This is a genomic window from Salmonella sp. 32010601201800023SM (genome assembly GCF_017572235.1).
Taxonomy (GTDB): Bacteria; Pseudomonadota; Gammaproteobacteria; order Enterobacterales; family Enterobacteriaceae; genus Salmonella; species Salmonella enterica.
Window position 1 is genome coordinate 173,015 of the sequence record NZ_JAGEQS010000007.1, and the last position, 57,671, is coordinate 230,685.

Below are 57,671 nucleotides of genomic sequence, written 5' to 3' on the forward strand. Positions count from 1 at the left end.
CGTAATGATATTAACGCGACGTTTGGTAGCGCGCCGTCAATCGATCTCTATAACAATTACCATCCTGAATACTTTGCTTTCGGCGGCGCTGAGCCGTACCAGATGAACGAAAGTAAACAAACAGGCCTCTATGTTCAGGATCAGGCGGAATGGAATAAGTGGGTATTTACTCTCGGCGGCCGCTATGACTGGTCTAAACAAGCGACAACGGTGCGTCAGAATTCCACTACGCCGACAGAAGGATATATTGAACGTAATGACCACCAGTTCACCTGGCGCGGTGGCGTAAACTACGTATTCGATAATGGAATTTCACCTTACTTCAGCTATAGCCAATCTTTCGAGCCAAGCGCCTTCGATTTGTGGAGCACCCCACGCGTTTCTTACAAGCCGTCAAAAGGCGAGCAATATGAAGCAGGGGTGAAATATGTACCGAAAGACATGCCGGTTGTTGTTACGGGTGCCGTTTATCAGCTGACCAAAACCAATAACCTGACCGCCGATCCAACCAACCCATTAGCGCAGGTGCCGGCAGGCGAAATTCGTGCGCGAGGTGTAGAGCTGGAAGCCAAAGCAGCATTGACGGCTAACATCAATATGACGGCGTCTTACACTTATACTGATGCTGAATACACGAAAGACACTAATCTGAAAGGGAATACGCCAGAGCAGGTGCCTGAACACATGGCGTCGTTGTGGGGCGATTACACCTTCAACGACGGTCCGTTGTCAGGTTTAACGCTGGGAACAGGCGGTCGTTTTATTGGTTCCAGTTACGGCGATCCGGCTAATAGCTTCAAGGTAGGCAGCGCAGCGGTGATGGATGCGGTCGTCAAGTACGATCTGGCGCGTTTTGGTATGGCGGGCTCCAGCATTGCGGTTAACGTTAATAATCTGCTCGACCGCGAATACGTCGCCAGCTGCTTCCAGACCTACGGCTGTTTCTGGGGCGCAGAACGTCAGGTCGTTGCAACGGCAACCTTCCGTTTCTAATTTCTTTTTGGGCACGGCTTGCCGTGCCCGTTTTACAAGTTGGCTGCGATGCAGGAAAACCACATTCATTCCGATACCACCTTTGCGCTGCGAAGCGTCGCCTTTCGTGTGCCGGGCCGCACGCTTTTACACCCCCTCTCGTTAACGTTTCCCGCAGGTCGAGTCACCGGACTTATTGGCCATAATGGTTCCGGTAAATCCACGCTGTTAAAAATGCTGGGCCGCCATCAGCCGCCTTCCGAAGGGGATATTCTGCTCGACAATCAGCCGCTGGCGAGCTGGAGCAGCAAGGCGTTTGCCCGCAAAGTTGCCTATCTGCCTCAACAATTGCCGCAGGCGGAAGGAATGACGGTGCGCGAACTGGTAGCGATTGGCCGCTATCCGTGGCACGGCGCGTTGGGACGCTTTGGCGTCGCGGACCGGGAAAAAGTAGACGAGGCGATTACGCTGGTCGGCTTAAAACCGCTGGCGCATCGTCTGGTAGACAGTCTTTCCGGCGGCGAGCGCCAGCGCGCGTGGATTGCCATGCTGGTCGCGCAGGACAGCCGTTGTCTGCTGCTGGATGAGCCGACGTCAGCGCTGGATATCGCCCATCAGGTTGACGTGCTGGCGCTGGTGCATCGTTTAAGCCAACAGCGCGGGCTGACGGTGGTAGCGGTGCTGCACGATATCAACATGGCGGCCCGCTACTGTGATTATTTAGTCGCGCTACGCGGCGGTGAAATGATTGCGCAAGGAACGCCTGCGGAACTGATGCGCAGTGACACGCTGGAACAGATTTACGGTATCCCGATGGGTATCCTTCCGCATCCGGCGGGCGCGGCACCTGTGAGTTTTGTGTATTAATGCGTGATTTATATCCTCTTACTCGCCGCCGTTTATTAACGGCGATGGCGCTCTCGCCGCTGCTGTGGCAAATGAATACGGCGCAGGCTGCCGCTATCGATCCCCGCCGGATTGTGGCGCTGGAGTGGCTGCCGGTTGAGCTGCTGCTGGCGCTCGGTATTACGCCGTATGGCGTGGCGGACGTGCCAAATTATAAGCTGTGGGTTAGCGAACCGCCGTTGCCGGATTCGGTGATTGATGTGGGTCTTCGCACTGAACCCAATCTCGAACTGCTGACGGAGATGAAGCCGTCGTTTATGGTCTGGTCGGCAGGCTACGGACCCTCGCCGGAGAAACTGGCGCGGATCGCGCCGGGGCGCGGGTTCGATTTTAGCGACGGCAAAAAGCCGCTGGCGGTGGCCCGACGCTCGCTGGTTGAACTGGCGCAGACGCTGAATCTGGAAGCTGCGGCAGAAAAACATCTGGCGCAATACGATCGCTTCATCGCCAGCCAGAAGCCGCATTTTATCCGCCGCGGGGGGCGTCCGTTACTGATGACGACGCTTATCGATCCGCGGCATATGCTGGTGCTCGGCCCGAATTGCCTGTTCCAGGAGGTGCTGGACGAGTATGGCATCGTCAATGCCTGGCAGGGTGAAACCAACTTTTGGGGCAGTACGGCGGTTAGCATCGATCGGCTGGCGATGTATAAAGAAGCGGATGTGATCTGCTTCGATCACGGGAATAACACCGATATGAACGCGCTGATGGCAACGCCGCTGTGGCAGGCCATGCCGTTTGTCCGCGCCGGGCGCTTTCACCGGGTGCCCGCCGTTTGGTTCTATGGCGCGACCCTCTCCACGATGCACTTTGTCCGCATCCTGAATAACGTGTTGGGAGGCAAAGCGTGAGCAGAAAACGTGAAATGCCGGATGGCGGCGCGAAAAGCGTCTTATCCGACCTACGGTTCGGGCGCTTTGTAGGCCGGATAAGGCGAAGCCGCCATCCGGCGTTGCTGTTATTGGCGCTGTTTGTTGCCGCCTGCTGGCTGACATGGGTTAACTTCTCCGTTGCGCTACCGCGCAGCCAGTGGCAACAGGCTATCTGGTCACCGGATATCGACATCATTGAGCAGATGATTTTTCATTACAGCCTGCTGCCAAGACTGGCGATTTCGCTACTGGTGGGCGCGGGACTTGGGCTGGTAGGCGTCCTGTTCCAGCAAGTATTACGTAACCCGCTGGCGGAACCGACCACGCTGGGTGTGGCGACCGGCGCGCAATTGGGGATCACGGTGACTACGCTTTGGGCGATTCCCGGCGCGCTGACCACGCAGTTTGCCGCCCTGGCGGGAGCCTGTATCGTCGGCGCGCTGGTGTTCGGCGTGGCGTGGGGCAAACGTCTGTCGCCAGTGACCCTGATCCTCGCCGGGCTGGTGGTCAGCCTTTACTGTGGCGCAATCAACCAGTTACTGGTGATTTTCCACCACGATCAGTTGCAAAGCATGTTTTTATGGAGCACAGGAACGCTAACGCAAACCGACTGGAGCGGCGTGCAGCGTCTGTGGCCGCAGTTGCTGGGCGGCGTGATGCTCACGTTATTGTTGTTACGTCCGATGACGCTGATGGGGCTGGATGACGGCGTTGCGCGTAATCTGGGTCTGGCGCTGTCGTTAGCGCGTCTGGCGGCGCTGTCGCTGGCGATTGTGTTGAGCGCTCTGCTGGTCAACGCGGTGGGCATTATCGGTTTTATCGGCCTGTTTGCGCCGCTGCTGGCGAAAATGCTTGGCGCAAGACGTCTGCTGGCGCGCCTGATGCTGGCGCCGCTCATTGGGGCGCTTATTTTGTGGCTATCCGATCAGATTATCCTTTGGCTAACCCGCGTATGGATGGAGGTTTCCACCGGGTCAGTGACGGCGTTAATCGGCGCGCCGCTGCTCCTGTGGCTGCTGCCGCGGCTTAAAAGCATGAGCGCGCCGGATATGAACGCCAGCGATCGTGTGGCAGCGGAACGTCGGCACGTTCTTGCTTTTGCCGTTGCCGGTGGCGCGCTCCTGCTGCTGGCAACATGGGTCGCCCTCTCTTTTGGTCGCGACGCGCACGGCTGGACGTGGGCGAGCGGAACGCTGCTTGAAGAACTGATGCCGTGGCGCTGGCCGCGGATACTGGCGGCGTTAATGGCGGGCGTCATGCTGGCGGTGGCGGGCTGCATTATTCAGCGTCTGACCGGTAATCCAATGGCCAGCCCGGAAGTGCTGGGGATCAGTTCCGGAGCCGCGTTTGGCGTGGTGTTGATGCTGTTTTTGGTGCCGGGGAATGCCTTCGGTTGGCTACTGCCTGCCGGAAGCCTGGGCGCGGCGGCGACACTGCTGATTATTATGATAGCCGCCGGGCGCGGCGGTTTCTCGCCGCAACGGATGTTGCTGGCGGGGATGGCGCTCAGCACCGCGTTTACCATGCTGCTAATGATGCTCCAGGCGAGCGGCGACCCGCGGATGGCGGAAGTATTGACCTGGCTCTCAGGATCTACCTATAACGCCACTGGCGGGCAGGTTACGCGAACCGCGATCGTGATGGTGATTTTGCTGGCCATTGTGCCGTTGTGTCGCCGCTGGTTAACGATTTTGCCCCTGGGCGGCGATGCCGCGCGTGCGGTGGGCATGGCGCTTACGCCGTCGCGTATCGCGCTGCTGGCGCTGGCGGCGTGTTTGACGGCAACCGCGACGATGACCATTGGGCCGCTGAGTTTCGTTGGACTGATGGCGCCGCATATTGCGCGGATGCTCGGTTTTCGCCGGACGATGCCGCATATGGTCATCTCGGCGCTGGCAGGGGGCGTTTTACTGGTCTTTGCCGACTGGTGCGGCAGGATGGCGCTATTTCCGTATCAGATCCCGGCGGGACTGCTTTCAAGCTTTATTGGCGCGCCGTATTTTATCTATTTGCTACGTAAACAGAGTCGGTAAAAAAAGGCTGTGCCACATTTATGTCGGGTGGCAGCCATGCTCAACCCGACCTACAAATTACACAATATCAATATGTTGTGATAATATTTTGTAGGCCTAAAAATAGCTGAACGCTATCAGGTGCGAGAGCTGTCCTGTCACGTTTTATCGAGGGAACTCTGCTTTTATTTTCAGCAAGAAGCAGGTGTTATTTTTGTATCGATAAGTCATGAGCTATTTCAGTGGCGCGCCGCTGTCTCGTGAACAGGGTGACTAATTTCAACATATCCAGGCCCGAAACGTTGATGATAAATTGCGGCATGATCTATCCAATAATAAGAATTACCGGTTTCGGTATTAAGCCTTTTTAAATATTAAGATGCGGATGCCGCATCTTTAATGCATCTCGTAAATCAATTTTAATTTAATAATAAATTTTCATTATAAAACTTCGATAATAAAATATTATTTTTTTATCGAAGTAATAAAAAACAACTCTATTAAAATAAATTAATTGCCACGAGTAAACAAAAAAAATGTAATTTAGCATTTTTTGTTTTTTTTAATGAAATTTATACCAAAAATAAATGTTACGCGTCATTGCTATATATTCAGTACTGTAATTCTGATCTTTTTTTATTCATTTTGACATGTTTATTGCTTTTTTGGCTCTCCCGTCTTGCTTGCTTTGTTTGTTTTTTGAACGGTAAAAATATTTATTATTTAATTCTGATAATCCTTTAAATAAAAAACACTTGTCTTTGGGTTTTTAATGGAAAATACTTCACCGCGCCTAAGGGATGTTATTTATTAACGTGTTGTTTGCTTCTTTTGAATGTTGCATCGGCAATTTCATAACTCGTCATATAATATATATCTACTAATATAAACATGGGGTATTGAGTATAACTCCGTGTGAATAGCGTAAAAATACTCACCAACTTTTAATAAGGATGAAAAATGAATACAGCAGTAAAAGCTGCGGTTGCTGCCGCACTGGTTATGGGTGTTTCCAGCTTTGCCAATGCTGCGGGCAGTAATACTGGTACGGTTACTTTTACCGGTACTATTGAAGATTCACCGTGTTCAATCGTGGTTGGCGACGAACACCAGACCGTTAACCTGGGCCATATCGGTACCGGTTCTCTGATGGGCGGTAAAGAATCTTCAAAAGTCGATTTCCATATCGGTCTGGAAAACTGCGCATTCACCACTGAGAAAGAAGCGTCTACCGTTTTCTCTGCCATCGGTAACGAATCCAGCGCTAATCCGGGCAGCGTTGCGCTGATGCGTATCGGCGGCGGCGAAATGGCGGGTTCCAGCATTGTCATCGGCAACCACCTGGGTTCCGCGATCAAATTGGGCGACGCTTACAGCGAAAATCTGACGATGAACGGCAGCGTTGCGGCGGCGAAACAGACTCTTAACTTCAAAGCCTGGGTGAAAGGCGATTCCGCTGCCAGCACTATCGATACCGGCGAATTCAGCAGCACCGTAAACTTCACGATCAGCTATCTGTAAGTGAAATATCATCCTGCGGCAGTCTGCCGCAGGATAATGCTTAAAGTAAAAAAATAGATTATATATTTCAGGGATAGATTGTCTGATGGCTCACTATAAAAAATTTCGTCTGAGCACGCTTGCGGCCGTGGTGGGTATTGTTCTGGCTGTCGGTCCGGAAAATAGCTATGCGGAAGCGCCCATTCAATTTAATACCCGATTTCTTGATGTTAAAGATGATGCCAGCCTGGATCTCTCCCGTTTTTCCCGTAAAGGCTACATTATGCCGGGGAGCTATCATCTCCAGGTGCTGGTCAATCAGAGTCAAATTGCCCAGGATAATGTTATTACGTATTCCGTTGATAATAACGATCCTGATAACACCTATCCCTGTTTATCGCCTGAACTGGTATCGCTGCTGGGGTTAAAACCTGAAATAGCAGATAAAATGATCTGGATAAATGCCGGTCAGTGTCTGCAACCAGATCAACTGGAAGGGATGGAAACCCAAACGGATTTAAGCCAGTCAACGCTGACGGTGATTATTCCGCAGGCCTATCTGGAATACAGCGATGAAGAGTGGGATCCACCTTCCCGCTGGGATGAAGGGATTCCCGGCGTATTATTTGACTACAACGTTAACAGCCAGTGGCGGCATGCTGAACATGATGACGGCGATGAATATGACATCAGCGGCAACGGCACGGTGGGTGCCAACCTCGGCGCGTGGCGTTTGCGCGCGGACTGGCAGGCTAACTATCGTCACGAAAATGACAGCGAAGATAAAGACAACTTTGGCTCCAGTTCCGAACAGAACTGGGACTGGAACCGCTATTACGCCTGGCGGGCGATCCCGCAGCTCCGGGCGCAGCTAACGCTGGGCGAAGGATCGCTGGAATCCGATATTTTCGATGGCTTTAACTATGTTGGCGGCAGCCTTATCACCGACGATCAGATGTTACCGCCTAATCTGCGCGGCTACGCCCCGGATATATCAGGCGTGGCGCGCACCAACGCCAAAGTCACCGTGACCCAGCGCGGGCGGGTGATTTATGAGTCGCAAGTCCCGGCTGGGCCGTTTCGCATTCAGGATATTAATGAAACGGTATCCGGCGATCTACACGTCAAAATTGAAGAACAAAGCGGTCAGGTGCAGGAATATGACGTCAGCACCGCCTCCATTCCGTTTCTGACCCGTCCCGGCCAGGTGCGCTACAAGTTGGCAGCCGGGCGACCGCAGGACTGGGATCACAATATGGAAGGCGGCTTTTTCACCTCAGCCGAAGCCTCCTGGGGGATCGCTAACGGCTGGTCGCTGTACGGCGGTGCCATCGGTGAGCAGGATTATCAGGCGCTGGCGTTAGGACTGGGGCGCGATCTGGCGCTGCTGGGCGCGTTTTCCGTCGATGTCACCCATTCCCGTGCGACGCTGCCAGAGGGTAGCGCCTACGGCGACGGCACCATTCAGGGTAACTCGTTCCGTGCCAGCTACGCTAAAGATTTTGATGATATAGACAGCCGTCTGACGTTTGCTGGTTATCGCTTTTCCGAAGAAAACTACATGACGATGGACGAGTTTATCGATACGCATAATGACGATAACGATCGTCAGCGTACCGGCCACGATAAAGAGATGTATACCCTGACGTACAGCCAGAACTTTTCGGCAATAAACGTCAACGCCTATATCAACTACACCCATCGCACCTACTGGAATCAACCTAACCAGGACAGCTATAACCTGACGCTGTCGCACTATTTCGATGTCGGTGAGGTGCGCGGGATCAGTCTGTCGGTGAACGGTTTTCGCAACGAATATGACAATGAGCGTGATGACGGCGTGTACGTCTCGCTCAGTATTCCGTGGGGCAACAACCGCACGCTGAGCTACAACGGCTCCTTTAGCGATGACAACAACAGCAATCAGGTCGGCTATTACGAGCGCATTGACGATCGCAATAACTACCAGATCAACGCTGGTCGCGCGGATAACGGTGCGACTCTCGACGGCTACTACCGTCATCAAGCGAGCTATGCCGACATTGACGTCAGTGCGAACTATCAGGAAGGCGACTATACCTCCGGCGGGCTGAACATCCAGGGCGGCGCGACGCTGACTGCTAAAGGCGGGGCGCTGCACCGCACCAGCGTCAACGGCGGCTCGCGGCTGCTGGTGGATGTCGGCGATGAAGCGAACGTACCCATCTCCGGCTACAGCACGCCGGTATATACCAACGCGTTTGGTAAAGCCGTCATTGTCGACGTCAACGACTACTACCGCAACCTGGTGAAAATCGACATTACCCAGTTGCCGGAAGACGCGGAAGCAACTCTCTCCATCGCTCAGGCGACCCTGACGGAAGGGGCGATCGGTTATCGCCGCATGGAGGTGCTCAGCGGTAAAAAAGCCATGGCCAGTATCCGCCTGCGCGATGGCGGCACGCCGCCCTTCGGCGCAGAGGTTTACAACAGCCGCCAGCAACAGTTAGGGATCGTAGGTGAAGACGGCAGCGTTTATCTGATCGGCATTAACCCCGGCGAGCGGTTGCAGGTGACATGGGAAGGTAAAACGCAGTGTGAAGCGGCGTTGCCCGATCCGCTGCCGGGCGATCTGTTTAGCGGCCTGTTGCTGCCGTGCATCGGCGATGCTTCATCACCTGAGGCAACGCAGCCCGAAGAGAAACCATTACTCCAGCTTCATACGCAGCGGCGGACGTCTTCGACGCAACCCGAAGCGCTCTCTTCTCGTTATCCAACACATTGATTCAGGAAACCGCATTCATGATGCCATTAAAACGTTATAACCTGGCCGCTGTTTTGCTGCTTTTGCTGGGCGGCTACGGTAGCGCCCAGGCCGCCATCGCGCCCGATCGCACCCGCCTGGTGTTTCGCGGCGAAGATAAATCGATAAGCGTCGATCTGAAAAACGCCAACAGCAAACTGCCCTATCTGGCGCAGTCCTGGGTGGAGGATGAGAAGGGCGTCAAAATCACCTCGCCTTTAATCGTCGTCCCACCGGTCCAGCGCATTGAGCCGTCGGCAATCGGACAGGTCAAAATTCAGGGGATGCCGGCGCTGGCGTCGCTCCCCAAGGATCGGGAAACCCTTTTTTATTACAACGTGCGCGAAATTCCGCCGCAAAGCGACAAGCCCAATACGCTGCAAATCGCCCTGCAAACGCGCATCAAAGTTTTTTACCGCCCGCAGGCGCTATCGAAAATCGATATGCAGCATCCCTGGCAATACAAGATCACCCTTCAGCGTCAGGGCAATGGATATCAGGTGAGCAATCCGACCGGTTACTACGTGGTGTTAAGCAACGCCAGCAACCGCATGGACGGCACACCAGCCAGAGGCTTTAGCCCTTTAGTGATTGCACCAAAAAGCAACGTGACGCTGGGAGGGGACGCCAGTGAATTAGGTCACTCGCCTGTGCTGACTTACGTCAACGATTATGGCGCGCGGTTACCGCTGATTTTTAACTGTACTGACAACAGTTGTGCGGTAGATGAAGCAAAAAGCAGAAAGTCGTAACCGACAAGGAGACGCAAGATGAGGCAATGGCGGTTACGGCTGGGCACGGTAACGTGTGCGGCCATGCTGAGTGCGGTCAGTATGCCGCTGGCAGCGGGAAGTAAGACGGTCAACATGACGCTGACGATAGTCGTTAATGCCGCGCCGCCCTGTACTGTGACCGGCGGTGAGGTGGAATTTGGCAATGTGTTGACGACGAAAGTGGATGGGGTGAATTACCGGCAGGCGGTGGGCTATCGCCTGAGCTGTAACGGCAGAGTGAGCGATTACCTGAAGTTACAGATTCAGGGGAATGCGGTGACTATCAATGGCGAGTCGGTATTGCAAACCGATGTCGATGGATTGGGGATCCGTCTGCAAACCGCCACGGATGGCGCGCTGATTTCACCCGGCAATACGCAATGGTTGTCATTTCAATACAGCGGTGGCAGCGGTCCGGCCATCGAGGCGATTCCCGTCAAAAATAATGGCGTAACGTTAACAGGTGGCGCGTTTAACGCAGGCGCCACGTTGGTGGTGGATTACCAATGAAAAAAATAGTTTTGACGATGTTAATGGGGGGCAGCCTTGCCGCACAGGCAGCCGATAATCTTAAGTTTCACGGCACATTAATTTCACCGCCGAATTGTACGATTAACAATGATCAGACGATCGACGTTAAGTTCGGTAACCTGCTGATTAATAAAATAGATGGTACGCGTTATGCGCAGAATGTTCCGTATGAGATCACCTGTGATTCAACGGTGCGCGATGAGACGATGGCGATGACCCTGACGCTAAGCGGTTCCGTGAGTGATTTTAATCCGGCGGCGGTAAACACCAGCGTGGCGGGGCTGGGGATTGAACTCAGGCAGAACGACCAACCCTTTACGTTGGGGTCCACCATTACGGTGAATGAACAATCGATACCTGTTCTGAAAGCCATACCGGTTAAAAAGAGCGGTGCTTCGCTGAAAGAAGGCGGCTTCGATGCGACGGCAACATTACAGGTGGATTATCAGTAATGGCTAAAAGACAGGCGTTATTACACGGCGCGGCCTGCATCCTCTGTGGGGCGCTGATATTGCCGGTCTCAGCGGCAGATAACCTGCATTTTTCCGGTAGCCTGGTGGCCAGTCCTTGCACGCTCACGATGCAGGGGACGGGGATTGCCGAAGTCGATTTTTCGTCGCTTGACAGTTCTGATTTCACTCCCGACGGCCAGTCTGCTCGTAAGCTTTTGGTGTTTGAACTCACGGATTGCGATTCGGCGCTGAGTAACGGGGTGCAGGTGACTTTCACTGGAACCGAAGCGACCGGAATGCGCGGTATCCTGGCCATCGATAGCCATTCAGGTGCTTTTGGGATCGGGATTGGTATTGAAACGCTATCCGGCGTTCCCGTGGGCATGAACGATAAAGAGGGTGCGATATTCACGCTGGTGACGGGGAATAACGCGCTAAACCTGAATGCCTGGGTACAACGCCTTCCTGGCGAGGACCTGGTTCCGGGAACGTTCTTCGCAAGCGCACTAGTTACCTTTGAGTATTTATGATGAGAAGCATACAGATTTTATTTTTACTGTTGGCGGTCGTTTGTTGCCGTTCAATAGCGGCGGGACCCATGCTGAAAGCGACGTTTTCAAGCACCACGATGTATTATGGTATTGGCCCTAATAGCGACAAATCTATTGTGGCGGAGGTGACGATAGCGACTCCGGAGGGAGTGTACTATGGCTCCTGGAACCTTTCGGGACATCGTAAAGGAGAAACGCTAACCGCAGACTCCTGGTCTGGGCCAGAACCTGCGCCGAAGGTTGTATTGAAGGATTTTGATAACACTGTTTCGCGATCTGCGTGCAAGAATCTTCCCTCGAACTGGAGGGGGTGTGGTTCTTTTACCCTGGAGATTACGGTACAAAGCGATGATTATGGTTGCCCCTGGCTGGCGTCGAGCCATATCGTTGCTACCACTTTTATCACTAACGAAACGTATTCCCCGCCGGATACGCGCAGCTCAGTTTGCCCGAAAGTTCCCGTTGATACTTTTGATATCTCCTGGGATGCGAACGTTTCGAAACAGAAAACAACCCTCATGCTTGATGCCACCGGTGGCACGGTGAATCGCACGTTACATACCTATTTGATGGAGGGGGGGAAACTGTGCGATGGCAGCAAATTTGACAACCGTGGCGCTTATTGCCGTTTTGTCTCATCGGGTATTACGCTCAATGTGCTGGGCTGCGACCAGTCGAGCGTCACGACCAGCGCCGTTGATCATCCGATAACCGATGTTGAGCTTCATGACATTAATGTAGCGGTGAACACCCGCAACATTGGCTCCGGGCAGTTCACGTCGACCTGTAGCTTCCAGTATATTATTGATGAGCTTTAGGGGGGCTGGGTGTTTGGCGAAGATTCACGCTAACCTGGTATGAACCAAAAAAAAACCGGGTGGCGGCTTCGCCTTACCCGGCCTACGTTGTTTCTGGACGTTCTCTTTTACAGTTTCGCAAACACCCGACGCGCGGCGTCGATGGTGTTATTGATATCTTCTTCACTGTGCGCCACGGACATAAAGCCTGCTTCGAACGCGGACGGCGCCAGATATACGCCTTCCTCCAGCATCAGGTGGAAGAAACGCTTAAAGCGTTCAACGTCGCACGCCATCACGTCCTGATAGCAAGTTACGCTCTCAGCGTCGGTGAAGAAAATCCCGAACATGCCGCCGACATGGTTGACGACCAGTGGGATCCCCGCCTCCTGCGCCGCTTCGCACAGCCCTTCCGCCAGGCAGGTGGTGAGCTCATCCAGCGTTTCATGAATGCCGGGCTGGGCGACTTCATTCAGGCAGGCGAAACCGGCCGCCATCGCAATCGGGTTGCCGGAAAGGGTGCCCGCCTGGTAAACCGGGCCCGTCGGCGCCAGAGCATCCATTACATCGCGACGACCGCCAAACGCGCCTACCGGCATCCCGCCGCCGATGATTTTACCCAGACAGGTCAGGTCCGGCACGACGCCGTAGTAATCCTGGGCTCCGGCCAGCGCTACGCGAAAACCGGTCATTACTTCGTCGATAATCAGCAGCGCGCCGAACTCATCGCACAAGGCGCGCAGACCTGGCAGAAATTCCGGCAGCGGCGGGACGCAGTTCATATTACCTGCCACGGGTTCGACGATGATACAGGCGATTTCCTGCGGATATTGTTCAAACGCCGCGCGCACTGACGTCAGATCGTTATAAGTGCAGGTCAGCGTATGTTTCGCGAAATCCGCCGGCACGCCCGGCGAGTTCGGCTGACCGAGCGTCAGCGCGCCAGAACCGGCTTTGACCAGCAGACAGTCTGCGTGGCCGTGGTAGCAGCCTTCGAATTTGATAATCTTATCGCGGCCAGTAAAACCACGCGCCAGGCGAATAGCGCTCATCGTCGCTTCGGTGCCGGAGTTCACCATGCGCACCATGTCCATGGTCGGCACCAGGTTGGTCACCAGTTCCGCCATTTTTACTTCCATTTCGGTTGGCGCGCCGAAGCTTAAACCGCGCTCCGCAGCTTCGATCACCGCATTGCGGATAGCCGGATGGTTATGCCCCAGTACCATTGGCCCCCAGGAACCGACATAGTCGATATACGCTTTGCCATCGACATCATAAAGATAAGCGCCGTCCGCTTTTTCGATAAACAGCGGAGTACCGCCTACGCCAGTGAAGGCGCGAACAGGGGAGTTCACGCCACCGGGGATCAGCTCGCGGGCCGCGCTATAGAGATTTTCAGACTTACTCATGGAAAGATTCCTGGTTCGTAGAAAAAGTGAATACCCGCTATTCTAAGTTATTCAGAGAAGGTTATGAAAGTTTTACGCATTTGAAACAATACGATTTGCAGGGGATTTTCGCGGCGTTGGCGAGTAGAATGCCGACTTTAGATTTGTATTACCAATTAATGATCTTCTGATGAAAACAGACACTTCCACCTTTTTAGCTCAGCAAATTGTGCGTTTACGGCGCAGAGATCAGATTCGCCGGTTAATGCAGCGGGATAAAACGCCGCTGGCCATCCTGTTCATGGCGGCCGTTGTCGGCACGCTTACCGGACTGGTTGGCGTCGCCTTTGAAAAGGCGGTTTCCTGGGTACAAAACATGCGCATTGGCGCGCTGGTTCAGGTCGCGGACCATGCGTTTTTGCTTTGGCCGCTGGCCTTTATCCTTTCGGCGTTACTGGCGATGGTCGGCTACTTTTTGGTGCGAAAATTTGCGCCGGAAGCTGGCGGCTCGGGTATCCCGGAAATTGAAGGCGCGCTGGAGGAGCTACGTCCGGTGCGCTGGTGGCGCGTGTTGCCGGTGAAGTTTATCGGCGGGATGGGAACGTTGGGCGCAGGAATGGTATTAGGGCGCGAAGGGCCAACGGTGCAAATCGGGGGCAACCTGGGGCGCATGGTGCTGGATGTTTTTCGTATGCGCAGCGCCGAAGCGCGGCATACGTTGCTGGCGACCGGCGCGGCGGCGGGGCTCTCTGCGGCGTTTAACGCGCCGCTGGCGGGTATCCTGTTCATTATTGAAGAGATGCGCCCGCAGTTTCGCTACAACCTGATTTCGATTAAAGCGGTGTTTACCGGCGTCATCATGTCGAGCATTGTGTTCCGCATATTTAACGGCGAAGCGCCGATTATTGAAGTCGGCAAACTGTCTGATGCGCCGGTTAACACACTGTGGTTATACCTTATCCTCGGCATTATTTTTGGCTGCGTCGGGCCGGTATTTAATTCGTTGGTGCTGCGTACCCAGGATATGTTTCAGCGCTTTCATGGCGGCGAAATTAAAAAATGGGTGCTTATGGGCGGCGCGATCGGCGGCCTGTGCGGTATTCTGGGGTTGATTGAGCCGGAAGCGGCAGGCGGCGGATTTAACCTTATTCCTATCGCCGCGGCAGGTAATTTTAGCGTCGGGCTACTGCTGTTCATCTTTATTGCCCGGGTTGTCACGACGCTGCTTTGCTTTTCTTCCGGCGCGCCGGGGGGCATTTTCGCCCCGATGCTGGCGCTGGGAACGCTGCTTGGTACGGCCTTCGGTATGGCGGCGGCAGTGCTTTTCCCGCAGTATCACCTGGAGGCCGGTACCTTTGCGATTGCCGGGATGGGGGCGCTGATGGCGGCGTCGGTGCGCGCCCCGCTGACGGGGATTGTGCTGGTGCTGGAGATGACCGATAACTACCAGCTCATTTTGCCAATGATTATCACCTGTCTTGGCGCGACACTATTAGCCCAGTTTTTGGGCGGGAAACCGTTATACTCAACCATCCTGGCGCGCACTCTGGCGAAGCAGGATGCGGAACAGGCGGCGAAAAGCCAGAATGCGCCTGCGGGCGAGAATACTTGAACGAATTACCAGGGTATTAGATAATGACTGCCAATATTGGGTGAAAATTTATCCAATTACCGATGTCGTTTGGAGCAAAATATGAGTGATGACGTAGCGCTGCCGCTGCAGTTTACCGACGCAGCAGCGAATAAAGTAAAAAGTCTTATCGCTGACGAAGATAACCCGAATCTGAAATTGCGCGTGTATATCACCGGCGGTGGTTGCAGCGGCTTCCAGTATGGTTTTACCTTTGACGATCAGGTTAACGAAGGGGATATGACCATCGAAAAACAGGGCGTTGGCCTGGTGGTTGACCCGATGAGTTTGCAGTATCTGGTGGGTGGTTCGGTCGATTATACCGAAGGCCTGGAAGGTTCCCGCTTCATTGTAACCAACCCGAATGCGAAAAGTACCTGCGGGTGTGGCTCTTCCTTCAGCATTTGATCGCTGTTCGTTGTGCCGGATGGCGACGCGAGCGTCTTATCCGGCCTACAGGAAAGATGTTCCAGGCCCGATAAGCGTAGCGCCATCGGGCAAAACAATATCAACGTCCGTTTTCATCCAGGGCAAACGTCGGCAATTTCAAATGCCAGCGAATGGCCGCCAGCCGAATAAACAGCGTGACGACCATACCCATCATGCTGGCGCTTTCCAGCGGTACTGAAAACGTATAAAACGCGGTGGCGTGAACAATCCCGCCGATAATACAGGCCGTGGCATAGATTTCGGTGCGTAGGATCATGGGGATCTCGCGTGCCAGAACATCGCGAATAATCCCGCCGCCGACGCCGGTAATCACGCCCATACAGACGGCCACTAATGGCCCCGTTTCAGCGAGGAAGGCTTTATTCACCCCAATGCCGACAAACACCGCCAGCCCGACCGCATCCAGCACCGGCAACATCCATTTCGGCAGACGTCTTGGCTGGCGAACCAGCAGGATGGTCAGCATACTGGTGACCATGGCGACGACCAGGTCGGTAGGATCTTTAACCCAGAATACCGGGCCGTTATCCAGCGCCATATCGCGGATTGTCCCGCCGCCGACGGCAGTAACGACGCCGAGCACCAGGACGCCGAACGGATCCATACGTAATTTCCCGGCCAGCAACACGCCAGAGATAGCAAATACAGCCGTGCCTACAATATCCAGCCAATAGACGAGCATTGTCGAATCCCCACTGGGAGCCTGGTAAGACAGGCTCTAATTCACCTGTGAAAGCGCATTACAGAGTTGTTTTGCGGCGAGGATAATACGCGGGCTTGCGCGTTCAAACCAGTCGCTGTTAAGCGGAATAACCGGAATTTTTAACAGGTTTCCCCAGTATTGTTCAATTTTGAGAATTTCGCCCGCTTTTCCGGCCACGATAATGGCCTGGGGATGCCTTGCCAGCACCTGCTCACGGCTGACTTGCGGCCACGGCACGCGGCTGTCAGCAAAGACGTTTTCTCCGCCGCAGGTCGTCAAAACCTGATGTTGAATAGACCCTTTACCACTGGTAAACAGAGGATTCATGCCAAACTGAAGAAAGACGCGCTTTTTAGCTTTACCGGCATACTCGACTTTGAGCGCGGCGTACTCGTTTAGCAATGTCTGCGCTGCCTGCTGAGCCTTTTCCGGCTGCGGGCTCCAGGCGGCCAGTTGGCGGAGCGCGTCGGCGATCTGTTCGATGCTTACCGCGTCCACCCACATGACCTTAATACCTAATGACGTCAGTTGGTTTACCTGGCGTTCCGCATTACCGCCGCGCCAGGCGACGACCAGATCCGGCTTCAGCGCCACAATGCGTTCCAGATTCATTCCCTGCCAGGTAGAGACCTGTTCTATTTTTTGCGCTTCGGGCGGGTAGTCGGAATAGCTGCTGACGCCAACGGGCGTAATCCCGGCGGCAAAAGCGAGCTCCGTATTGGCGGGAGAGAGGGTAATGACGCGCGGCGCAGCGTAAAGCCACACCGGGAGCGTAAGCAGCAGGGCGACCAGCGCCCTGAACATTTGCTTAGCCATGCGCCAGTTTCTGTACCAGCGTTTCGACCATCAGAGTCGACTGTTTCGCCGCCACCGCGAGGAATTCGTCAAAGCTGAGGTGCGATTGCTGATCGGCCACGTCAGAGATAGCGCGTACCACCACGAACGGCACGTTGAAGTTATGGCAGACGTGGGCGATAGCGGTGGCTTCCATCTCTACGGCGACCGCGTCGGGGAAGTTATGCCGAATTTTCGCCAGCCCGACGGAGCCGTTAATAAACGCGTCGCCGCTAACAATAAGGCCGCGTACCGCGTTCAGATTCAACTCCCTGATGCAGGATTCCGCGGCGGCGATCAGTTTGTCATCGGCCTTAAATCCGGCCGGACAGCCCGGTAATTGCCCGTATTCATAGCCGAAAGCGGTCACATCAGCGTCGTGGTAACGCGCTTCGTCAGAGACGACGATATCGCCGACCTTCAGCGTGGACGCCAGACCGCCTGCGGAACCGGTATTGATGATCACGTCCGGCTTGCAGTGCTCCAGAAGCAACGTTGCGCCCAGCGCCGCCGCGACTTTACCGATACCGGATTTCAGCAACGCCACTTCGGTGCCGTTCAACTGGCCAGTGTAAATTTCGCAGCCGCCCAGCGTAATCGTCTGACGGTTGTCAATTTTGTCACGCAGCAGCGTAACTTCTTCTTCCATTGCGCCAATGATGCCGATTTTCATAGATTTACTCGCGATAAGTCAGTTTTGGGGGCATAGTTTATCATGCGCTTATGGGGAAGCGCATTTCTCAGGCGGGGAGAGGATATGGCATCGATCGATTTCCGAAATAAAATTAACTGGCATCGTCGTTATCGTTCACCGCAGGGCGTAAAGACGGAACATGAGATCCTGCGGATTTTTGAAAGCGATCGCGGGCGGATTATCAACTCTCCGGCTATACGCCGTTTGCAGCAAAAAACGCAGGTTTTCCCGCTGGAGCGCAATGCCGCGGTGCGTACTCGCCTGACGCATTCGATGGAGGTGCAGCAGGTAGGGCGTTATATCGCGAAAGAGATTTTAAGCCGCCTGAAAGAGCAAAACCGACTGGAGGAGTACGGTCTGGATGCGCTGACCGGTCCCTTTGAAAGTATTGTGGAAATGGCCTGCCTGATGCACGACATCGGTAATCCGCCGTTCGGTCATTTTGGCGAGGCGGCGATTAATGACTGGTTTCGTCAGCGGCTGCATCCGGAAGATGCGGAAAGTCAGCCGCTCACGCATGATCGCTGTGTGGTTTCCTCGCTACGGTTACAGGAAGGCGAAGAAAATCTGAACGATATTCGCCGCAAGGTACGTCAGGATATCTGCCATTTTGAAGGCAATGCACAGGGAATTCGTCTGGTACATACGCTCATGCGGATGAATCTTACCTGGGCGCAGGTTGGCGGAATTTTAAAATATACCCGTCCGGCATGGTGGCGAGGGCCGGTGCCGGATTCCCATCGCTATTTAATGAAGAAACCGGGCTATTATCTTTCTGAAGAGAAGTATATTGCGAGGTTACGTAAAGAACTGCAGTTAGCGCCTTACAGTCGCTTTCCATTAACGTGGATTATGGAAGCCGCAGATGATATTTCTTATTGTGTCGCCGATCTTGAAGACGCGGTAGAGAAAAGAATCTTTAGCGTTGAGCAGCTTTATCACCATTTATATCACGCGTGGGGCCACCATGAGAAGGATTCGCTGTTTGAGCTGGTGGTAGGAAATGCATGGGAAAAATCACGCGCCAATACATTAAGCCGCAGTACCGAAGATCAGTTTTTTATGTATTTACGGGTAAATACATTAAATAAACTGGTGCCCTATGCCGCTCAGCGTTTTATTGATAATTTGCCGCAGATTTTTGCCGGTACCTTCAATCAGGCGTTGCTGGAAGATGCCAGCGGTTTTAGCCGCCTGCTTGAACTCTATAAGAATGTGGCGGTTGAACATGTGTTTAGCCATCCGGATGTAGAACAGCTTGAACTACAGGGATACCGGGTGATCAGCGGGTTATTAGATATCTATCAGCCGCTATTAAGCCTGCCGCTTAACGACTTTCGCGAGCTGGTGGAAAAAGAACGGTTGAAACGCTTCCCCATAGAATCGCGCTTATTTCAGAAACTTTCTACGCGCCATCGTTTGGCCTACGTGGAAGTCGTCAGTAAATTACCCACGGATTCGGCGGAGTACCCGGTACTGGAATATTATTATCGCTGTCGGTTGATTCAGGATTATATCAGCGGGATGACTGACCTTTACGCATGGGATGAATATCGGCGTTTGATGGCGGTCGAACAGTAAATGGACTTTTGTAAAGATGGACAATAAATTTTTACTTTTTCCAGAAACTTTGTTCCGGAACTTCGCGTTATAAAATGAATCTGACGTACACAGCAATTTTGCGTTACCTGTTAATCGAGATTGAAACACATGAAAAAAACCACATTAGCAATGAGTGCACTGGCTCTGAGTTTAGGTTTGGCATTGTCGCCTCTGTCTGCCACGGCGGCTGAAACGTCCTCTTCAGCAATGACTGCCCAGCAGATGCCAAGCCTGGCACCGATGCTCGAAAAAGTGATGCCATCGGTGGTCAGTATTAATGTAGAAGGTAGCACCACGGTGAATACGCCGCGTATGCCGCGTAATTTCCAGCAGTTCTTTGGCGATGACTCCCCGTTCTGCCAGGACGGTTCTCCGTTCCAGAATTCTCCGTTCTGCCAGGGCGGCGGTAACGGCGGCAACGGCGGTCAACAACAGAAATTCATGGCGCTGGGCTCCGGCGTAATTATTGACGCCGCGAAGGGCTACGTCGTCACCAACAACCACGTGGTTGATAATGCCAGCGTGATTAAAGTACAGCTTAGCGATGGGCGTAAATTCGATGCTAAAGTGGTGGGCAAAGATCCGCGTTCTGATATCGCGCTGATTCAAATTCAGAATCCGAAGAACCTGACGGCGATTAAGCTGGCGGACTCCGACGCGCTGCGCGTGGGGGATTATACCGTCGCTATTGGTAACCCGTTTGGTCTGGGCGAAACGGTGACGTCAGGTATCGTTTCGGCGCTGGGGCGTAGCGGCCTGAACGTAGAAAATTACGAGAACTTTATTCAGACCGACGCCGCGATTAACCGCGGTAACTCCGGCGGCGCGCTGGTGAACCTGAACGGTGAGCTGATCGGTATTAACACCGCGATTCTGGCGCCGGACGGCGGCAACATCGGTATCGGCTTCGCTATCCCCAGTAACATGGTGAAAAACCTGACGTCGCAGATGGTGGAATACGGCCAGGTGAAACGCGGCGAACTGGGGATCATGGGGACTGAGCTGAATTCCGAATTGGCGAAAGCGATGAAAGTCGACGCCCAGCGAGGCGCGTTCGTCAGCCAGGTGATGCCGAATTCGTCCGCGGCGAAAGCGGGTATCAAAGCCGGGGATGTCATTACCTCGCTGAACGGTAAACCGATCAGCAGCTTTGCGGCGCTGCGCGCTCAGGTCGGCACTATGCCGGTCGGCAGCAAAATCAGCCTCGGTCTGCTGCGTGAAGGTAAAGCGATTACGGTGAATCTGGAACTGCAGCAGAGCAGCCAGAGTCAGGTTGATTCCAGCACCATCTTCAGCGGGATTGAAGGCGCTGAAATGAGCAATAAAGGCCAGGATAAAGGCGTTGTGGTGAGCAGCGTGAAAGCGAACTCACCCGCCGCGCAAATTGGCCTCAAAAAAGGCGATGTGATTATCGGCGCTAACCAGCAGCCGGTGAAAAATATCGCCGAGCTGCGTAAGATTCTCGACAGCAAGCCGTCGGTTCTGGCGCTGAATATTCAGCGTGGTGATAGTTCTATTTATTTGCTGATGCAGTAATCACCTTTGTCCCCCTTCCGCCATGGAAGGGGGCAACACTTTTCTGTGAAACCCCCCACAACTCCATACTTATTTGCACCGTTTTGTGCATTTGCACAATGTCGAGACCTGTCATCTTCCTTATGCTTGTGCTCTGCTCACAGGAGGGATTTATGGCTGGCTGGCATCTTGATACCAAAATGGCGCAGGATATCGTGGCGCGCACTATGCGCATCATCGATACCAATATCAACGTAATGGATGCCCGCGGGCGCATTATCGGCAGCGGCGATCGGGAACGTATTGGTGAATTGCACGAAGGCGCGCTGTTAGTACTGTCGCAAGGCCGGGTTGTGGATATCGACGACGCCGTGGCGCGACACCTGCACGGGGTGCGTCAGGGGATTAATCTTCCCTTACGCCTTGAGGGCGAAATTGTTGGCGTGATCGGTCTCACCGGCGAACCAGAGCATCTGCGTAAATATGGCGAACTGGTGTGTATGACTGCCGAAATGATGCTGGAGCAGTCGCGGTTAATGCACCTTTTGGCGCAGGATAGCCGTTTGCGTGAAGAGCTGGTGATGAACCTGATTCAGGCCGAAGAAAATACGCCGGCGCTGGTGGAATGGGCGCAGCGTTTGGGGATCGATTTGAACCAGCCGCGTGTGGCGGCGGTGGTGGAAGTCGACAGCGGCCAGCTTGGCGTCGATAGCGCAATGGCGGAACTTCAGCAGTTGCAGAATGCGCTTACCACGCCGGAGCGTAACAACCTGATAGCCATTGTTTCCCTCACCGAGATGGTGGTGCTCAAACCCGCCTTAAACTCGTTTGGTCGCTGGGACGCTGAAGATCATCGTAAGCGCGTAGAGCAGCTTATCTCGCGAATGAAAGAGAATGGTCAGCTACGTTTTCGCGTGGCGCTGGGCAATTACTTTACCGGGCCGGGCAGTATTGCACGCTCATACCGCACGGCGCGCACCACGATGATGGTCGGCAAACAGCGGATGCCAGAGAGCCGCAGCTATTTTTATCAGGATTTGATGCTGCCGGTTCTGTTAGATAGCCTGCGTGGCGGCTGGCAGGCCAATGAGCTGGCGCGCCCGCTGGTAAAACTCAAAGCGATGGATAACAACGGGTTATTACGTCGGACGCTGACGGCGTGGTTTCGCCATAATGTCCAGCCGCTGGCGACCTCTAAGGCGCTGTTTATTCATCGTAACACGCTGGAATATCGGCTAAATCGTATTTCGGAACTGACCGGGCTGGATTTGGGAAATTTTGACGATCGGCTGTTGCTGTATGTGGCGCTACAATTGGATGAACAGCGTTAAGCCCGGCGGCGCTACGCTTATCAGGCCTACGGGGATATATCTGTAGGCCGGATAAGGCGTAACACGTCGCCATCCGGCAACACACAGCTTACTTACGGGTAAGCTTGTCCAGATCGGCTTCGATTTCACTGATCTTATTCGCGACGACGCTTTCCAGGTGGCGCAAGTCGTCGAGGATCTTACGTTTGAGATCGAGTTCTGAGCGGTCGCGCTGGCAGATTTGGTCCAGCTCGTCAATCACATAGCGTAGGTTAGGGCTAATCTCCTGTACCTCTTTATAACCCTGACCGATGCCATCGGCCACCACCGTTTTACGCTGGCGTGGATACTTAAACTTCACGCTTTTAGCAAAGAATTCACCTCTATCCTTTTGAAAATAGATTTTCAGGATATCGTTATTGGCTTCTTGCCGCAGGCTGTAACGATCGATTTCCTCAGGATTGGTAATGCCCAGACTTTTTAGATTGTCATACATAGCGGTATCCTTCATCACACTATAACTTTTGAATAATTAACGAAAAATTGGTTTTTCGCCACCAGTGTATACAAAAAAAGCGCGGTTGATCGCAGAAGACGTCTCGGCAACGTCATGAGCAAAAGGGCGGCGGTTATTGATAGCTTAAGTAATTCAACGCGATATTCCGTTTATAGAGAAAGCGTTTGAAGTCAGTGTGGGAAATTGACCGGAGGCAGTGGTCGATAACCTTGAGAGGCGGAGTCTATGTCCGGAACGTATAATGCTACTATTCGCCGGGTGGTGGTTTCCGCCTGGATAGGAAACTCCATTGAATATTATGATTTTCTATTATACGGCCTGGCAAGCGCGCTGGTATTTGGCCCGCTTTTTTTTCCTGGCGCCAGCCCATTGACTGCAACGTTATCTTCTTTTGCCAGTTTCGGCGTGGGATTTATCTCCCGACCGCTGGGCGCGCTATTTTTTGGCAACAGGGGAGATACGCTTGGGCGTAAAAACACGTTATTAATTACGTTAGGGGGGATGGGCGCGGTCACGTTTCTCATCGGTTGCCTGCCTTCTTACGCCAGTATTGGCGCGCTGGCGCCTGCTTTACTGGTTATTCTGCGTTTTCTACAGGGATTTATGGTTGGAGGCGAATGGGGAGGCGCCATGTTGATGGTCGTGGAATATGCTGCTGGAAAGCACCGGGGGCGGTTAAGCGCGCTATCGCAAACAGGAGGACTCACGGGACAATTATTGGCGACAGGCGTATTTATAGTCGTGACCCAATTACCGCAGGAGGCGTTGTTATCGTGGGGATGGCGTATTCCTTTTCTGCTCAGTGCGCTTTTGGTGTTGCCTGGATTATATATGCGTCATCGTCTGGATGAGACGCCTGTCTTCCGTGCGTTTAAAAAGCAGCAGGCCATTAATCATAGGCAGCAAAGAGAAGAAAGGCCGGTGGTCAAAGTAGTACGAGAACAATGGCGCAGCATTTTGCTGATTATAATTCTGCGTTTTGCGGAAAGCGTTCCCTTTTTTCTTGCTACCGTCTTCGCGGTTTCCTGGGCGACGACGCAGCTTGGGATTGCCAGCCTGACTATTCTGTACATTGTAATGTTCACCTGTCTGCTGGCGTATCCCATGCACGTGCTATTTGGCATCATGTCGGATCGGCGTGGCTGCCGTCAGGTGTATATTTTCGGCGCGCTTTTTGTCGCGGCAATGGCTTTTCCCTTTTTCTGGCTGCTGGAAAGCCGTTCGCTCATACTGATGACAATGGGCTACGTTCTGCTTATTAACATTGGTCATAATTCACTGAATGCCGTGCAACCTTCTTTTTTCGCCGGACTGTTTCATCCGCCTGTACGCTACAGCGGTTCATCAATTGGCGCTCAGTTGGGGGCGGTTGTGGCAGGGGGATTCACGCCGTTTATCGCTAAAGCGTTAAGCGCAGTCTATGATAACAGTTGGGCGTTGGTTGCCGGTTATGTCGTTTTGACTGCGTTGGCTTCGGCGTTTGCGGCAAAGATTGCGCCGGAAACCGTGTTACCGCATTCGCCGTAATGCAAAGGGGGGCTGTCGCCCCCGCTTTTCACTCGCTTAATCAATAGTGCGCAATAATTCGTTAATGCCCACTTTACCACGCGTTTTGGCGTCGACTTTTTTCACGATCACCGCGCAGTACAGACTGTACTTACCGTCTTTTGACGGCAGGTTGCCGGAAACGACCACGGAGCCCGCCGGTACGCGGCCATAGTGAACTTCACCGGTTTCGCGATCGTAGATTTTGGTGCTCTGGCCGAGGTATACGCCCATGGAAATGACGGAACCTTCTTCGACAATGACGCCTTCCACGACTTCAGAACGCGCGCCAATAAAGCAGTTGTCTTCAATGATGGTCGGGTTAGCCTGCAGCGGCTCCAGTACGCCGCCGATACCCACGCCGCCGGAAAGGTGAACATTTTTACCAATCTGCGCACAGGAACCCACCGTCGCCCAGGTGTCAACCATGGTGCCTTCGTCAACGTAGGCGCCGATGTTAACGTAAGACGGCATCAGCACGGTGTTGCGGGCGATAAATGCGCCCTGACGAACGGCCGCAGGCGGAACGACGCGGAAGCCTTCTTTCTGAAAACGCGCTTCGTCGTAATCAGCGAATTTCATCGGGACTTTATCGAAGTAGCGGCTTTCCGCACCGTCGATAACCTGGTTATCGTTAATACGGAAAGAGAGCAGAACCGCTTTCTTCAACCACTGGTGAGTGACCCACTGACCGTCGATTTTTTCTGCGACACGCAGCGCGCCGGAATCAAGTAGAGAAATGACCTGGTTTACTGCCTCTCGGGTCACGGTATCTACATTAGCCGGCGTAATATCGGCGCGGCGCTCAAAAGCGGTCTCAATAACGTTCTGTAACTGCTGCATTGTTAAACTCTTTCATATAAATAAACACACTACCCTTTATCGTTTGGATTGAGGGCCGCTGTCAACCGTTGTTGCACCTCAAGTTGCAGCACATTATTAAGTGCGCGCCGATCCGCTGTGGCGATTATGAATAAATCTTCTACTCGTTCACCAATGGTTGTAATTCGGGCGCCATGAAGCGAAATTCCCAGATCGGCAAAAATTTGTCCGACCCTGGCCAGCAGACCAGGTTGATCGAGCGCGATCAATTCCATGAATGATTTTCTGTCGGTATGGGTGGGCAGAAAATTGACTTCCGTTTCGACCGTAAAGTGCCGTAACTTTGCCGGTTGCCGACGCGGCTGCGGCGGCTGCCAGCTACGCTGCGTAATGGTCTGTTCAAGACCGGTGCGAATAATGTCATGGCGATCCGCCGCCAGCGGGCTGCCGTCTGGTTCCAGAACGATAAACGTATCCATTGCCATGCCGTCGCGAGTGGTAAAGATCTGCGCGTCATGGACGCTTAAATTACGCCTGTCCAGCTCGGCGCAGACGGCGGCAAACAGATAGGGTCTGTCCGGACTCCAGATAAAAATTTCGGTTCCGCCGCGCGTGGCCTGCGGACTGAGCAACACTAAGGGTTGGCTCAGATCGTGCTGCAATAAATGGCGTGCGTGCCAGGCGAGCTGATTTGGACTATGACGAACAAAATAGTTAGCGCGACAGCGAGTCCAGATTTTATGCAGCGCGGCTTCATCAATATTGTCCATTCGCAGCAGCGCCAGCGCCTGAAGCTGATGGTGACGCACGCGCTCACGCATATCCGGCGTATTTTGCATTCCACGCCTGAGCTGTTTTTCCGTGGCGAAGTACAGCTCGCGCAGCAGGCTCTGTTTCCAGCTATTCCACAAGGTTTCGTTGGTCGCGCAGATGTCCGCGACGGTCAGGCAGACCAGAAAACGCAGCCGTGTTTCGGTTTGCACCTCTTCGGCAAACTGCTTGATGACTTCCGGATCCTGGATGTCGCGGCGCTGGGCGGTGACTGACATTAGCAGGTGTTGGCGCACCAGCCACGCGACCAGTTGCGTTTCGCGTGAGTTCAAACCGTGCAGTTCGGCGAAGGTGAGTACATCCTGCGCGCCCAGTACCGAATGGTCGCCGCCGCGACCTTTCGCAATATCGTGGAACAGCGCGGCGATCAGGATCAGTTCCGGATGGGGAAGCCGCGGCCAGAGATCGACGCATAGCGGATGGCGCTGGCGCGTCTCTTCTTTCGCAAAGCTCTCCAGTTTGAGCATTACGCGGATGGTGTGTTCATCCACCGTGTATGCGTGGAACAGGTCAAACTGCATTTGTCCGACGATGTGCGACCACTGCGGCATATAAGCCCACAGTACGCTGTGGCGATGCATGGGCAGCAGGCCGCGGCTGACCGCGCCGGGATGGCGCAGCATACTAAGAAACAGAGTGCGCGCCTCCGGGATGTAACACAGCGGTTGGCTCAGGTGGCGGCGGGCGTGGCGCAAATGGCGTAACGTCGTAGAGTAGATGCCGGTGATCGCGCTATTGCGCACCATCATATAAAACATGCGCAGGATCGCTTGCGGTTCGCGGATAAACAGCGTGTCGTCACGCAGATCAATGAGCGTGCCGCGCAGTTGAAACTCATCGTCAACAGGACGTGGTTTTTCATCCGCAGGTAGCGCCAGAATCGCCTCGTCAAATAGCTGAAGCAGCATCTGATTAAGTTCGCTCACCCGACGCGTAACCCGGAAGTAGTCTTTCATCATCCGCTCAACCGGATCATTGCCCTCGCCGCTGTAGTTAAGGCGTTGAGCGACGCTTAACTGGCGGTCGAACAGCAGGCGGTTATCGTAGCGGCTGACCACCAGATGTAGCGCAAAGCGAATGCGCCACAGGATATGCAGGCACTCGTTGAGCTCCGCGCGTTCAGCCGGGGTTAAAAAGCCGAATCCCACCATCTCATCGAGCGAGGTAGCGCCGAAGTGACGTCGGGCGACCCACTGTAACGTATGGATATCGCGCAGGCCGCCGGGGCTGCTTTTAATATCCGGCTCCAGATTATAGCTGGTGCCGTGATAGCGCTGGTGGCGCTGGTTCTGCTCTTCTACTTTGGCGGCGTAAAATTTGTCGGACGGCCAAAAACCTTCGCTGAAAATATGTTTTTGTAGTGCCAGAAACAGAGCGACATCACCGATCAGCAGGCGCGTTTCGATGAGGTTTGTCGCAACGGTTAAATCTGACAGACCTTCCAGCAGACACTCTTCCAGCGTACGTACGCTATGCCCGACATCCAGCTTGACGTCCCAAAGTAAAGTCAGCAGCTCGCCGACCTTTTGCGCCTGTTCATCAGGCAGCTTTTTGCGGCTTAAAATGAGCAGATCAATATCGGAAAGCGGATGCAGTTCGCCGCGTCCATAGCCGCCGACGGCGACCAGCGCCAGATCGGCAATCTGACCGAAACCGGCCTCAATCCACAGGCGTTGCAACAACTGGTCGATAAATTCGGTACGGGCTTCAATAAGCTGTTCAGCACAAATGCCGCTGTCAAATGCCTCTCCCAGCCAGTGTTGAAAGATGTCGATGCGGGCTTTGATACCGGCGACGGTCAGTTCAGCGCGCGGCCAGACGCCAGGGTTTTGCGGCTGGTCAGGGAGGGTGGGGAGTGCGGTATTCGCGTGCTGTTCAGGAAGAGTATTCATATGCGCCACCCATTAAAAAGCCGGATAATGGCGTGAACGCCTTATCCGGCCTACGTATTTACTCTTCATCCTTCAAGTTGCTTCTACGTTGGCTGCGCTCGTTCACTCCAGTCACGTACTTATGTACGCTCCTGAAGATTCACTCTCTTGCCGCCTTGAGGCAACTCGAATGATTTTGAGTAAAGGTGTAATTTGTAGGCCTGATAAGATGCGAAGGCATCGCCATCAGGCAAAACATTATTCGTCGTGTGTGATGATCGCCGGGATGGTGTCATCTTTACGCAGCGTCAGAATTTCACAGCCGTTTTCTGTTACCACAATAGTATGCTCGTACTGAGCAGACAAGCTGCGGTCTTTGGTTTTTACCGTCCAGCCGTCTTTCATGGTGCGGATACGGTAATCCCCGGCGTTCAGCATCGGTTCAATGGTAAAGGTCATGCCAGGCTGCAACACGACGCCGCCATCGTCTGCATCATAATGCAGCACCTGCGGTTCTTCATGGAAGCCGCGACCAATACCGTGTCCGCAGTATTCACGTACCACGGAGAAACCTTCGCCTTCGGCATATTTCTGGATGGCGGCGCCAATGGTGCGCAGGCGGATGCCCGGTTTCACCATTTTGATGCCCAGATACAGGCTCTCTTGCGTGACGCGGCACAGACGCTCGCCGAGAATGGTCGGTTTGCCGACGATAAACATCTTCGAGGTATCGCCGTGGAATTCATCTTTAATCACGGTCACGTCGATGTTGACGATATCACCATCTTTCAGATGTTTAGCGTCATCCGGAATGCCGTGGCACACCACTTCATTAATAGAGATACAGACGGATTTCGGATAACCGTGATAGCCGAGGCAGGCGGAGATCGCGTGTTGTTCGTTAACGATGTAATCGTTACAGATACGGTCCAGTTCGCCGGTGGTGACGCCCGGTTTGATATACGGTTCGATCATTTCCAGCACTTCGGCTGCCAGACGGCCCGCGACGCGCATTTTTTCGATGTCTTCAGATGTCTTGATAGAGATAGCCATGAATTCTGTCCATCAGTGCCGATGATTTCGGCAATAATTGTGTAAGTGCTGACAATGGTATCAGTCAGGGGTGTACCCTGCCAAATTGAGAATCATTCTGAACTTCGCCTTTCGTGCCACAGGTGCGTTGGCGACATTTTTTCACCCCAGTCACTTATTGGCCGTAAGCTCCAGGGGATTCAAAAATTTGCCGCCTGCCTGTAACACGAAATTCATCGTTCAATTCAGCACTGAGTGCCAACAATTATTGGTGTCGGTGGCGTATTTGTGGTATAAAGCGCGCCGGACTTCCGATCCATTCGAAGACTACACACGATGGACGGGAGCGACAAATCTCACTTTGTGTAACAACACACACGTATCGGCACATATTCCGGGGTGCCCTTTGGGGTCGGTAATATGGGATACGTGGAGGCATAACCCCAACTTAATCTATAGAGGTTTTAAATCATGGCAACTGTTTCCATGCGCGACATGCTCAAGGCTGGTGTTCACTTTGGTCACCAGACCCGTTACTGGAACCCGAAAATGAAGCCTTTCATCTTCGGCGCGCGTAACAAAGTTCACATCATCAACCTTGAGAAAACTGTACCGATGTTCAACGAAGCTCTGGCTGAACTGAACAAGATCTCTGCTCGTAAAGGTAAAATCCTTTTCGTTGGTACTAAACGCGCTGCAAGCGAAGCGGTGAAAGAAGCTGCTAACAGCTGCGACCAGTTCTTCGTGAACCATCGCTGGCTGGGCGGTATGCTGACTAACTGGAAAACAGTTCGTCAGTCCATCAAACGTCTGAAAGACCTGGAAACTCAGTCTCAGGACGGTACTTTCGAAAAGCTGACCAAGAAAGAAGCGCTGATGCGTACTCGTGAGCTTGAGAAACTGGAAAACAGCCTGGGCGGTATCAAAGACATGGGCGGTCTGCCGGACGCTCTGTTCGTTATCGATGCTGACCACGAGCACATTGCTATCAAAGAAGCGAACAACCTGGGTATCCCGGTATTTGCTATCGTTGATACCAACTCTGATCCGGACGGCGTTGACTTCGTTATCCCGGGTAACGATGACGCAATCCGTGCTGTTAGCCTGTACCTGGGCGCTGTCGCTGCAACCGTTCGTGAAGGCCGTTCTCAGGATCTGGCTTCCCAGGCGGAAGAAAGCTTCGTAGAAGCCGAGTAATAAGGCTTGATAACTCCCTAAAATAGTTCGAGTTGCAGGAAGGCGGCAAGCTCGAGAATTCCCGGGAGCTTACATCAGTAAGTGACCGGGATGAGCGAGTGAAGGCAACGCGCCTGCGGCTCGAAATATGAAGGGGAGAGCCCTTATAGACCAGGTAGTATCACGTTTGGTTAGGGGGCCTGTATATGGCCCCCTTTTTCACTTTTATATCTGTGCGGTTTGATGCCGGGCAGATCAAATCTTTCGAGGATTTTAGAATGGCTGAAATTACCGCATCCCTGGTAAAAGAGCTGCGTGAGCGTACCGGCGCAGGCATGATGGATTGCAAAAAAGCGCTGACTGAAGCGAATGGCGACATTGAGCTGGCAATCGAAAACATGCGTAAGTCCGGCGCTATCAAAGCGGCGAAAAAAGCAGGCAACGTGGCTGCTGACGGCGTAATCAAAACCAAAATCGACGGCAACGTCGCTTTCATTCTGGAAGTTAACTGCCAGACTGACTTCGTGGCTAAAGATGCTGGCTTCCAGGCATTTGCTGACAAAGTGCTGGACGCCGCTGTTGCTGGCAAAATCACTGACGTAGAAGTTCTGAAAGCACAGTTCGAAGAAGAGCGCGTTGCTCTGGTAGCGAAAATCGGCGAGAACATCAACATTCGTCGCGTCGCTTCCCTGGAAGGCGACGTTCTGGGTTCTTACCAGCACGGTGCGCGCATCGGCGTTCTGGTTGCCGCTAAAGGCGCTGACGAAGAGCTGGTTAAGCAGCTGGCGATGCACGTTGCGGCAAGCAAGCCGGAATTCGTTAAGCCGGAAGACGTGTCTGCTGACGTGGTAGAGAAAGAGTACCAGGTACAGCTGGACATCGCGATGCAGTCCGGTAAGCCGAAAGAAATCGCAGAGAAAATGGTTGAAGGCCGCATGAAGAAATTCACCGGCGAAGTTTCTCTGACTGGTCAGCCTTTCGTCATGGAACCGAGCAAATCTGTTGGCCAACTGCTGAAAGAGCACAACGCTGACGTGACTGGCTTCATCCGCTTTGAAGTGGGCGAAGGCATTGAGAAAGTCGAGACTGACTTTGCAGCAGAAGTTGCTGCGATGTCTAAGCAGTCCTGATTTTCCTGAGGAGCCGCCTGAGGGCGGCTTCTTTTTGCGCCTCTCTTGTAAAATCAGCCGACGCCTGGCGTCTGCGCTGAAATGCGACGTACAATGTCGCCGGAATTAACTCATATCAATCGTTGACAGTCTCAGGAAAGAAACATGGCTACCAATGCAAAACCCGTCTATAAACGCATTCTGCTTAAATTAAGCGGCGAAGCTCTGCAGGGTACGGAAGGCTTCGGTATTGATGCAAGCATACTGGATCGTATGGCTCAGGAAATCAAAGAACTGGTTGAACTGGGTATTCAGGTTGGTGTGGTGATTGGCGGTGGTAACCTGTTCCGTGGCGCGGGTCTGGCAAAAGCGGGGATGAACCGCGTTGTGGGCGACCACATGGGCATGTTGGCCACCGTCATGAACGGCCTGGCAATGCGTGATGCGCTTCACCGCGCCTATGTGAACGCCCGCCTGATGTCGGCAATTCCTTTAAACGGCGTGTGCGACAACTACAGTTGGGCCGAGGCGATTAGCCTGCTGCGTAATAACCGTGTTGTGATTCTGTCTGCAGGTACGGGTAACCCGTTCTTCACTACCGACTCTGCGGCCTGTCTGCGCGGGATCGAAATTGAAGCGGATGTCGTACTGAAAGCGACCAAAGTGGATGGTGTATTCACTGCCGATCCGGCAAAAGATCCTTCCGCGACCATGTACGATCAGCTGACCTACAGCGAAGTGCTGGATAAAGAGCTGAAAGTGATGGATCTGGCGGCGTTCACGCTGGCTCGTGACCACAAACTGCCGATTCGTGTTTTCAACATGAACAAACCGGGCGCGCTGCGTCGTGTGGTGATGGGCGAAAAAGAAGGGACGTTAATCACGGAATAATTCCCGTGAGCGCCAAATACGGGTAAGATTCTGTTCTATTGACGGGTCTTATTACCTGGCAGAAATTAAACGAGACTATACTTAGCACATCTTTATATTGTGTGACCGTCTGGTCTGACTGAGACTAGTTTTCAAGGATTCGTAACGTGATTAGCGATATCAGAAAAGATGCTGAAGTACGCATGGAAAAATGCGTTGAAGCGTTCAAAACCCAAATCAGCAAAGTGCGCACGGGTCGTGCTTCTCCCAGCCTGCTGGATGGTATTGTCGTAGAATACTATGGCACTCCGACCCCGCTGCGCCAGTTGGCAAGCGTAACGGTAGAAGACTCCCGTACCTTAAAAATTAACGTGTTTGACCGTTCTATGGGGCCAGCCGTTGAAAAAGCGATCATGGCGTCAGACCTCGGTTTGAATCCAAGCTCTGCGGGCACCGACATTCGCGTTCCGCTGCCGCCGCTGACCGAAGAACGTCGTAAAGATCTGACGAAAATTGTCCGTGGCGAAGCGGAGCAGGCGCGTGTCGCCGTTCGTAACGTCCGTCGTGATGCGAACGATAAAGTAAAAGCTCTGCTGAAAGATAAAGCGATCAGTGAAGATGACGATCGTCGCTCTCAGGAAGAAGTACAGAAAATGACCGACGCGGCAATTAAGAAAGTTGATGCGGCGTTGGCAGATAAAGAAGCAGAACTGATGCAGTTCTGATTGATCTGTACGCAGATATAAACTCATTCCACCGCTAACCTGGCGGATGAGTGGTGTACAAAGCGCCGCGCAGAAGACATTATCAGGTCTCCTGTGCGGCGTTTTGCTTTTTATTCCGTTTCAACACTTCTGGACGTTTCATGAAGCAATTAACCATTCTGGGCTCGACCGGCTCTATTGGTTGCAGCACACTGGACGTGGTGCGCCATAATCCTGATAGCTTCCGCGTTATCGCGCTGGTGGCGGGTAAAAATGTCGCCCGCATGGCGGAGCAGTGCCTGGAGTTCTCGCCGCGTTATGCCGTGATGGACGATACGTCGAGCGCAGAACAGCTCAAAATAATGCTTCAGCAGCATGGCAGCCGCACCGAGGTTCTGAGCGGTCAGCAGGCTGCCTGTGAGATGGCGGCGCTTGATGAGGTCGGGCATGTGATGGCGGCCATTGTGGGCGCGGCTGGTTTACTGCCGACCCTGGCGGCGATTCGCGCAGGAAAGACGATTCTGCTGGCGAATAAAGAATCGCTGGTGACCTGCGGGCGGCTGTTTATGGACGAAGTAAAACGCAGCAACGCCCGGCTTTTACCCGTCGATAGCGAACATAACGCGATTTTTCAGAGTTTGCCGCAATCTATTCAGCATAATCTGGGATACGCTGACCTTGAGCAAAATGGCGTAACGTCGATTTTGCTTACCGGGTCTGGTGGCCCGTTTCGTGAAACGCCAATGTGCGATCTGGCAGCGATGACGCCGGATCAGGCATGTCGTCATCCGAACTGGTCGATGGGGCGAAAAATCTCCGTCGACTCCGCCACCATGATGAATAAAGGTCTGGAATACATTGAAGCGCGTTGGTTATTTAATGCCAGCGCACGTCAGATGGAAGTGTTGATCCATCCGCAATCGGTCATTCATTCGATGGTGCGTTATCAGGACGGCAGCGTCCTGGCGCAGCTTGGAGAACCTGACATGCGTACGCCTATTGCGCATACGATGGCATGGCCGAATCGCGTCACGTCCGGCGCGCAGCCGCTTGATTTTTGCAAACTCAGCGCGCTGACGTTTAGCGCGCCAGATTATCAGCGTTATCCGTGCCTGAAGCTGGCGATGGAGGCGTTTGAGCAAGGTCAGGCGGCAACGACGGCGCTCAATGCGGCAAACGAAATCACCGTTGCCGCGTTTCTGGCGCAACAGATTCGTTTTACCGATATCGCCGGGCTCAATTTAGCGGTGCTGGAGAGGATGGATTTACAGGAACCGGCAAGCGTTGAGGACGTATTGCAGGTTGACGCCATCGCGCGTGAAGTAGCCAGAAAACAAGTGATACGGCTCTCACGCTGACGATTATCCCGCGACAGAAGATCGTGCTATTTGTTAGCGTTGGGCTTCGGTGATATAGTCTGCGCCACCTGATCGCAGGTTTTTGGCTTTTTTCGGTCAGGTTAGCCGTGGTTTTACACGGCTTTTTTGTGGATACACAAAATCATTCAGGACGCATCGGGACGGCAGGCGAGTACGTTCCCGGCGTGCGCAGACAGCGCACGACAGGGGCGATGACGCGCGGTCATCCGCGAAGCGAACCGAAGAGAATGTGTATAAAGGCTTCAGTATTCCTGAGTACCGCTAAATCCTTTCAGGGACAAAAAACGCGTTATGTTGTCTGCAACTCAACCAGTAAGCGAAAATTTGCCAGCGCATGGCTGCCGTCATGTTGCAATAATTATGGATGGCAATGGTCGCTGGGCGAAAAAGCAAGGGAAGATCCGGGCCTTTGGGCATAAAGCCGGGGCGAAGTCCGTCCGGCGAGCGGTCTCTTTTGCTGCCAATAACGGTATTGATGCGTTAACGCTGTATGCCTTTAGTAGTGAAAACTGGAACCGACCGGCGCAGGAAGTGAGCGCGTTAATGGAGCTGTTTGTGTGGGCGCTGGATAGCGAAGTCAAAAGCCTGCACCGCCATAACGTTCGCCTGCGTATTATCGGCGATATCAGTCGATTCAACTCACGTTTACAAGAACGTATTCGCAAATCAGAAGCGCTTACCGCCCATAATACGGGTCTAACGCTGAATATCGCTGCGAATTACGGCGGACGTTGGGATATTGTCCAGGGAGTCCGACAACTGGCGGAACAGGTGCAGGCTGGAGTGCTGCGCCCCGATCAGATTGATGAAGAGAGACTAGGCCAGCAAATCTGTATGCATGAGCTGGCGCCTGTGGATTTAGTAATTAGGACTGGGGGAGAGCATCGCATTAGTAACTTTTTGCTTTGGCAAATTGCCTATGCCGAACTTTACTTTACGGATGTTCTTTGGCCCGATTTCGATGAACAAGACTTTGAAGGTGCGCTGCATGCCTTTGCTAATCGAGAGCGTCGTTTCGGCGGTACCGAGCCTGGTGATGACAAAGCCTGATGGGGGTTGCTTTTGCTGAAGTATCGCCTGATTTCTGCTTTTGTGTTAATACCCGCGGTCATCGCTGCGCTTTTTTTATTGCCGCCGGTGGGGTTCGCCATTATTACGCTGGTTGTCTGTATGCTGGCCGCGTGGGAATGGGGACAGTTAAGCGGTTTCGCCGCGCGTTCACAGCGGGTTTGGCTGGCGGTGCTGTGTGGTCTGTTATTGGCGCTGATGCTATTTTTGTTGCCTGAGTATCATCACAACATTCGTCAACCGCTGGTTGAGATGTCGCTTTGGGCATCGTTAGGATGGTGGGTTGTCGCGCTACTGCTGGTGCTATTTTATCCCGGTTCGGCGGCAATCTGGCGCAACTCAAAAACATTGCGTCTCATTTTCGGTTTGTTAACTATTGTGCCATTTTTCTGGGGCATGCTGGCGCTGCGCGCCTGGCACTATGACGAGAATCATTACAGTGGCGCAATATGGCTACTCTATGTCATGATCCTGGTCTGGGGAGCGGACTCTGGCGCGTATATGTTTGGTAAATTATTTGGCAAACATAAGCTGGCGCCGAAGGTTTCCCCGGGTAAAACCTGGCAAGGGTTTATCGGCGGGCTTGCTACGGCTGCCGTGATCTCATGGGGTTACGGTATGTGGGCGAATCTGAATGTTGCGCCTGTTATCTTGCTGATTTGCTCTGTAGTGGCGGCTCTGGCTTCTGTACTGGGCGACCTCACCGAGAGTATGTTTAAGCGCGAAGCAGGAATTAAGGATAGCGGCCACTTGATTCCAGGCCATGGCGGCATTCTGGACCGAATTGACAGCCTGACGGCTGCCGTACCGGTCTTTGCTTGCCTGTTGTTACTGGTGTTCAGGACGCTCTAACGGAAGGTTTTATGCTGAGTATTCTCTGGAATCTGGCTGCATTCATCATCGCACTGGGCGTGCTGATCACTGTGCATGAATTTGGTCATTTCTGGGTTGCCCGGCGCTGCGGTGTGCGAGTTGAGCGCTTTTCCATCGGTTTTGGCAAAGCGCTCTGGCGTCGTACCGATCGGTACGGCACCGAGTATGTCATCGCCCTGATCCCGCTGGGCGGCTACGTCAAAATGCTGGATGAGCGCGCCGAACCGGTAGCGCCGGAATTGCGTCGTCACGCCTTCAATAACAAAACGGTGGGCCAGCGCGCCGCAATTATTGCCGCAGGTCCGGTTGCGAACTTCATTTTTGCTATCTTTGCTTACTGGCTGGTCTTTATCATCGGCGTCCCTGGCGTTCGTCCGGTCATTGGCGAAATAACGCCCAACTCGATTGCTGCGCAGGCGCAAATTGCGCCTGGTACGGAACTTAAAGCCGTTGATGGTATCGAAACCCCTGATTGGGATGCCGTGCGTTTACAACTGGTGTCCAAAATTGGCGATCAGCAGACGACGGTGAGCGTCGCGCCGTTTGGTAGCGACCAGCGGCAGGATAAAACGCTTGATTTACGTCACTGGGCATTTGAGCCTGATAAGCAAGATCCTGTATCTTCTTTAGGGATTCGGCCCCGCGGGCCACAGATTGAACCGGTACTGTCAGAAGTGCAGGCGAATTCCGCAGCCAGTAAAGCGGGTTTGCAAGCGGGCGACAGGATCGTTAAAGTCGATGGTCAGCCGTTAACGCAGTGGATGAAATTCGTGACGTTTGTACGCGATAATCCCGGTAAGCCGTTAGCGTTAGAGATTGAAAGGCAGGGGAGCGCCTTGTCGTTGACGTTAACCCCGGATACGAAATCGGTTAACGGAAAGGCGGAAGGGTTTGCAGGCGTGGTGCCTAAAATTATTCCTCTGCCGGAAGAGTACAAGACTATACGCCAGTATGGGCCTTTTAGCGCCATCCTCGAAGCCACGGATAAGACGTGGCAGTTGATGAAGCTGACGGTCAGTATGCTGGGTAAATTGATAACCGGTGATGTGAAACTGAACAACCTCAGTGGGCCGATTTCTATCGCTCAGGGGGCTGGGATGTCAGCGGAGTTCGGGGTGATTTATTACCTGATGTTCCTTGCGCTAATCAGCGTGAACTTAGGGATAATTAACCTGTTTCCGCTGCCCGTTCTTGACGGGGGTCATCTGCTGTTCCTGGCGATTGAAAAGCTTAAGGGCGGGCCGGTATCCGAGCGGGTTCAAGACTTTAGTTATCGCATTGGCTCGATTTTGCTGGTGTTGTTAATGGGGCTTGCACTTTTCAATGATTTCTCTCGGTTGTAAGAGAGTTAGTTAGGAAGAACGCATAATAACGATGGCGATGAAAAAGTTGCTCATAGCGTCGCTGCTGTTCAGCAGCGCCACCGTATACGGTGCTGAAGGGTTCGTAGTGAAGGACATTCATTTCGAAGGCCTGCAGCGAGTCGCCGTTGGTGCGGCTCTCCTCAGTATGCCGGTGCGCACAGGCGACACGGTTAATGATGAAGATATCAGTAACACCATTCGCGCTCTGTTCGCCACCGGCAACTTTGAGGACGTCCGCGTCCTGCGCGATGGTAATACCCTCCTGGTTCAGGTAAAAGAACGTCCGACCATTGCCAGCATCACTTTCTCCGGGAACAAGTCGGTGAAAGATGACATGCTCAAGCAAAACCTCGAAGCGTCTGGCGTACGTGTTGGCGAGTCTCTGGATCGCACCACGTTGTCTGATATCGAAAAAGGTCTGGAAGACTTTTACTATAGCGTAGGTAAATACAGCGCCAGCGTTAAGGCGGTCGTCACGCCGCTACCGCGCAACCGTGTTGATCTTAAACTGGTGTTCCAGGAGGGCGTATCGGCGAAGATCCAACAGATCAACATCGTCGGTAACCATGCCTTTAGCACCGAAGAACTCATTTCTCATTTCCAGTTGCGTGACGAAGTGCCGTGGTGGAACGTCGTCGGCGATCGTAAATACCAGAAACAGAAGCTGGCGGGCGACCTTGAAACCTTGCGCAGCTACTATCTGGATCGCGGCTACGCGCGTTTCAATATTGACTCCACGCAAGTGAGTCTGACGCCGGATAAGAAAGGGATCTACATCACCGTCAATATCACCGAAGGCGATCAGTACAAGCTTTCCGGGGTTCAGGTGAGCGGTAACCTGGCCGGACATTCCGCTGAAATTGAGAACCTGACGAAAATTGAACCGGGCGAGCTCTATAACGGCACCAAAGTGACCAAAATGGAAGATGACATCAAAAAGCTTCTGGGTCGCTATGGTTACGCCTATCCGCGCGTGCAGTCACAGCCTGAAATTAACGATGCTGACAAAACCGTAAAACTGCGCGTAAACGTCGATGCGGGCAACCGTTTCTACGTGCGTAAGATCCGCTTTGAAGGCAACGACACCTCAAAAGATTCCGTTCTGCGCCGTGAAATGCGCCAGATGGAAGGGGCGTGGCTGGGCAGCGACCTGGTTGACCAGGGGAAAGAGCGTCTGAACCGTCTCGGCTTCTTTGAAACCGTCGACACCGACACGCAGCGCGTTCCGGGGAGCCCGGATCAGGTTGATGTGGTGTACAAGGTGAAAGAGCGTAACACTGGTAGCTTCAACTTCGGTATCGGTTACGGTACAGAAAGCGGCGTGAGCTTCCAGGCCGGCGTTCAGCAGGACAACTGGTTAGGTACCGGTTATTCCGTGGGGATTAACGGCACCAAAAACGACTACCAGACCTACAGCGAACTGTCCGTTACTAACCCATACTTTACCGTTGACGGCGTGAGCCTCGGTGGTCGTATCTTCTATAACGACTTCCAGGCGGACGACGCGGATCTATCCGACTATACCAACAAGAGTTACGGTACGGATGTGACGCTTGGCTTCCCCATCAACGAGTACAACACGTTGCGTGCTGGTCTGGGTTATGTCCATAACAAACTGTCCAACATGCAGCCGCAGATCGCGATGGATCGTTATCTTGAGTCGATGGGACAATCTGCTGATACCAGCAGTTTTGCCGCTGATGACTTCACCTTTAACTACGGCTGGACCTATAACAAGCTTGACCGTGGTTATTTCCCGACGGACGGTTCGCGCGTCAATCTGACGGGGAAAGTGACGATTCCAGGTTCCGACAACGAATACTACAAAGTGTCGCTGGATACCGCGACCTATGTGCCTATTGATAACGATCACAAGTGGGTGGTTCTGGGGCGTACTCGCTGGGGTTACGGCGATGGTTTAGGCGGCAAGGAAATGCCGTTCTATGAGAACTTCTATGCCGGTGGTTCCAGTACCGTGCGTGGTTTCCAGTCGAATACTATCGGCCCGAAAGCGGTCTATAAAAATGGCGCCCACACTAGTTGGGACGATAATGATGATTACGAAGACTGTACTCAGGAATCAGGCTGTAAATCAGATGATGCGGTAGGTGGTAATGCCATGGCTGTCGCCAGCCTGGAATTTATTACCCCGACGCCGTTCATCAGCGAAAAGTATGCCAACTCGGTTCGTACCTCCTTCTTCTGGGATATGGGTACCGTTTGGGATACGAACTGGGATCCGTCATCTGCGCCGTCAGATGTACCGGATTACAGCGATCCAGGCAACATCCGTATGTCCGCGGGTATCGCATTACAATGGATGTCCCCATTGGGGCCGTTGGTCTTCTCCTACGCCCAGCCGTTTAAAAAGTACGATGGAGACAAAGCCGAGCAGTTCCAGTTTAACATTGGTAAAACCTGGTAATTGTTCACTGCAAAGGAATGCATTGGTAGTGTAGCGATGACTTTTGGCGATGCCCCCAGGGATCGCCAGGCCACGCAAAGAGCTGTACCTTCGGGTGCAAATGGGATGGTAAGGAGTTTATTGTGAAAAAGTGGTTATTAGCTGCAGGTCTTGGTTTGGCGATGGTAACGTCCGCACAGGCTGCTGACAAAATTGCAATCGTCAACATGGGTAATCTGTTCCAACAGGTTGCGCAGAAGACGGGTGTATCCAATACACTGGAAAACGAATTTAAAGGCCGTGCGGCTGAACTGCAAAAAATGGAAACCGATCTGCAATCTAAAATGCAGCGTCTGCAATCCATGAAAGCAGGTAGCGATCGTACTAAGCTGGAAAAAGACGTGATGTCTCAGCGCCAGACTTTCGCACAAAAAGCGCAGGCTTTTGAGAAAGATCGCGCTCGTCGTTCCAACGAAGAACGCAACAAACTGGTGACTCGTATCCAGACTGCGGTGAAAAAAGTGGCTAACGACCAGAGTATCGATCTGGTGGTAGACGCAAACACCGTTGCTTACAACAGCAGCGATGTGAAAGACATCACCGCTGACGTACTGAAACAGGTTAAATAAGTAATGCCTTCAATTCGACTGGCTGACTTAGCAGAACAGTTGGATGCAGAATTACACGGTGATGGCGATATCGTCATCACCGGCGTTGCGTCCATGCAATCTGCAACAACAGGCCACATTACGTTTATGGTAAATCCTAAGTACCGTGAACACTTAGGTTTATGCCAGGCTTCTGCGGTTGTCATGACGCAGGACGATCTTCCTTTTGCCAAGAGCGCGGCGCTGGTAGTTAAAAATCCCTACCTGACCTACGCGCGCATGGCACAAATTTTAGATACTACGCCGCAACCCGCTCAGAATATCGCACCAAGCGCCGTGATTGATGCGACGGCAACGCTGGGTAGCAATGTTTCAGTCGGCGCGAATGCGGTGATTGAATCTGGCGTACAACTGGGCGATAACGTGGTTATCGGCGCAGGCTGTTTCGTCGGAAAAAATAGCAAAATCGGGGCGGGTTCACGCTTGTGGGCGAACGTAACGATTTACCACGACATTCAGATCGGTGAGAATTGCCTGATCCAGTCCAGTACGGTGATCGGCGCGGACGGTTTTGGCTACGCTAACGATCGTGGCAACTGGGTGAAGATCCCACAACTGGGCCGGGTCATTATTGGCGATCGTGTCGAGATCGGCGCTTGTACCACCATTGACCGTGGCGCGTTGGATGATACTGTTATTGGCAATGGCGTGATTATTGATAATCAGTGCCAGATTGCACATAACGTCGTGATTGGCGACAATACGGCAGTTGCCGGTGGCGTCATTATGGCGGGTAGCCTGAAGATTGGCCGTTACTGCATGATTGGCGGCGCCAGCGTGATCAATGGGCATATGGAAATATGCGACAAAGTCACGGTAACTGGCATGGGTATGGTGATGCGTCCCATCACGGAACCGGGCGTCTACTCCTCAGGCATTCCGCTGCAACCCAACAAAGTATGGCGTAAAACTGCTGCACTGGTGATGAACATTGATGATATGAGCAAGCGTCTCAAAGCGATTGAGCGCAAGGTTAATCAACAAGACTAACGTTCCGCCTTGTAGTTGCCATTCTTTTCCGGCCTGTCACATTCATACGATTGCGGCAGGCCGTGTTATTATTGCCTTTTTGTATATTTGGACAGGAAGAGTATTTTGACTACTAACACTCATACTCTGCAGATTGAAGAGATTTTAGAGCTTCTGCCGCACCGTTTTCCGTTTTTACTGGTCGATCGCGTGCTGGACTTTGAAGAAGGTCGTTTTCTGCGTGCGGTGAAAAATGTCTCCGTCAACGAGCCGTTTTTCCAGGGGCATTTCCCGGGCAAACCGATTTTGCCAGGCGTGCTGATTCTGGAAGCGATGGCGCAGGCAACCGGTATTCTGGCGTTTAAAAGCGTTGGTAAACTGGAACCTGGCGAACTGTATTATTTCGCGGGTATTGATGAAGCGCGCTTTAAGCGTCCGGTGGTGCCAGGCGATCAGATGATCATGGAAGTCACTTTCGAGAAAACGCGCCGTGGCCTGACCCGCTTTAAAGGGGTTGCGCTGGTCGACGGTAAAGTCGTGTGCGAAGCAACCATGATGTGTGCTCGTAGCCGGGAGGCCTGATTCGTGATTGATAAATCCGCCTTTATTCATCCTACCGCCATTGTGGAAGACGGCGCTGTAATTGGCGCTAATGCCCACATTGGTCCCTTTTGTATTGTTGGGCCGCAGGTCGAAATTGGTGAGGGAACCGTACTGAAGTCTCATGTGGTCGTGAATGGTCAAACCAAAATCGGCCGCGACAACGAGATTTATCAGTTTGCCTCCATCGGTGAAGTGAACCAGGATCTGAAATATGCGGGTGAGCCGACCCGTGTGGAAATTGGCGATCGTAACCGCATCCGCGAAAGCGTCACCATTCATCGTGGTACAGTGCAGGGCGGTGGGTTGACGAAGGTGGGTAGCGATAACCTGCTGATGATCAATGCGCATGTCGCACATGATTGTACGGTAGGTAATCGCTGTATCCTCGCCAACAACGCCACGCTGGCGGGGCACGTATCAGTCGATGATTTTGCGATCATCGGCGGTATGACGGCAGTTCATCAATTCTGCATTATCGGTGCGCATGTGATGGTCGGCGGCTGCTCCGGCGTGGCGCAGGATGTCCCGCCGTATGTGATTGCGCAGGGTAACCATGCGACGCCGTTCGGGGTAAATATTGAAGGGCTGAAGCGTCGCGGCTTTAGCCGTGAAGGGCTGGTGGCGATTCGTAATGCCTACAAACTGTTGTACCGCAGTGGTAAAACGCTCGACGAAGCGAAGCTGGAAATCGCTGAACTTGCTGAAAAGCATCCGGAAGTGAAGGCGTTTACCGAGTTCTTTGAGCGTTCAACGCGCGGTCCGATTCGTTAATGGCGGCACAGCGTCCTTTAACGATTGCCCTGGTCGCCGGTGAAACGTCCGGCGATATTCTTGGCGCAGGCTTAATTCGTGCGCTGAAAGCGCGCGTACCCAACGCCCGCTTTGTGGGCGTTGCGGGGCCGCGTATGCAGGCCGAAGGGTGTGAAGCCTGGTACGAAATGGAAGAGCTGGCGGTCATGGGCATTGTTGAAGTGCTCGGACGTTTACGCCGTTTGTTGCATATCCGCGCCGATCTGACCCGCCGTTTTACCGAACTCAAGCCCGATGTCTTTGTCGGGATTGACGCCCCTGATTTCAATATTACCCTCGAAGGTAATCTGAAAAAGCAAGGGATTAAGACCATTCATTATGTCAGCCCGTCCGTTTGGGCCTGGCGACAGAAACGCGTTTTCAAAATAGGCAGATCCACCCATATGGTGCTGGCTTTTCTGCCTTTCGAAAAAGCGTTTTACGATAAATTTAACGTCCCGTGCCGCTTTATCGGTCACACCATGGCGGATGCCATGCCGCTGGACCCGGATAAAAATGCGGCGCGCGATGTGCTGGGTATCCCGCATGACGCCCATTGTCTGGCGCTACTGCCAGGCAGCCGTGGTGCGGAAGTGGAAATGCTCAGCGCCGATTTCCTGAAAACCGCACAATTGCTGCGACAGCGCTATCCCGATCTGGAAGTGGTAGTGCCGCTGGTGAACGCGAAACGCCGCGAGCAGTTTGAAAAAATTAAAGCGGAGGTTGCGCCGGATCTCGCCGTTCATTTGCTGGACGGCATGGCGCGCGAGGCGATGATCGCCAGCGACGCGGCGTTGCTGGCCTCGGGTACGGCGGCGCTGGAGTGTATGCTGGCAAAATGCCCGATGGTCGTGGGGTATCGTATGAAGCCCTTCACTTTCTGGCTGGCGAAACGTCTGGTGAAAACGGAGTATGTGTCTTTGCCTAACCTGCTGGCGGGAAGAGAATTAGTCAAAGAGCTGTTGCAGGAAGAGTGCGAACCGCAAAAACTCGCCGAAGCGCTGTTGCCGCTACTGGCGAACGGTAAAACTAGCCATGCGATGCACGACACCTTCCGTGAACTGCATCAGCAGATCCGCTGTAATGCCGATGAGCAGGCGGCAAATGCCGTCCTGGAGTTAGCACAATGATCGAATTTGTTTATCCACACACCCATTTAGTGGCGGGTGTGGATGAAGTGGGCCGTGGCCCGCTGGTGGGTGCCGTAGTGACCGCCGCCGTGATCCTCGATCCGGCTCGCCCGATCGTCGGTCTGAATGATTCCAAAAAATTGTCTGAAAAGCGTCGTCTGTCATTGTATGACGAGATTAAAGAAAAGGCGTTAAGCTGGAGTCTGGGACGCGCGGAAGCGCATGAAATTGATGAGCTGAATATTTTGCACGCCACCATGCTCGCCATGCAGCGCGCTGTCGCTGGACTGCATATTGCGCCAGAATATGTGCTGATCGACGGCAATCGCTGTCCGGCGCTGCCTGTGCCGTCAATGGCCGTGGTGAAAGGCGACAGCCGCGTGGCGGAGATTAGCGCGGCGTCTATTCTGGCGAAAGTCACCCGCGACGCAGAAATGGCGGCGCTGGATATCGTTTTTCCTCAGTATGGCTTTGCGCAGCACAAAGGCTATCCAACCGCTTTTCATCTGGAAAAGTTGGCACAGTATGGCGCGACGGCGCACCACCGACGCAGTTTTGCGCCTGTTAAACGCGCTCTGGGACTTGTGTCCTGATTCTTGTATCGAGAAATCTGAAGATGTCTGAACCACGTTTCGTTCACCTGCGGGTGCACAGCGACTACTCTATGATCGATGGGCTGGCGAAGACCGGGCCGCTGGTGAAAAAGGCGGCCTCATTAGGTATGCCTGCGCTGGCGATCACCGATTTTACCAACCTCTGCGGTCTGGTGAAGTTCTACGGAGCGGGTCATGGCGCGGGCATTAAACCCATCGTCGGGGCGGACTTTAACGTTCACAACGAACTGCTGGGAGATGAGCTGACTCATCTGACGGTACTGGCGGCGAATAATACGGGATACCAGAACTTGACGTTGCTGATCTCGAAAGCGTATCAGCGCGGCTACGGCGCGGCAGGCCCGATTATCGAGCGCGACTGGTTGGTAGAGCTTAAAGAAGGTTTGATTCTGATTTCCGGCGGACGCATGGGCGACGTAGGCCGCTGTCTGCTACGCGGCAACCAGGCGCTGGTGGAGGAGTGCGTTGCTTTCTATGAAACGCATTTTCCCGATCGCTACTTCCTGGAACTGATCCGTACCGGCAGACAGGACGAAGAGACCTATCTCCATGCTGCGGTTGAACTGGCTGAGGCACGTGGTTTGCCGGTTGTCGCGACAAACGATGTCCGTTTCCTTGAAAGCGATGATTTTGACGCCCATGAGATTCGTGTCGCGATCCACGACGGTTTCACGCTCGACGATCCTAAACGTCCACGCAATTATTCACCGCAGCAGTATATGCGCAGTGAAGAAGAAATGTGCGAGCTGTTCTCCGATATTCCGGAGGCGCTGGAAAATACGGTGGAGATTGCCAAACGCTGCAACGTAACGGTGCGTCTGGGTGAATATTTCCTGCCGCAGTTCCCGACCGGCGATATGACCACCGAAGATTATCTGGTCAAAAAATCGAAAGAGGGGCTGGAAGAGCGTCTGGCTTTCCTGTTTCCGGACGAAGAAGAGCGCAAAAAGCGTCGCCCGGAATATGACGAGCGTCTGGATATTGAACTACAGGTTATCAACCAGATGGGGTTCCCTGGCTACTTCCTCATCGTGATGGAGTTTATCCAGTGGTCAAAAGATAACGGCGTGCCGGTAGGGCCGGGACGTGGTTCCGGGGCTGGTTCGCTGGTGGCCTACGCGCTGAAAATTACCGACCTTGATCCGCTGGAATTTGACCTGCTGTTCGAACGTTTCCTGAACCCGGAACGTGTCTCGATGCCTGACTTCGACGTTGACTTCTGTATGGAGAAACGCGACCAGGTGATTGAGCACGTCGCAGACATGTACGGGCGTGATGCGGTATCGCAGATTATCACCTTCGGTACGATGGCGGCGAAAGCCGTTATCCGCGATGTGGGCCGCGTGCTGGGGCATCCGTACGGTTTTGTCGATCGTATCTCGAAGCTGGTGCCGCCCGATCCGGGCATGACGCTGGCAAAAGCCTTTGAAGCGGAACCGCAACTGCCGGAAATTTACGAGGCGGATGAAGAGGTCAGAGCGCTGATCGATATGGCGCGTAAGCTCGAAGGCGTCACGCGTAACGCCGGTAAGCACGCTGGCGGCGTGGTCATCGCGCCGACCAAAATTACCGACTTTGCGCCGCTGTACTGCGATGAAGAGGGCAAGCATCCGGTTACCCAGTTTGATAAAAGCGACGTGGAATATGCCGGGCTGGTGAAGTTCGACTTCCTCGGTTTGCGTACGCTGACCATCATCAACTGGGCGCTGGAGATGATCAACAAGCGGCGCGAGAAAAACGGCGAGCCGCCGCTGGATATCGCCGCCATTCCGCTGGATGACAAGAAAAGCTTCGACATGCTGCAGCGCTCGGAAACCACGGCGGTCTTCCAGCTTGAATCGCGCGGCATGAAAGATCTGATCAAACGTCTGCAGCCGGACTGCTTTGAAGATATGATCGCACTGGTGGCCCTGTTCCGTCCCGGCCCGTTGCAGTCAGGGATGGTAGATAACTTTATCGACCGTAAGCACGGTCGTGAAGAACTCTCTTACCCGGACGTTCAGTGGCAGCATGAAAGCCTGAAGCCGGTACTGGAGCCGACCTACGGCATCATTCTGTATCAGGAACAGGTGATGCAGATTGCCCAGGTACTTTCCGGGTATACTCTCGGCGGCGCGGATATGCTGCGTCGTGCGATGGGTAAGAAAAAGCCGGAGGAGATGGCCAAACAGCGTTCCGTTTTTGAAGAGGGCGCGAAAAAGAACGGTATCGACGGCGAACTGGCGATGAAAATCTTTGACCTGGTGGAGAAATTCGCCGGTTACGGGTTTAACAAATCGCACTCCGCCGCTTATGCGCTGGTTTCTTACCAGACGCTATGGCTAAAGGCGCACTATCCGGCTGAATTTATGGCGGCGGTGATGACTGCCGATATGGACAACACCGAGAAGGTCGTCGGCCTGGTGGACGAGTGCTGGCGGATGGGACTGAAAATTCTGCCGCCGGATATTAACTCCGGATTGTACCATTTCCACGTTAACGATGAGGGCGAGATCGTCTACGGTATCGGCGCGATCAAAGGCGTCGGCGAAGGGCCGATCGAAGCGATCATCGACGCGCGTAATCAGGGCGGCTATTTCCGCGAGCTGTTTGATCTGTGCGCGCGGACCGACACCAAAAAGCTCAACCGCCGGGTGCTGGAAAAGCTGATCATGTCCGGGGCGTTCGACCGCCTGGGGCCGCACCGCGCCGCGCTGATGAACTCATTGGGCGATGCGCTGAAAGCCGCCGACCAGCACGCCAAAGCGGAAGCTATCGGTCAGGCGGATATGTTCGGCGTACTGGCGGAAGAGCCGGAGCAAATCGAGCAATCCTATGCCAGCTGCCAGCCGTGGCCGGAGCAGGTGGTGTTAGATGGGGAACGTGAAACGTTGGGGCTGTACCTGACGGGCCACCCCATCAATCAGTATTTAAAAGAAATTGAGCGCTATGTCGGCGGGGTAAGGCTCAAAGACATGCATCCGACAGAACGTGGTAAAGTCACCACGGCTGCGGGGCTCGTGATTGCCGCAAGGGTTATGGTCACCAAGCGCGGCAATCGTATCGGCATCTGTACGCTGGATGACCGTTCCGGGCGTCTGGAAGTGATGTTATTTACCGACGCGCTGGATAAATACCAGCAGTTGCTGGAAAAAGACCGCATACTTATCGTCAGCGGACAGGTCAGCTTTGATGACTTCAGCGGGGGGCTTAAAATGACCGCCCGCGAAGTGATGGATATTGACGAAGCTCGCGAAAAATACGCTCGCGGGCTTGCTATCTCGCTGACGGACAGGCAAATTGATGACCAGCTTTTAAACCGACTCCGTCAGTCTCTGGAACCCCACCGCTCGGGGACCATTCCAGTACATCTCTACTATCAGAGGGCGGATGCGCGTGCGCGGCTGCGTTTTGGCGCAACGTGGCGTGTCTCTCCGAGCGATCGTTTACTTAACGATCTGCGTGGCCTCATTGGTTCGGAGCAGGTGGAACTGGAGTTTGACTAATACAGGAATACTATGAGTCTGAATTTCCTTGATTTTGAACAGCCGATAGCAGAGCTGGAAGCGAAAATCGATTCTCTGACTGCGGTAAGCCGCCAGGATGAGAAACTGGATATTAATATCGATGAAGAAGTCCATCGCCTGCGCGAAAAAAGCGTAGAACTGACGCGCAAAATCTTCGCCGATCTCGGCGCATGGCAGGTAGCCCAACTGGCGCGCCATCCGCAGCGTCCGTACACCCTGGATTATGTCCGTCTGGCGTTTGATGAGTTTGATGAGCTGGCGGGCGATCGCGCCTATGCTGATGACAAAGCCATCGTCGGCGGTATCGCGCGTCTGGAAGGGCGACCGGTGATGATCATTGGTCATCAGAAAGGTCGTGAAACCAAAGAAAAAATTCGTCGTAACTTTGGCATGCCAGCGCCGGAAGGCTACCGCAAAGCGCTGCGCCTGATGGAAATGGCTGAACGCTTCAACATGCCGATTATCACCTTCATCGACACCCCGGGCGCTTACCCTGGCGTGGGCGCGGAAGAGCGTGGTCAGTCTGAAGCCATCGCCCGCAACCTGCGTGAGATGTCTCGTCTGAACGTACCGGTCATCTGCACCGTGATTGGCGAAGGCGGCTCCGGCGGCGCATTGGCGATTGGCGTGGGTGATAAAGTGAATATGCTGCAATACAGCACCTATTCCGTTATCTCCCCGGAAGGTTGCGCCTCTATTTTGTGGAAGAGCGCCGACAAAGCGCCATTGGCTGCTGAAGCGATGGGCATCATCGCGCCGCGTCTGAAAGAGCTGAAGCTAATCGATTCCATCATTCCGGAGCCGCTGGGCGGCGCGCACCGTAATCCGGAAGCGATGGCGGCATCGCTAAAAGCGCAGCTGCTGGAAGATTTAGCCGATCTCGATGTGTTAAGCACCGATGATTTAAAAAACCGTCGTTACCAGCGTTTGATGAGCTACGGTTACGCCTAATCATTTACCTCATTTTTCCCCAAGAGGCCGGATAATCCGGCCTCTTTTTTTTGGTCGAGGAAAAATGAGACGCCGATGAGTTGATGTGATTAAACGCAACGGCATGTTCTCCCTGACACTGTATCAACTGCCAGGCGTGTGGCCAGGGCAGGCAGTGAACTACCCTTCAAGGAGAAAATTATGGGATTGCAAAAAACACTGGCGCTCAGCGCCGTAGCGGCAGGGATCATGTTGAGCTTATCCGGTGCGCAGGCCGCGCCGCTGCTTAGCAGTAGTGAGCCAATGACCATTAACGCCAGCGATCTGGCGGCGAAAGAGAAAGCGCTAACGGATTTTCCGTTAATGGAGGCCGTGAAATCCTCTATTCAGACGTTGGATAACAGCGCGGTCGAACAAATCGAACCGGGGCGCGCCGCTAACCCGGCAAACGTAAAACGCGTTGAAAGTATTCTGAAAGAGGCCGACTGGGATTATCTGTTCCCGATGCGCGCGCCGGAATATACTTACTCTAACTTCCTGAAAGCGATAGGTAAATTCCCGGCGGTTTGTGGTACCTACACCGATGGACGCGATAGCGACGCTATCTGCCGTAAAACCCTGGCTACTATGTTTGCGCATTTTGCCCAGGAGACGGGCGGTCACGAAAGCTGGCGTGACATTCCGGAATGGCGTCAGGCGCTGGTCTATCTGCGCGAAGTCGGCTGGACTGAAGGGCAGAAAGGCGGCTACAACGGCGAATGTAACCCGGATGTATGGCAGGGCCAGACCTGGCCGTGCGGTAAAGATAAGGACGGCGATTTCCTCAGCTATTTTGGTCGCGGGGCAAAACAGCTTTCTTATAACTACAACTATGGGCCTTTCTCTGACGCGATGTATGGCGACGTTCGCCCTCTGCTGGATAAACCCGAGCTGGTGGCGGATACCTGGATGAACCTGGCGAGCGCCGTCTTCTTCTTTGTGTATCCGCAGCCGCCGAAGCCGTCTATGCTACATGTGATTGACGGTACCTGGCAGCCAAACGATCGCGATAAAGCAAACGGCCTGGTATCAGGTTTCGGCGTCACCATTCAGATCATCAATGGCGGCGTGGAGTGCGGCGGCGCAGATGAGAATGCGCAGTCGCTTAACCGTATCGCCTACTACAAAGAGTTTGCCAACTACCTGAAAGTGCCGGTGCCGGCTGACGAAGTGTTGGGCTGTAAAAAGATGAAGCAGTTCGATGAAGGCGGCGCTGGCGCATTACCGATCTATTGGGAACAAGACTGGGGCTGGAGCGCCGATACTGCGGACGGTAAAACCTATTCCTGCCAGTTAGTTGGATATCAGACGCCGTATACCGCCTTTAAAGAGGGCGACTACACGAAATGTGTACAACATTATTTCAACGTTAATGTCGTCGATGATAACGGAACCACTGAACCGGATGTCACGCCAACTCCGGCGCCAGTGACGGATGAAAACGTGGCACCAGTCGCGCGCATTGCCGGGCCGGTCGGGGCGGTGGAAGCCGGTAGCCAGGTTTCACTCAGCGCGGAAGGATCGACCGACGCGAATGGCGACAAGCTCACCTATACCTGGATGTCGCAGGATGGCAAAACGCTGAGCGGCCAGGATAAAGCCGTTGTCATTTTCAACGCGCCGGATGTTACTCAGAACACCCAGTATGTGGTGAATCTGACCGTTAGCGACGGTACGCTCTCCAGTACAGCGGTTTATACGCTGAATGTGAAAGCGAAGGCCGCCGCTGCGGATGACGAAGATAAGACCACCAGCTATCCTGCCTGGAGCAGCAGCCAGAAATGGAATCCGGGCGACATCGTTAACAGTAATGGCGCGTTGTACCAGTGCAAACCGTTCCCGGAAGGCTCATGGTGTAATGTTGCGCCTGCCTACTATGAGCCCGGCGTAGGGATTGCCTGGGCCGATGCATGGAACGCATTGTAATAAGATAAATCCTGTCGGTGCTTTGCATCGGCAGGATTGTTACTATGCTTATCTCAGGTTTTTTCAGGAGAAAGCATGAACATCATCGCCATTATGGGGCCGCACGGGGTTTATTATAAAGATGAACCCATCAAGGAGCTTGAGCGTGCATTACAATCCCTGGGATTTCAAATTATCTGGCCGCAAAATAGCGTTGACTTGTTGAAGTTTATTGAACATAACCCGCGCATCTGCGGCGTTATTTTTGACTGGGATGAATACAGTCTCGACCTTTGTAGCGAAATCAACCAGCTAAATGAATACCTTCCTCTCTACGCCTTTATCAATACCAACTCCACGCTGGACGTTAGCGTTCACGATATGCGCATGGCGCTGTGGTTTTTTGAGTATGCGTTGGGGCTGGCTGAAGATATCGCGACGCGCATTCATCAATATACAAACGAATATCTCGATAATATTACGCCGCCGTTTACCAAAGCGCTGTTTACCTACGCCAAAGAAGGAAAATATACCTTTTGTACGCCGGGTCATATGGCGGGAACGGCGTATCAGAAAAGCCCGCCAGGCTGTCTGTTTTATGACTTTTTTGGCGGCAATACCTTAAAGGCCGATGTGTCGATTTCGGTGACTGAACTGGGATCGTTGCTGGATCACACCGGGCCGCATCTGGAAGCGGAAGAGTATATCGCCCGTACTTTTGGCGCCGAGCAGAGTTATATGGTGACGAACGGTACGTCGACCTCAAATAAAATTGTCGGTATGTATGCCGCGCCTGCGGGAAGTACGCTACTTATTGATCGTAATTGTCATAAATCGCTGGCGCATTTGCTGATGATGAGCGATGTGGTGCCTCTCTGGTTGAAGCCGACGCGCAATGCGCTCGGCATTCTCGGCGGTATTCCCCGAAGGGAATTTACCCGTGCAAGCATCGAAAGCAAGATAGAGGAGACCCCTCAGGCGCAATGGCCGGTGCATGCGGTTATCACCAATTCGACTTACGATGGTCTGCTGTATAACACTAACTGGATCAAGCAGATGCTGGACGTTCCCTCGATCCATTTTGATTCCGCCTGGGTACCCTATACCCATTTCCATCCGATCTACCAGGGGAAAAGCGGGATGAGCGGCGATCGGGTGCCCGGAAAAGTGATTTTCGAAACGCAATCCACCCATAAAATGCTGGCGGCTTTTTCGCAGGCGTCGCTTATTCATATCAAAGGGGAATATGACGAAGAGACGTTTAACGAAGCGTTTATGATGCACACTTCCACATCGCCGAGCTATCCCATTGTCGCCTCTATCGAGACCGCGGCGGCGATGCTGCGCGGCAATCCAGGGAAAAGATTGATTAATCGTTCGGTGGAACGGGCGCTCCATTTTCGTAAAGAGGTACAGCGGCTACGTGAAGAGTCCGATAGCTGGTTCTTTGATATCTGGCAGCCGGAAGAGGTTGATGAGGCCGAATGCTGGCCGGTCACGCCGGGAGAAACCTGGCATGGCTTCGCCGATGCCGATGACGATCATATGTTTCTCGATCCGGTTAAGGTGACAATCCTGACGCCGGGGATGGATGAACAGGGCAACATGAGCGAAGAGGGGATACCCGCCGCGCTGGTGGCGAAGTTCCTCGATGAGCGAGGCGTGGTGGTGGAAAAAACCGGGCCGTATAATCTGCTGTTTTTGTTCAGCATAGGGATTGATAAGACCCGTGCGATGGGGCTGCTGCGCGGACTGACGGAATTTAAACGCGCCTACGATCTTAACCTGCGCGTCAAAAATATGTTGCCGGATCTGTATGCGGAAGATCCGGATTTTTATCGCAATATGCGCATTCAGGATCTGGCGCAGGGGATCCATAAACTGATCCGCCAGCACGATCTTCCGGGGCTGATGCTGCGGGCGTTCGAGGTTTTACCGGAGATGATTATGACCCCGCACCAGGCCTGGCAGCGTCAGATCAAAGGCGAGGTGGAAACCGTGGCGCTCGATCAACTGCCAGGGCGCGTTTCCGCGAATATGATCCTGCCTTATCCGCCAGGCGTTCCGCTGTTGATGCCCGGCGAGAGGATCACGCAACAGAGTAGGGCCGTGCTCGATTTTCTGCTGATGCTCTGCTCGATTGGCCAGCATTATCCCGGTTTTGAAACGGATATTCACGGCGCGAAACGGAATGAAGACGGGGTGTACCAGGTACGAGTCTTAAAACACGCCTGTTAGCTTGCCTGACGGGAATGTGACGAGTAACGTACTGATAATCAATAAAGGAGACGCTATGCTGGGATTAAAACAGGTTCATCACATCGCGATCATTGCGACAGACTATGCGGTGAGCAAGGCGTTTTATTGCGATATTCTGGGGTTCGATCTGTTAAGCGAAGTCTGGCGGGAAGAGCGTGACTCGTGGAAGGGCGATTTGGCGCTAAACGGGCAGTATGTGATTGAGCTTTTCTCTTTTCCCTTCCCTCCGGCGCGTCCAAGCCGACCTGAAGCCTGCGGCCTGCGCCATCTGGCTTTCAGCGTGGAAAATGTGGAAAACGCCGTTGCACATCTGGAAAAGCATCAGGTTAAGTGCGAACCGATACGCATCGATCCGTATACCGGGAAGCGCTTTACTTTTTTCAACGATCCGGACGGTTTACCGCTTGAGCTGTATGAGCAGTAAGGCTTGTCATTAAGACGCTCGCCAGGTAACGTTGCCGGGCTAAGTCACTATAAGCATGGATCATGACCACTCTCACGTTGAATACCTCGTTACTCTCTTCTCGCCGTATTCTGGCTGCCTTTAGCGGTGGCCTGGATTCTACGGTGCTTCTGCATCAACTGGTGTTGTGGCGAGAACGCCATCCTGACGTCACGCTGCGTGCTATCCATATTCATCACGGTTTAAGCCCTCATGCTGATAGCTGGGTGCGGCATTGCGAAACCGTATGCGAACGCTGGCAGGTTCCGCTGGTAGTGGAGCGGGTGACGTTGGCGGATAATGGCCTGGGTATCGAGGCCCATGCGCGTGAAGCGCGCTACCGGGCGTTCGCACAGACGCTATTGCCTGGCGAAGTGCTGGCAACCGCGCAGCACCTTGACGATCAGTGTGAAACGTTCCTGCTGGCGTTAAAGCGCGGCAGCGGTCCGGCCGGACTTTCCGCGATGGGAGAACGCTCGCCTTTTGCCGGAACTCTGCTTCTTCGCCCGCTGTTGAGAGAAACGCGGAAGACGCTGGAACAGTGGGCTGTGCGTCATGGCTTATGCTGGATTGAAGATGAAAGCAATCAGGATGATGCCTACGATCGCAATTTTTTACGCCTGCGCGCGCTTCCGCTCTTGCAGCAGCGCTGGCCGCATTTTCCTGCGTCGGTAGCCCGTAGCGCGACGCTCTGCGCCGAGCAAGAAAGGCTGCTGGACGAGCTTCTGGCCAGCGATCTTACGGACTGTATCACGACGGAGGGAACATTGCGGCTCTCTCCATTAATGTCGATGAGCGATGTACGGCGGGCGGCGATTTTGCGTCGCTGGCTGGCGATGCGTAATGCGCCGATGCCCTCTCGCGACGCGCTGGAACGTATCTGGCAGGAGGTGGCGCTGGCGCGCGACGATGCCTCTCCCTGTTTACGCTTTGGCGATCACGAGATTCGCCGTTATCAGTCGCAACTGTGGTGGATTAAATCCGTGGCCGGACAACACGAAACGACGGTCGCCTGGCCCGTCTGGCAAACACCGCTGGCGCTGCCTGCCGGCTTAGGGACGGTACAGCTCGTTCCTGGCGGCGAACTGCGCCGACCGCGAGAGGAAGAATCCGTCAGCATTCGGTTTAAAGCGCCAGGGTTGCTACACATTGTGGGACGTCACGGCGGACGTAAATTAAAGAAAATCTGGCAGGAGCAGGGGATCCCGCCCTGGCGACGAGACACCACCCCGCTGTTGTTTTACGGCGAAACGCTGATTGCGGCTGCGGGTGTTTTTGTGACGCGTGAGGGAGCAGCAGAAGATAAAGAAGGGGTGAGTCTGGTTTGGCATGCCTGATGGCGCTGCGCTTATCAGGCCTACGTATCGCATGGAACGTAGGCCGGATAAGGTGCTTGCACCACCATCCGGCAACAAAATACTCAGGATTCGCTAACTACCACGGTACCAATTTCCGGGTGGCTGAAACTGGCGATTTTATCGAGACGAAGCTCACAAGACTCGCCGGAAACCTCGGCAAGCAGATATTCTACGTTTTTACGTAAGATCAAATCGTTCGCTTTTGCCTGCAAAACCTCGCCATCTTTTAACGTTAGCGTCAGTATTAAATGATGCATGCAGGCAAGCTCAAGACTATCGTAGTCATCGCAATTAATGGGTTGATAAGTTTCATTCATTGACATAATCGCTCACCAGTAAGTTCGCGGCAGCATAAGCTGCCTTTTCCCTGACCGACTCTGAAAGGGCGCTATCTGCCGCCACTTCATTAAGCACTTTCAATACACAACCCAGCGCATCCGGGACATACCCTAAGTCTCCGCTGGCGATTTCCGCATACCGCTTGCGTACTAACTCACAATATTTTTCCACATGCCCTCCTGTCAGCATTCTGACTTAACCGTGGATGCAAGTCTAAGCCTACGAAGTTAAATCTTGTTTAGCAAGGTGACTATACCATACTCATTTGCGCAATATCAGCGCCTGACGCGAGTGGGTAAAAGATTCGTTAACAGCCTTTTAGCGCGGTTTTCGCTACAATGGGCGCCTGATTCGAAAGGAGTTTTCTCATGGCGCTTAAAGCGACAATTTATAAAGCCGTCGTCAATGTGGCTGACCTTGATCGCAACCGGTTTCTGGATGCGGCATTGACGCTGGCGCGTCACCCTTCTGAAACGCAGGAGCGCATGATGCTGCGCCTGTTGGCATGGATAAAATATGCTGATGAACGGTTGCAGTTTACACGTGGGCTCAGCGCGGAAGATAAGCCGGAGGCCTGGCTGCGCAACGATCATCTGGGCATCGATCTCTGGATTGAGCTGGGGCTGCCGGATGAGCGCCGTATTAAGAAAGCCTGTACTCAGGCGAGCGATGTCGCGCTCTTTGCTTATAACTCCCGGGCGGCGCAAATCTGGTGGCAGCAGCATCAAAGCAAGTGCGCGCAGTTCGCTAACCTGTCCGTCTGGTATCTGGATGACGGGCAGCTGGCGCAGCTCAGTGAATTTGCCGATCGTACCATGACGCTACAGGCGACGATTCAGGACGGCGCAATCTGGCTTTCTAATGCTCGGAATAATCTGGAAATACAGCTAACCGCCTGGCAACAGCCCTCATGATTGCCATCTCCCGGACGGTCTCCATAGCCGATAATGAGCTGGAAATTACGGCCATTCGCGCGCAGGGCGCGGGTGGTCAGCACGTAAATAAGACCTCTAGCGCGATTCATTTGCGCTTTGACATTCGGGCCTCTGGCCTGCCAGAGTATTATAAACAGCGTTTGCTGACGGCCAGCCACCATCTGATAAGCGATGATGGCGTCATTATCATTAAGGCGCAGGAGTTCCGGAGCCAGGAGCTCAACCGGGAAGCGGCTATCGCCAGGCTGGTTGCCGTCATAAAAGAATTAACCGCGGAGCAGAAAAGCCGTCGCGCAACCCGTCCGACGCGTGCCTCGAAAGAGCGCCGCTTGTCCTCAAAGGCGCAAAAATCTTCTGTAAAGGCGCTTCGCGGCAAAGTTCGTCGTCCACTGGATTGACGGGCAGGAATAGCAATTTCATAAGGATTTTATGGTGAGAACAGCAATATTGTCAGTAGCGGCAGCCTGTACGCTATTTGCATTGATAGGGTGTAATAACCGTGCGGAAGTTGACGCCCTGCAACCTGCGCAGGCGGCGGAATTAAAACCCATGCAGCAAAGCTGGCGCGGCGTGCTGCCCTGTGCGGATTGTGAAGGTATTGAAACGTCACTGTTTCTGGAAAAAGACGGCACATGGGTGATGAACGAGCGCTATCAGGGCGTGCGCGAAGAACCTTCCTCTTTTGCGTCATACGGTACCTGGGCGCGGACGGCGGATAAACTGGTGTTAACCGACAGCAATGGCGAGAAATCGTATTATCGCGCGAAAGGCAATGAGCTGGAGATGCTCGACAGAGAAGGCAATCCGGTGGCTTCGCAGCTTAATTATACGCTTGTGCCTGTTACCGCCAGCCTGCCGGTAACGCCAATGCCGCTGCGTGGTATGTATGTATACAGGGCCGATGCGGCGACCTTTACCGATTGTGCGACCGGAATACGGCTCCCGGTCGCCAGTAACGCCCAGCTTGAGCGCGGCTATCTGACAGCGAAAGGTGAAGCGGAAAAACCGGTGCTGCTGACGGTAGAAGGGCATTTTGTGTTTGCTGCGAACCCGGACACGGGCGAGCCGGTAAAAATGCTAATAGCCGATAAAAATGCGAAGTTTGCGCCGGGTAAAGATTGCACTCACTAATAAAAGGCCTCGCAGCGCAGGGTGCGAGGCCTTTACATATCTGCCGGGTGGCGCCGGGCAATCCCAACAAAATGTCGTTTAGCCTTTAATCGCCTTGACCAGATAATCAACGATATCGCCGGTTTTAATCAGCGATTTTTCACCGCTACGACGGTATTTATACTCAATATCGTCGTTATCCAGGTTGCGATCGCCAATCACGATAGTATGTGGAA

General features: G+C 53.5%; 52 protein-coding genes (2 of these 52 running past the window's edge). 41 read left to right on the top strand and 11 right to left on the bottom strand.

What is annotated here, in order from left to right; translation table 11 throughout:
• The 11 genes from fhuA to stfH form a co-directional block, all read left to right on the top strand.
• Positions 1-993 carry the end of a ferrichrome porin FhuA gene (gene fhuA / locus J4617_RS19540; RefSeq protein WP_000113226.1) on the top strand. It extends 1,197 nt beyond the left edge of the window, so 993 of the gene's 2,190 nt are visible here — the last part of the coding sequence; the start codon falls outside the window, past its left edge; the stop codon is at positions 991-993.
• A gap of 48 nt (positions 994-1,041) precedes the next feature.
• On the top strand, positions 1,042-1,839 hold the full coding sequence (gene fhuC, locus J4617_RS19545) for a Fe3+-hydroxamate ABC transporter ATP-binding protein FhuC (RefSeq protein WP_001157204.1): 798 nt from the start codon (positions 1,042-1,044) through the stop codon (positions 1,837-1,839).
• A complete protein-coding gene (gene fhuD / locus J4617_RS19550; RefSeq protein ID WP_001205357.1) occupies positions 1,839-2,729 on the top strand; it encodes a Fe(3+)-hydroxamate ABC transporter substrate-binding protein FhuD in 891 nt (296 codons plus the stop codon). Before fhuC ends, fhuD begins: the two co-directional genes overlap by 1 nt.
• Before the next feature lie 14 nt (positions 2,730-2,743).
• Positions 2,744-4,783 carry a Fe(3+)-hydroxamate ABC transporter permease FhuB gene (gene fhuB, locus J4617_RS19555; protein WP_023211133.1) on the top strand — a complete coding sequence of 680 codons (2,040 nt, stop codon included), beginning with the start codon at positions 2,744-2,746 and terminating at the stop codon, positions 4,781-4,783.
• Between the two features lie 939 nt (positions 4,784-5,722).
• Positions 5,723-6,283, top strand: a complete 561-nt coding sequence (gene stfA / locus J4617_RS19560) for a fimbrial major subunit StfA (RefSeq protein ID WP_001090553.1) — start codon at positions 5,723-5,725, stop codon at positions 6,281-6,283.
• An 85-nt stretch (positions 6,284-6,368) separates the two neighbouring features.
• Complete coding sequence (locus J4617_RS19565; protein ID WP_000951676.1) at positions 6,369-9,026, top strand: fimbrial biogenesis outer membrane usher protein; 2,658 nt, start codon at positions 6,369-6,371, stop codon at positions 9,024-9,026.
• A gap of 17 nt (positions 9,027-9,043) precedes the next feature.
• Positions 9,044-9,796, top strand: coding sequence for a fimbrial chaperone StfD (stfD, locus tag J4617_RS19570; protein WP_000982721.1), 753 nt, complete (start codon positions 9,044-9,046; stop codon positions 9,794-9,796).
• An 18-nt stretch (positions 9,797-9,814) separates the two neighbouring features.
• Positions 9,815-10,327 carry a fimbrial protein gene (locus J4617_RS19575; RefSeq protein ID WP_001250313.1) on the top strand — a complete coding sequence of 171 codons (513 nt, stop codon included), beginning with the start codon at positions 9,815-9,817 and terminating at the stop codon, positions 10,325-10,327.
• On the top strand, positions 10,324-10,800 hold the full coding sequence (gene stfF, locus J4617_RS19580; RefSeq protein WP_000725075.1) for a fimbrial minor subunit StfF: 477 nt from the start codon (positions 10,324-10,326) through the stop codon (positions 10,798-10,800). The genes J4617_RS19575 and stfF overlap by 4 nt, the downstream gene beginning before the upstream one ends.
• Positions 10,800-11,330 carry a fimbrial protein gene (locus J4617_RS19585; protein ID WP_017465930.1) on the top strand — a complete coding sequence of 177 codons (531 nt, stop codon included), beginning with the start codon at positions 10,800-10,802 and terminating at the stop codon, positions 11,328-11,330. The genes stfF and J4617_RS19585 overlap by 1 nt, the downstream gene beginning before the upstream one ends.
• Positions 11,330-12,169, top strand: coding sequence for a fimbrial adhesin StfH (stfH, locus tag J4617_RS19590; RefSeq protein WP_023243417.1), 840 nt, complete (start codon positions 11,330-11,332; stop codon positions 12,167-12,169). The genes J4617_RS19585 and stfH overlap by 1 nt, the downstream gene beginning before the upstream one ends.
• A gap of 107 nt (positions 12,170-12,276) precedes the next feature.
• Here the strand turns inward: stfH and hemL are convergent, their stop codons facing one another.
• A complete protein-coding gene (hemL, locus tag J4617_RS19595; protein WP_017465928.1) occupies positions 12,277-13,557 on the bottom strand; it encodes a glutamate-1-semialdehyde 2,1-aminomutase in 1,281 nt (426 codons plus the stop codon).
• A 169-nt stretch (positions 13,558-13,726) separates the two neighbouring features.
• Here hemL and clcA point away from each other — a divergent pair, with 169 nt between their 5' ends.
• A complete protein-coding gene (gene clcA / locus J4617_RS19600; protein WP_000845429.1) occupies positions 13,727-15,148 on the top strand; it encodes a H(+)/Cl(-) exchange transporter ClcA in 1,422 nt (473 codons plus the stop codon).
• An 81-nt stretch (positions 15,149-15,229) separates the two neighbouring features.
• On the top strand, positions 15,230-15,574 hold the full coding sequence (gene erpA, locus J4617_RS19605) for an iron-sulfur cluster insertion protein ErpA (protein WP_001278668.1): 345 nt from the start codon (positions 15,230-15,232) through the stop codon (positions 15,572-15,574).
• A 100-nt stretch (positions 15,575-15,674) separates the two neighbouring features.
• Here erpA and J4617_RS19610 read toward each other — a convergent pair whose 3' ends face one another.
• Genes J4617_RS19610 through mtnN form a run of 3 tightly spaced genes read right to left on the bottom strand, consistent with a single transcriptional unit; the run spans position 15,675 to position 17,826 of the window.
• Complete coding sequence (locus tag J4617_RS19610) at positions 15,675-16,298, bottom strand: TRIC cation channel family protein (protein ID WP_000964234.1); 624 nt, start codon at positions 16,296-16,298, stop codon at positions 15,675-15,677.
• A gap of 36 nt (positions 16,299-16,334) precedes the next feature.
• Complete coding sequence (btuF, locus tag J4617_RS19615; protein ID WP_001118836.1) at positions 16,335-17,135, bottom strand: vitamin B12 ABC transporter substrate-binding protein BtuF; 801 nt, start codon at positions 17,133-17,135, stop codon at positions 16,335-16,337.
• Positions 17,128-17,826, bottom strand: coding sequence for a 5'-methylthioadenosine/S-adenosylhomocysteine nucleosidase (gene mtnN, locus J4617_RS19620; RefSeq protein WP_000689821.1), 699 nt, complete (start codon positions 17,824-17,826; stop codon positions 17,128-17,130). Before mtnN ends, btuF begins: the two co-directional genes overlap by 8 nt.
• A gap of 84 nt (positions 17,827-17,910) precedes the next feature.
• On the opposite strand from mtnN, the gene dgt reads away from it, so the two are divergent.
• From dgt to cdaR, 3 genes are all read left to right on the top strand, one after another.
• Positions 17,911-19,428, top strand: coding sequence for a dGTPase (dgt, locus tag J4617_RS19625; protein ID WP_208290708.1), 1,518 nt, complete (start codon positions 17,911-17,913; stop codon positions 19,426-19,428).
• 129 nt (positions 19,429-19,557) lie between these two features.
• Positions 19,558-20,985 (top strand): serine endoprotease DegP, encoded by a 1,428-nt coding sequence (gene degP / locus J4617_RS19630; protein WP_000753958.1) that lies wholly within the window; start codon positions 19,558-19,560, stop codon positions 20,983-20,985.
• Positions 20,986-21,137: 152 nt separating this feature from the next.
• Entirely contained in the window at positions 21,138-22,295 is a 1,158-nt protein-coding gene (gene cdaR / locus J4617_RS19635) for a DNA-binding transcriptional regulator CdaR (RefSeq protein ID WP_000929420.1), read from the top strand.
• An 88-nt stretch (positions 22,296-22,383) separates the two neighbouring features.
• Here cdaR and J4617_RS19640 read toward each other — a convergent pair whose 3' ends face one another.
• On the bottom strand, positions 22,384-22,770 hold the full coding sequence (locus J4617_RS19640; protein ID WP_000272193.1) for a DUF3461 family protein: 387 nt from the start codon (positions 22,768-22,770) through the stop codon (positions 22,384-22,386).
• Positions 22,771-23,016: 246 nt separating this feature from the next.
• Between J4617_RS19640 and J4617_RS19645 the strand changes: the two genes are divergently transcribed.
• Positions 23,017-24,318 carry an MFS transporter gene (locus J4617_RS19645; protein ID WP_000017194.1) on the top strand — a complete coding sequence of 434 codons (1,302 nt, stop codon included), beginning with the start codon at positions 23,017-23,019 and terminating at the stop codon, positions 24,316-24,318.
• 36 nt (positions 24,319-24,354) lie between these two features.
• On the opposite strand, the gene dapD is transcribed toward J4617_RS19645, so the two are convergent.
• The 3 genes from dapD to map all read right to left on the bottom strand — a co-directional run bounded on the left by dapD (position 24,355) and on the right by map (position 28,913).
• A complete protein-coding gene (gene dapD / locus J4617_RS19650) occupies positions 24,355-25,179 on the bottom strand; it encodes a 2,3,4,5-tetrahydropyridine-2,6-dicarboxylate N-succinyltransferase (RefSeq protein WP_001186673.1) in 825 nt (274 codons plus the stop codon).
• Between the two features lie 29 nt (positions 25,180-25,208).
• Positions 25,209-27,881, bottom strand: a complete 2,673-nt coding sequence (gene glnD / locus J4617_RS19655) for a bifunctional uridylyltransferase/uridylyl-removing protein GlnD (protein WP_017465927.1) — start codon at positions 27,879-27,881, stop codon at positions 25,209-25,211.
• A 237-nt stretch (positions 27,882-28,118) separates the two neighbouring features.
• Positions 28,119-28,913, bottom strand: a complete 795-nt coding sequence (map, locus tag J4617_RS19660; protein ID WP_001018214.1) for a type I methionyl aminopeptidase — start codon at positions 28,911-28,913, stop codon at positions 28,119-28,121.
• Positions 28,914-29,363: 450 nt separating this feature from the next.
• Between map and rpsB the strand changes: the two genes are divergently transcribed.
• From rpsB to tilS, 21 genes are all read left to right on the top strand, one after another.
• Positions 29,364-30,089, top strand: coding sequence for a 30S ribosomal protein S2 (gene rpsB, locus J4617_RS19665; RefSeq protein ID WP_000246886.1), 726 nt, complete (start codon positions 29,364-29,366; stop codon positions 30,087-30,089).
• 257 nt (positions 30,090-30,346) lie between these two features.
• Positions 30,347-31,198 (top strand): translation elongation factor Ts, encoded by an 852-nt coding sequence (gene tsf, locus J4617_RS19670; RefSeq protein WP_000808106.1) that lies wholly within the window; start codon positions 30,347-30,349, stop codon positions 31,196-31,198.
• 144 nt (positions 31,199-31,342) lie between these two features.
• Positions 31,343-32,068, top strand: a complete 726-nt coding sequence (pyrH, locus tag J4617_RS19675; RefSeq protein ID WP_000224567.1) for a UMP kinase — start codon at positions 31,343-31,345, stop codon at positions 32,066-32,068.
• 146 nt (positions 32,069-32,214) lie between these two features.
• Entirely contained in the window at positions 32,215-32,772 is a 558-nt protein-coding gene (gene frr / locus J4617_RS19680; RefSeq protein ID WP_000622423.1) for a ribosome recycling factor, read from the top strand.
• A 140-nt stretch (positions 32,773-32,912) separates the two neighbouring features.
• A complete protein-coding gene (gene ispC / locus J4617_RS19685; protein ID WP_000811905.1) occupies positions 32,913-34,109 on the top strand; it encodes a 1-deoxy-D-xylulose-5-phosphate reductoisomerase in 1,197 nt (398 codons plus the stop codon).
• A gap of 312 nt (positions 34,110-34,421) precedes the next feature.
• Entirely contained in the window at positions 34,422-35,180 is a 759-nt protein-coding gene (ispU, locus tag J4617_RS19690; RefSeq protein ID WP_000947413.1) for a (2E,6E)-farnesyl-diphosphate-specific ditrans,polycis-undecaprenyl-diphosphate synthase, read from the top strand.
• Between the two features lie 12 nt (positions 35,181-35,192).
• Complete coding sequence (gene cdsA / locus J4617_RS19695; protein WP_000922422.1) at positions 35,193-36,050, top strand: phosphatidate cytidylyltransferase; 858 nt, start codon at positions 35,193-35,195, stop codon at positions 36,048-36,050.
• Positions 36,051-36,061: 11 nt separating this feature from the next.
• Entirely contained in the window at positions 36,062-37,414 is a 1,353-nt protein-coding gene (gene rseP, locus J4617_RS19700) for a sigma E protease regulator RseP (RefSeq protein WP_000949017.1), read from the top strand.
• 31 nt (positions 37,415-37,445) lie between these two features.
• Positions 37,446-39,860 carry an outer membrane protein assembly factor BamA gene (bamA, locus tag J4617_RS19705; RefSeq protein ID WP_001240935.1) on the top strand — a complete coding sequence of 805 codons (2,415 nt, stop codon included), beginning with the start codon at positions 37,446-37,448 and terminating at the stop codon, positions 39,858-39,860.
• Between the two features lie 122 nt (positions 39,861-39,982).
• Positions 39,983-40,468, top strand: coding sequence for a molecular chaperone Skp (skp, locus tag J4617_RS19710; RefSeq protein WP_000758966.1), 486 nt, complete (start codon positions 39,983-39,985; stop codon positions 40,466-40,468).
• A 3-nt stretch (positions 40,469-40,471) separates the two neighbouring features.
• Entirely contained in the window at positions 40,472-41,497 is a 1,026-nt protein-coding gene (gene lpxD, locus J4617_RS19715; protein ID WP_001139265.1) for a UDP-3-O-(3-hydroxymyristoyl)glucosamine N-acyltransferase, read from the top strand.
• 105 nt (positions 41,498-41,602) lie between these two features.
• Entirely contained in the window at positions 41,603-42,058 is a 456-nt protein-coding gene (gene fabZ, locus J4617_RS19720; RefSeq protein ID WP_000210741.1) for a 3-hydroxyacyl-ACP dehydratase FabZ, read from the top strand.
• Positions 42,059-42,061: 3 nt separating this feature from the next.
• Entirely contained in the window at positions 42,062-42,850 is a 789-nt protein-coding gene (lpxA, locus tag J4617_RS19725) for an acyl-ACP--UDP-N-acetylglucosamine O-acyltransferase (RefSeq protein WP_000565950.1), read from the top strand.
• On the top strand, positions 42,850-43,998 hold the full coding sequence (gene lpxB / locus J4617_RS19730) for a lipid-A-disaccharide synthase (RefSeq protein ID WP_000741217.1): 1,149 nt from the start codon (positions 42,850-42,852) through the stop codon (positions 43,996-43,998). Before lpxA ends, lpxB begins: the two co-directional genes overlap by 1 nt.
• Positions 43,995-44,591 carry a ribonuclease HII gene (gene rnhB, locus J4617_RS19735; protein ID WP_000569411.1) on the top strand — a complete coding sequence of 199 codons (597 nt, stop codon included), beginning with the start codon at positions 43,995-43,997 and terminating at the stop codon, positions 44,589-44,591. The genes lpxB and rnhB overlap by 4 nt, the downstream gene beginning before the upstream one ends.
• A 23-nt stretch (positions 44,592-44,614) precedes the next feature.
• A complete protein-coding gene (dnaE, locus tag J4617_RS19740; RefSeq protein ID WP_001294821.1) occupies positions 44,615-48,097 on the top strand; it encodes a DNA polymerase III subunit alpha in 3,483 nt (1,160 codons plus the stop codon).
• Between the two features lie 12 nt (positions 48,098-48,109).
• Positions 48,110-49,069, top strand: coding sequence for an acetyl-CoA carboxylase carboxyl transferase subunit alpha (accA, locus tag J4617_RS19745; RefSeq protein WP_000055753.1), 960 nt, complete (start codon positions 48,110-48,112; stop codon positions 49,067-49,069).
• Between the two features lie 180 nt (positions 49,070-49,249).
• On the top strand, positions 49,250-51,013 hold the full coding sequence (locus J4617_RS19750) for a chitinase (protein ID WP_000524169.1): 1,764 nt from the start codon (positions 49,250-49,252) through the stop codon (positions 51,011-51,013).
• A gap of 75 nt (positions 51,014-51,088) precedes the next feature.
• Positions 51,089-53,230: a lysine decarboxylase LdcC gene (gene ldcC, locus J4617_RS19755; RefSeq protein ID WP_001021052.1), complete on the top strand. Its 2,142-nt coding sequence runs from the start codon at positions 51,089-51,091 to the stop codon at positions 53,228-53,230.
• Positions 53,231-53,285: 55 nt separating this feature from the next.
• Entirely contained in the window at positions 53,286-53,675 is a 390-nt protein-coding gene (locus tag J4617_RS19760; RefSeq protein ID WP_000901088.1) for a VOC family protein, read from the top strand.
• A gap of 62 nt (positions 53,676-53,737) precedes the next feature.
• Positions 53,738-55,030 (top strand): tRNA lysidine(34) synthetase TilS, encoded by a 1,293-nt coding sequence (tilS, locus tag J4617_RS19765; protein WP_017465926.1) that lies wholly within the window; start codon positions 53,738-53,740, stop codon positions 55,028-55,030.
• Between the two features lie 83 nt (positions 55,031-55,113).
• Here the strand turns inward: tilS and rof are convergent, their stop codons facing one another.
• Positions 55,114-55,374 carry a Rho-binding antiterminator gene (gene rof / locus J4617_RS19770; RefSeq protein WP_000062330.1) on the bottom strand — a complete coding sequence of 87 codons (261 nt, stop codon included), beginning with the start codon at positions 55,372-55,374 and terminating at the stop codon, positions 55,114-55,116.
• Entirely contained in the window at positions 55,361-55,561 is a 201-nt protein-coding gene (locus tag J4617_RS19775; RefSeq protein ID WP_001518678.1) for a YaeP family protein, read from the bottom strand. The genes rof and J4617_RS19775 overlap by 14 nt, the downstream gene beginning before the upstream one ends.
• Positions 55,562-55,758: 197 nt before the next feature.
• On the opposite strand from J4617_RS19775, the gene J4617_RS19780 reads away from it, so the two are divergent.
• Genes J4617_RS19780 through nlpE form a run of 3 tightly spaced genes read left to right on the top strand, consistent with a single transcriptional unit; the run spans position 55,759 to position 57,456 of the window.
• Positions 55,759-56,304, top strand: a complete 546-nt coding sequence (locus J4617_RS19780) for a YaeQ family protein (protein ID WP_017465925.1) — start codon at positions 55,759-55,761, stop codon at positions 56,302-56,304.
• Positions 56,301-56,723 (top strand): alternative ribosome rescue aminoacyl-tRNA hydrolase ArfB, encoded by a 423-nt coding sequence (gene arfB / locus J4617_RS19785; RefSeq protein ID WP_000560527.1) that lies wholly within the window; start codon positions 56,301-56,303, stop codon positions 56,721-56,723. The genes J4617_RS19780 and arfB overlap by 4 nt, the downstream gene beginning before the upstream one ends.
• A gap of 31 nt (positions 56,724-56,754) precedes the next feature.
• Entirely contained in the window at positions 56,755-57,456 is a 702-nt protein-coding gene (gene nlpE / locus J4617_RS19790; RefSeq protein WP_017465924.1) for an envelope stress response activation lipoprotein NlpE, read from the top strand.
• Positions 57,457-57,534: 78 nt separating this feature from the next.
• Here nlpE and proS read toward each other — a convergent pair whose 3' ends face one another.
• Positions 57,535-57,671 carry the final stretch of a proline--tRNA ligase gene (gene proS, locus J4617_RS19795; protein WP_001260683.1) on the bottom strand. Its footprint extends 1,582 nt past the window's final position, so 137 of the gene's 1,719 nt are visible here — the last part of the coding sequence; its start codon lies beyond the right edge, outside the window; it ends in the stop codon at positions 57,535-57,537.

Bases quoted from the DNA above. Each gene is read 5' to 3' on its own strand.
- btuF (WP_001118836.1), bottom strand. From the start codon at position 17,135: ATGGCTAAGCAAATGTTCAGGGCGCTGGTCGCCCTGCTGCTTACGCTC.
- erpA (WP_001278668.1), top strand. From the start codon at position 15,230: ATGAGTGATGACGTAGCGCTGCCGCTGCAGTTTACCGACGCAGCAGCG.
- lpxD (WP_001139265.1), top strand. From the start codon at position 40,472: ATGCCTTCAATTCGACTGGCTGACTTAGCAGAACAGTTGGATGCAGAA.
- dapD (WP_001186673.1), bottom strand. From the start codon at position 25,179: ATGCAGCAGTTACAGAACGTTATTGAGACCGCTTTTGAGCGCCGCGCC.
- glnD (WP_017465927.1), bottom strand. From the start codon at position 27,881: ATGAATACTCTTCCTGAACAGCACGCGAATACCGCACTCCCCACCCTC.
- degP (WP_000753958.1), top strand. From the start codon at position 19,558: ATGAAAAAAACCACATTAGCAATGAGTGCACTGGCTCTGAGTTTAGGT.
- stfD (WP_000982721.1), top strand. From the start codon at position 9,044: ATGATGCCATTAAAACGTTATAACCTGGCCGCTGTTTTGCTGCTTTTG.
- ldcC (WP_001021052.1), top strand. From the start codon at position 51,089: ATGAACATCATCGCCATTATGGGGCCGCACGGGGTTTATTATAAAGAT.
- lpxB (WP_000741217.1), top strand. From the start codon at position 42,850: ATGGCGGCACAGCGTCCTTTAACGATTGCCCTGGTCGCCGGTGAAACG.
- stfA (WP_001090553.1), top strand. From the start codon at position 5,723: ATGAATACAGCAGTAAAAGCTGCGGTTGCTGCCGCACTGGTTATGGGT.
- bamA (WP_001240935.1), top strand. From the start codon at position 37,446: ATGGCGATGAAAAAGTTGCTCATAGCGTCGCTGCTGTTCAGCAGCGCC.
- rseP (WP_000949017.1), top strand. From the start codon at position 36,062: ATGCTGAGTATTCTCTGGAATCTGGCTGCATTCATCATCGCACTGGGC.
- fhuD (WP_001205357.1), top strand. From the start codon at position 1,839: ATGCGTGATTTATATCCTCTTACTCGCCGCCGTTTATTAACGGCGATG.
- nlpE (WP_017465924.1), top strand. From the start codon at position 56,755: ATGGTGAGAACAGCAATATTGTCAGTAGCGGCAGCCTGTACGCTATTT.
- map (WP_001018214.1), bottom strand. From the start codon at position 28,913: ATGGCTATCTCTATCAAGACATCTGAAGACATCGAAAAAATGCGCGTC.
- mtnN (WP_000689821.1), bottom strand. From the start codon at position 17,826: ATGAAAATCGGCATCATTGGCGCAATGGAAGAAGAAGTTACGCTGCTG.
- J4617_RS19610 (WP_000964234.1), bottom strand. From the start codon at position 16,298: ATGCTCGTCTATTGGCTGGATATTGTAGGCACGGCTGTATTTGCTATC.
- J4617_RS19575 (WP_001250313.1), top strand. From the start codon at position 9,815: ATGAGGCAATGGCGGTTACGGCTGGGCACGGTAACGTGTGCGGCCATG.
- rof (WP_000062330.1), bottom strand. From the start codon at position 55,374: ATGTCAATGAATGAAACTTATCAACCCATTAATTGCGATGACTACGAT.
- clcA (WP_000845429.1), top strand. From the start codon at position 13,727: ATGAAAACAGACACTTCCACCTTTTTAGCTCAGCAAATTGTGCGTTTA.
- J4617_RS19750 (WP_000524169.1), top strand. From the start codon at position 49,250: ATGGGATTGCAAAAAACACTGGCGCTCAGCGCCGTAGCGGCAGGGATC.
- fhuC (WP_001157204.1), top strand. From the start codon at position 1,042: ATGCAGGAAAACCACATTCATTCCGATACCACCTTTGCGCTGCGAAGC.
- J4617_RS19565 (WP_000951676.1), top strand. From the start codon at position 6,369: ATGGCTCACTATAAAAAATTTCGTCTGAGCACGCTTGCGGCCGTGGTG.
- stfF (WP_000725075.1), top strand. From the start codon at position 10,324: ATGAAAAAAATAGTTTTGACGATGTTAATGGGGGGCAGCCTTGCCGCA.
- dgt (WP_208290708.1), top strand. From the start codon at position 17,911: ATGGCATCGATCGATTTCCGAAATAAAATTAACTGGCATCGTCGTTAT.
- dnaE (WP_001294821.1), top strand. From the start codon at position 44,615: ATGTCTGAACCACGTTTCGTTCACCTGCGGGTGCACAGCGACTACTCT.
- tilS (WP_017465926.1), top strand. From the start codon at position 53,738: ATGACCACTCTCACGTTGAATACCTCGTTACTCTCTTCTCGCCGTATT.
- fhuB (WP_023211133.1), top strand. From the start codon at position 2,744: ATGCCGGATGGCGGCGCGAAAAGCGTCTTATCCGACCTACGGTTCGGG.
- rpsB (WP_000246886.1), top strand. From the start codon at position 29,364: ATGGCAACTGTTTCCATGCGCGACATGCTCAAGGCTGGTGTTCACTTT.
- hemL (WP_017465928.1), bottom strand. From the start codon at position 13,557: ATGAGTAAGTCTGAAAATCTCTATAGCGCGGCCCGCGAGCTGATCCCC.
- stfH (WP_023243417.1), top strand. From the start codon at position 11,330: ATGAGAAGCATACAGATTTTATTTTTACTGTTGGCGGTCGTTTGTTGC.
- J4617_RS19760 (WP_000901088.1), top strand. From the start codon at position 53,286: ATGCTGGGATTAAAACAGGTTCATCACATCGCGATCATTGCGACAGAC.
- arfB (WP_000560527.1), top strand. From the start codon at position 56,301: ATGATTGCCATCTCCCGGACGGTCTCCATAGCCGATAATGAGCTGGAA.
- ispC (WP_000811905.1), top strand. From the start codon at position 32,913: ATGAAGCAATTAACCATTCTGGGCTCGACCGGCTCTATTGGTTGCAGC.
- ispU (WP_000947413.1), top strand. From the start codon at position 34,422: ATGTTGTCTGCAACTCAACCAGTAAGCGAAAATTTGCCAGCGCATGGC.
- J4617_RS19780 (WP_017465925.1), top strand. From the start codon at position 55,759: ATGGCGCTTAAAGCGACAATTTATAAAGCCGTCGTCAATGTGGCTGAC.
- cdaR (WP_000929420.1), top strand. From the start codon at position 21,138: ATGGCTGGCTGGCATCTTGATACCAAAATGGCGCAGGATATCGTGGCG.
- J4617_RS19585 (WP_017465930.1), top strand. From the start codon at position 10,800: ATGGCTAAAAGACAGGCGTTATTACACGGCGCGGCCTGCATCCTCTGT.
- tsf (WP_000808106.1), top strand. From the start codon at position 30,347: ATGGCTGAAATTACCGCATCCCTGGTAAAAGAGCTGCGTGAGCGTACC.
- accA (WP_000055753.1), top strand. From the start codon at position 48,110: ATGAGTCTGAATTTCCTTGATTTTGAACAGCCGATAGCAGAGCTGGAA.
- J4617_RS19645 (WP_000017194.1), top strand. From the start codon at position 23,017: ATGTCCGGAACGTATAATGCTACTATTCGCCGGGTGGTGGTTTCCGCC.
- pyrH (WP_000224567.1), top strand. From the start codon at position 31,343: ATGGCTACCAATGCAAAACCCGTCTATAAACGCATTCTGCTTAAATTA.
- rnhB (WP_000569411.1), top strand. From the start codon at position 43,995: ATGATCGAATTTGTTTATCCACACACCCATTTAGTGGCGGGTGTGGAT.
- J4617_RS19640 (WP_000272193.1), bottom strand. From the start codon at position 22,770: ATGTATGACAATCTAAAAAGTCTGGGCATTACCAATCCTGAGGAAATC.